Below are 57,352 nucleotides of genomic sequence, written 5' to 3' on the forward strand. Positions count from 1 at the left end.
AGGCCGCTCTCGGGGCTCCCGGGTTCTTCGGTTCCGTCCCGGCCGAGGCCGGGGGCACCGAGCACGCCGCGTCGATGATCGGGCAGGGCAAGGTCGAGGTCTCGCCGCTGGGCATGGCGACCCTCGCGGCGAGCGTGGCCAAGGGGGAGCGGGTCTCGCCCGTCCTGGTACGGCCCGAGGTCACGCCCGCCGCGGCCGAGACCCCGACCCCGTCGGCGCTCACGGCCGACGAGGCCGCGACGCTGCGCAGCCTCATGCGCTCGGTCGTCACGGACGGCAGCGCGAAGCTGCTCGCGGACCTGCCCGGCGAGGTCGGGGCGAAGACCGGGACGGCGCAGTACGGGGACGGCAACCAGGCGCACGCGTGGATGATCGCGATCCAGGGGGACCTGGCCGTGGCCGTGTTCGTCGAGACCGGGGACAGCGGGTCGGGCACGGCAGGTCCGCTCCTGAAGGCCTTCCTCGACGCGCCGAACACCGGTGAGTAGCGGCGGACGAGCGACCGCACGACGGCGCAGGACCGTCCCCGGCCTCACCGTCTGCCGCCTGTGCGTGGGAGAGACGCTCGGGACCTCGGACCCGCTGCCCGGTGGCCAGCTCGCGCGCGTCGAGGCCATCGCCGCGTCGGGCGACGCCGGGCTCACGCTCGTCGACTGTCTCGACGCGTGCGAGCGCGGTGACGTGGTCGTGGTGCGTCCCGCCCCGGCAGCGCGCGCCGAGCACGGGCCCGTCTGGTTCGAGCGTCTGGCCGGTGACGCGTCGAGCGAGTCACTCCACCGGTGGGTACGGGCCGGGGGCCCGGGACGTTCGCCCGTCCCGGAGGACCTCGCCCCGCTGCGGATCGACGCGCCCTGACGGGACGCCCGACGCTCCCTGCACGGAGGGATGCGCCGTCCCAGGGAAAAGCGCCGTGGCCCGACGACGTTCCCTCCTCGGCTACCATCGGTAGCCGTGGGCGACGATCGCCTGCACCGCCGGCCCCCGGGCCGGCCCGAACGGGAGTCGAATCCTTGCTGAACCGGTGGAACTTCACCGCGCGCCGTGACGTCGATCTGCGACGAGTCGCCAGCGCGCTCTGTTGTTGACCCACTGAACCGCTGGGCCCCAGGCCCGCACAGCAGTCCTCCCCACCCTCCTGACGTCGGCACGCCGCCGCGCCCTGCCTCGCAGAGCGCGGGGATCTGCGCCGTGGAGCGCGTGCGCCCGTCCGCGGGGCACGGCCGTCGCGTCGGGGCTTCCCTCACCTCCCGGGCCGGGACGACTGCACTCCCTCCCTCTCGCGATCCTCGCGATCCCTGGGCACCCCACGTGCCCGTGACGAAGAAAGCAGAACCGTGCCCTCCTCCTCCTCTTCGCAGGCCGCGGCCACCACCGCGCCGGAGAAGCCCGCGAACGGTGCCCCCGCACCCAAGCGCCGCGTCAAGCTCCCCTCCTTCACCGTCCAGATCCTCGTCGCGCTCGTCCTCGGCGTCGTGCTGGGTTGGGTCGCCCTGTCGATGGGCCCCGTGTCCGGCGCGGGCACCCCCGACGAGGTCCCGAACTGGCTGACCACGACGCTCGACACGATCGGCTCGTCGTTCGTGACGCTGCTCAAGGCGATCGTGCCGCCGCTGGTGTTCACCGCGATCGTCGCGTCGATCGCGAACCTGCGGAACGTCACCAACGCCGCGCGCCTCGCGGGGCAGACCATCCTGTGGTTCGCGATCACGGCGCTGATCTCCGTCGTGATCGGCATCGGCCTGGGCCTCGTGCTCCAGCCGGGCGCCAACACGACGCTGTCGACGGCCGACGGGAGCGAGCCCTCGGGCTCCGGCTCGTGGCTCGACTTCCTCAACGGCTTCATCCCGAGCAACTTCCTGGGCATCCAGGCGCGCACGCAGCTGCAGGGTGAGGGAGCCTCGACCTCGATCTCCTTCAACGTCCTCCAGATCGTCGTGATCTCGCTGATCATCGGCATCGCGGCGCTGAAGTCGGGCAAGAAGGCCGACCCGTTCCTCGCGTTCAACCGCTCGGCGCTCTCGATCATCCAGACCGTCCTGTGGTGGATCATCCGCCTCGCGCCGCTCGGCACGCTGGGCCTCATCGGCTACGCCGTCGCGGAGTACGGCTGGGACCTCCTGTCCCCGCTCGCGACGTTCGCCGCCGCGATCTACATCGGCCTCGCGCTCGTCCTGTTCGTCGTCTACCCCGTGATCCTGCGGACCAACGGGCTGAAGATCACGAGCTACTTCAAGGGCGCGTGGCCCGCGATCCAGCTCGCGTTCGTCTCGCGCTCCTCGATCGGCACGCTGCCCGTCACGCAGCGTGTGACGGAGCGGAACCTGGGTGTCCCGCGCGAGTACGCGTCGTTCGCCGTGCCGCTCGCCGCGACGACCAAGATGGACGGTTGCGCCTCGATCTACCCGGCGATCTCCGCGATCTTCATCGCCCAGCTCTTCGGGATCGACCTGTCCTTCACGGACTACCTGCTCATCGCGTTCGTGTCCGTCGTGGGTTCGGCGGCGACCGCGGGCCTGACCGGCGCGATCGTGATGCTCACGCTGACGCTCTCGACGCTGGGCCTGCCGCTCGCGGGCGTGGGCCTGCTGCTCGCGATCGACCCGATCCTCGACATGGGCCGCACCGCGGTCAACGTCGCGGGCCAGGTCCTCGTGCCGACGGTCGTGGCCAAGCGTGAGGGCATCCTCGACGTCGAGCAGTACGACGGCGTGAACGTCGAGGACCTGTTCACGGACGACGAGGACGAGTCGAACGAGTCCGCGCTCGCGTCCGACGTCGACCCGTCGACCGCGAACGCGTCCGACAAGCCTGCGGCCTCGGCCGCCGACGAGGAGCTGGTCGGGACGCGCTGACGCCACGTCCCACCCGCCTCCCGCTGAGTGCGGAGTAGTTGTCGTCGATGCGACGCATCGACGACAACTACTCCGCACTCAGCGTCTTTCCGGAGGGTCAGCGGTCCTTGGGCGTGAGGACCTCGAGGCGCTGGCGGTACTCGGTCTCGTCGATCTCACCGCGTGCGTAGCGCTCGCCGAGGATCGAGACGGGGTCGGTGCCGCCGCGCCACGCGCCCGGTCCACCGGGGTGCCCCCAGGGTCCACCGCGTCGTGCGCGGCGGGCGAACAGGAAGACCACCGTGGCGAACAGCGCGAACCACAGCAGCGGGAAGACGAACCACCACGGCCCGGGGCCCCAGCCCGCGCCGCCGTGGGCGAGGACGTCGGTCGTGGCGGTCGTGAGGGTGGTGAGCATAGTGGCCTCCTGGGTGGGCTGGTGACGGGGGGGGTTGCCGCGTCCGGCCGCCGGGTGCGGCCTCGTCTCCAGGTTTCCGCGTGGGCCCCACGACGTCGTCGGCCCGGGGATGTCTACCGACTACCCCGCTGGTACCGCCCGGACCGCTCCGGCCGCCCGGACCGCTCCGGCCGCGTGGGCCGGGCGGCCCAGCGCCTCTGGCCCCAGCCGGGGCGCACGACCCCCGCCTCGTACGCCGCGACCACGAGCTGGGCCCGGTCACGCGCCCGCAGCTTGGTCATGACGCGTGAGACGTGCGTCTTGACGGTCGACTCCGACAGGTACAGCGTCCGCGCGATCTCCTCGTTGGACAGCCCGCCCGCGACCTCGACGAGCACCTCGTGCTCGCGTGGCGTGAGGTCCGCGAGGCCGGGAACGGGGTCGACGTCGCGCGTCGCGTCGGCCACGCGCGCGAGCAGCCGCCGCGTCACGGTGGGGGAGAGCAGGGCGTCGCCGCCCGCCGCGACGCGCACCGCGCGCACCAGGTCCTCGGGCTCGGTGTCCTTGACGAGGAACCCGCTCGCGCCGCCACGGATCGCCTCGGTCACGTACTCGTCGAGCTCGAACGTCGTCACCACCACCACGTGCACGCCCGCCGCCGCCGGGTCCGCCACGATCTGCCGGGTCGCCTCGAGCCCGTCGAGGCCGGGCATGCGGACGTCCATGAGGACGACGTCGGGCAGCAGGTCGAGCGCGAGCCGCACCGCGTCGTCGCCCGTCGCGGCCTCGCCGACGACCTCGAGGTCCGGCTCGGAGTCGATCAGGGCGCGGAAGCCGCCGCGCACGAGGCTCTGGTCGTCGGCCAGCACGACGCGGATCATGGGCGCTCCTGGTCTGCGAGAGGGTGGTCGGTGACGGGGTCGACGTCCTGCCCGACGGCGTCGCGCGCCTCCCACGGGATCCTCGCCTCGACGACGAACCCGCCGCGGGCCACGGGGCCCGCCATGAGCGTCCCGCCGGCGTCGGTCAAGCGCTCGCGCATGCCCCGCAGGCCGTACCCCTCGGGAACCCGGTCCTCGTCCGTACGCGGCCGCGACCCGTCCGCAGCCCGGCCCGGGACGGGGGCTCCGTCGTCGGACACCGTCACGACCAGGGTGCGGGACGGACCGGTGCCGGTGACCCGGACCTCGACGGCCACCCGCGTGGCGCCGACCGCGTGACGCTGCACGTTCGTGAGCGACTCCTGGACGACGCGGAAGACGATCCCGGCGAGGCGCGGCGAGGCGTCGTGCGCGGCGTCCTCGACCGTGAGGTCGACCGCGACGCCCGGCGCCTGCCCGACCAGTCGGGGGAGCGACCCGAGGTCCCACGACGGTGAGCGGGGCGCCTCGCCGCCCTCGGCACGGACGATGCCGAGCACCGCACGGACCTCGTCGAGCGACTCGCGGCTCGTGGCCCGGATGGCCGTGAGGGCCGCGCGCGCCTGCTCGGGGTCGCGGTCCAGCAGGTGCAGCCCGACGCCCGCCTGCACGGTGATCGCGGACAGCGAGTGGGCGAGGACGTCGTGGAGCTCGCGGGCGATGCGCAGACGCTCGGCCGTCACGGCACTGACCTCGTGCTCGCGGTGGGCCGCGCGGAGAGCCGCGATGCGTGCGACCCGGCCCCGGACGCCACCCGCCGCGACGAGAGCGACGACCGTCCAGGCCAGCCCTCCGAGCAGCGCGACCGAGGGCGGGCCGCCCCGGACCGTCGCCGCGGCCGTCGTGACCCCCGCGAGCACCACGACACCGGACCAGGCGACGGCCCGGCCGTGCGCCGCAGGCCCGGCGAGCATCACTCCCGCGAGGACGGCGACCGTCGGGACGAAGACCGGCCCCCAGGGGTAGCCGAGCAGCAGGTAGACCCCCGTCGCCGCGAGGCTCAGCGAGACGGCCAGGAGGTGACGGCGCGGGATCGTCGCGAGGACCACGGGCGGGACCAGCACGAGCGCGAGGGCGAGAGCGTCGAGGGGCCGGGCGTCGGGCTGACCGTGCGCCGCGCCCAGCGTACCGACCACCGCGACCAGGGCCGTGACGATCGCGAGGAACAGGCGCGGTCGGCGATGGTCGAACGGGCCGGAGAGGTCGGACGGGCCGCTGAGGTCGGGCGTGCCGTCTCCGTCGCCCTCGCCGGCGGACCACGACCAGGGTCCGTGCGGCCGCGCGCGGTGCCGCGGCGGACCCCACGCAGTCTCCGGGGTCCCCGCGGACCTCCCGTCGCCGACCATGCGGCCACGCTACGCCGGGCGGCCCCCGGCCGCGTCCTGCTGCGGTGCCGGTGGGGACGGTACGGGGGTGCCGGACGCCGGGACGGATCGGCTACCGCCCGGCCGGCGACCCCTCGGCGTCGAGCCGGGCCACGAGCCGAGGGCCTGCGACCTCGCGATAGGACATGTCGAGGAGCTCCGCGACCTCCTGCCAGTCGACCGGGGCGGCGTCGAGATCGAGGCCGAGCCAGCCCGCCGGGCCGTAGTACGCGGGCACGTAGAACCGTGGGTCCTGCGACAGGGCCGCGTGCTCCGCGGGGTCGACCTTCACGAGCACCGAGCGCGGGTAGTGCCGGACCGGCGCGGAAGCAGTCGCCTTCGTCATGCCGCTGAAGACCGCGAAGATGAGCCGCGCGCGGAACGTCACGCGCCCGTGCGACATCCGCTCGTGCGCACCGGGGAACGCGAGCGCGAGGCGACGTACCTCGACGAGGAGAGCGGCGTCGTCGGGCGCTGCGGGGCGGGGCGGCATGACACCCAGCGAACCACGCCCCACCCACGCGCGCCTCGGGCGCCCCCAGGGAGGGTCAGACCTCCAGGACGACCTTGCCGCGCACGTGGCCGCCCGCGACCTGCTCGACGGCGCGCGCCGCCTCCGCCAGCGGGAAGCGTGCCGAGATCTCGGACGTGAGCAGCTCGGCCTCCGCGAGCGCGAGGACCTCCGCGAGCGCACCCTTCTGCGAGACCTTGGACGCGATGCCCGCGGCGATCGACTCCTGCGACTCGACCAGGGTCACGGCGCGCGGCTTCCCGTCACGCTCCAGCCCGTCGGCGCCCAGGAGCTCGACCGTCTGCGCGACGGCCTCCGGGGAGCCGACGGTGTCGACGACCGCCGTCACGTCCGCGAGGCCGTCCGGGAGCGCGCGGACCGCGTCCACGAGGCCCGGTCCGTACGCCACGGGCGTCGCGCCGAGACCGCGCACGTAGTCGTGGTTGCGCTCGGACGCCGTGCCGACGACGCGCGCACCGAGCGCCTTCGCGATCTGCACCGCGGCCGAACCCACGCCGCCCGACGCGCCGTGCACCAGCACGACGTCCTTGTCCCCGACGCCCGCCTGGACCAGCGCCGAGAACGCCGCGGACGCAGCGACCGGGAGCACCGCGGCCTGCTCGAACGACACGTTCGCAGGCTTGACCTTGGTCTTCGACGCCTTGACGACGGACCTCTCGCGCTGCGCGCCCGTGCCGCTCCACACGACCTCGTCGCCCACCGTGAAGCCCTCGACCTCCTCGCCGACGGCCTCCACGACGCCCGCCGCCTCGAACCCGAGCACCTGCGGGAGCTCGTCGCTGCCACCGAACTCCCCGGCGAGCTTCTTGACGTCTGCCGGGTTGACCCCGACCACGCGGTTCGCGACGACCAGCTCGCCCTCACCGGGGGCCGGCGCGGGCTCGTCGCCGACGCGCAGGACGTCGACCCCGCCGTGGCGGTCGTAGAAGATCGCGGTGCTCATGGGTCTACCTCTTCGAGATGCGGGGGCGCTGGGGGGAAGCTGTGTGGTTCGCGCGAAACCGGCTTTCACTCTTCCATCCCGGAGCGAGTCCTGTCATGCGCGATGCCAGCCGTGACCTCTGCCGTGACCTGCGGATTCAGGTGCCGGGCAGGGGGTCGCCGGGGGCCGGTGCGGTCCGTCCGGAGGGCGTGCGACCGGGGTCCGGGGACGGCGAGGACGCCTGCCCGCGGGCTGCCGTGAGAACCACGGGGTCCGCACAACCACGCGCGAAACCGTCGATCCTGCGGCGGACGTCGCGGCCCAGGAGCCACGAGCCGACACGCTCGGCCACGGGTGCGAGCCACCCGGGTCGACACGTGAAGCCGTAGCGCCACACCGCCCGGGTCGCGGCCTGGTCTGGGTGTCCGACGTCACGGCCGGGTACGGGCGCGAAGCGCCAGCCACCCGCCATGGTCGCGAAGAACCACGGGCCCTCGACCATCTTCATCCCGACGTTCGTCGGCGGGTTGTACGACACGTACTCGCTGACCATCCGCAGGCCCACGCGGTGACGCGTGAGGGTCCGCACGCCCTTGGCGGGGACGACCGCCCCGTCGAGGAAGTGCTGCGAACGGATGAAGGGATCCCAGCGCAGCCGGACCTCGCCCGTGGTCTGCGAGACCGCGAACGCGGTGGCGGGGTCCACGGGGACGATGACGGACGACTCGACGACGGGCACGCGCCGATCGTCGCACGGGGGACCGACACTGGCCTGGCCGGGTGGGGTGCTGCCTCGACGCCTGGCGGCCGCGCCCGCTCGGCCTCGTCCCCGTGCCGCGGCCGAGAAGAGCTCCGATTGCTGGACGTTGTGACGTGCAGCACACTGATTCAGGCAGTTGCTCCCGGGTGGTCGCCTCGTGGATCCCCCGACCCCAGGCCCGGTCCTGGACGAAGGTGGCCGATCGCGGTCATGGTGCACGAGTGCTTGGGGACAGGTATGCGTCGGTGGACTGCTGTGCTTCTGGCCGGGCTCCTGGCGCTCGGAGCGACGGTCGCGGGGGTGGTGCCCGCGCAGGCTGTGCCCGGCGACCCGTTCCCGACCGGCCCGGGGCTGGTGTGGGTGGCACAAGGAACCGCTCGTGGTGAGCCCACACGGCTCTACCAGGCCGTCCAGGGGAACGGGAACATCACGTTCGCCCCCCAGGGGCCCGCCTACACCATCGGCTACAACGCCATGAGCTTCCACGAGTCGGACATGTACCTCTACGCGATCAACGACAACAACCGGTTGCTGCGGATCGGCCAGGAGGGGGCGGTGACGAACCTGGGCGTGGTTGGCCTGCCGTTGAACACCGCGCTCAACTTCAACCAGGCGGCGTTCGGCGAGGGCGTCGCGTCCGACATCCTGTTCGTGCGCCTGGCCCAGACCGACCAGAGCCTCTACGCCGTCGACGTCGTGTCGCGGACCACTACCCGGATCCAGCTCTCGGCCAACGTCCCCAACCTGTCGGACATGGTCTGGTCCGGCGGCTACCTGTGGGGTCTCTACGGCGAGGGCGGGCGCCTCTACCGGATCGACCCCGTCACGGGCGCCGTGCTGTCCGTGCCTGTCACGGGGCTGCCCGCCAACCCGTACGGGGCGCAGTGGGTGTACGGCAACGGGAACGTCGGGGTATCCAACAACGTCACGGGCCGGGTGTACCAGTTCGCGATCAACAACCCGTCCTCGACGGCACCGTCGATCACGATCGTCTCCTCACAACCCGGTCCGGCCAACACCCAGAACGACGGCGCGTCCTACCGGGGCCTGCCGGTCGACCTCGCGATCACCAAGAGCGCGGACCCGACGAGCGTCGCCGCCGGAGGCCAGGTGACGTACTCGCTGACCGTGACCAACAACGGGCCGGGGAACTCGTCGGGCTACGTCGTCACCGACGCACTCCCCGCACAGTTCACCAACCCGACCACCGCCACCCCTGGTTGCACCATCACCGGGCAGGACGTCACGTGCGCGGGTGGTCCGCTCGCGTCCGGGGGGACCGCCCTGATCCAGGTGACCGGCACAGTGGTGGCCGGTAACGACGAGTGCTTCGCGAACGCCGGGACCGTGACCGGCAACGAGGCCGACCCGACGCTCGCGAACAACACGAACAACGCGACCGTCTGCCCGCCGGGCATCACGCCGCCGACCTTCAGCGTGGCCAAGACCGCGAGCGTCGCGACGCCTAACTTCGTCGACCCCGGCGACAGCGTGACCTACACCGTGACTGTGACGAACACCGGGACCACGCCCTTCACCGAGGACGATCCTGCGTCGTTCACCGACAACCTCGCCAACGTGCTCGACGACGCGACCGTCACTGGTGCCCCGGAGGTGACCACGGGCGGGGGGACCCCTGGGTACGACGCGACGACCGGCACCATCAGCTGGTCAGGGCCGCTGCCCGTCGGTGGCACGGCGACGATCATCTACACCGTGACGGTCGCCCAACCCGACGTGGGCGATCACCTGCTCACCAACGCGGTCGTGCCCGGCGGGCACGGGGAGTGTGCGACCGCCACGTCCTGCGCGGTCGACACCCCCGTCGCGGGCTTCACGGTCGCGAAGACGGCATCCGTGCCCCAGGTGGCTCCCGGCGACCCCGTGACCTACAGCGTGGTCGTGACCAACGTGGGCCAGGTCGCGTTCGGCGCCGGTACCGGGGAAGGGGCCACGACCGACCCGGCGAGCGTCACGGACTCGCTCGCGAGCGTCCTGCCTTACGCGGCCTACAACGGTGACGCGAGCGGCGGCGGCACGCTCGACGGTGACGTCTTGTCCTGGGTGGTCGATCTCCCGATCGGCGCGTCCGTCACGTTGACCTACTCGGTGACGGTCGACCCCGACGTCGAGGGACCGGCGACGCTCACGAACCTCGTCGTGCCGGGCGGCCACGGAGTCTGCGCGCCGGCCTCCGCCTGCACCACCGACACGCCGATCAGCGGCTACGTGGTCTCCAAGACGGTATCGGCGGAGTCGGTCGACGTCGGCGAGCCAGTGACCTACACGGTCACGGTGCGTAACACGGGGGCGGTCGCGTACACGGCGGAGAACCCTGCGGGGTTCAGCGACGACCTGTCGGCGGTGCTGGACGACGCAACGTACAACGGTGACGCGACGAACGGTGCGGTCCTGGCCGGGACCACCCTGACCTGGTCGGGGCCGCTCGACGTGGGAGCGAGCCTCACGGTCACCTACTCCGTCAACGTCAGCTCTCCCGACCGGGGCGACCACGTGCTGCGCAACGCCGTGGTCCCCACCGGAGGGGACGGGCTCTGCGACCCGGCGCTGACCTGCGCGACCGAGACCCCGGTCGCCGGGTTCGCGGTCTCCAAGACAGTGTCGGTGTCGACGGTCGACCCCGGTGGGTCGCTCACGTACGCGGTCACGGTGCGTAACACGGGGGCGGTCGCGTACACGGCGGAGAACCCTGCGGGGTTCAGCGACGACCTGTCGGCGGTGCTGGACGACGCAACGTACAACGGTGACGCGACGAACGGTGCGGTCCTGGCCGGGACCACCCTGACCTGGTCGGGGCCGCTCGACATCGGGGCCAGCGTCACGGTGACCTTCACGGTCGCTGTGCGGTCGCCGGATTCCGGCGACCGCACCCTGCGTAACGTCGTCGTCCCCGTGGGAGGTGGCGGTTTCTGCGACCCCGACCTCACGTGCGAGACCACCACGACCGTCCCTGGCCCCACCCCGCCACCGAGCCCGGCTCCTCCGACGTCCGGCGCCCTCTCCTCGACCGGGGCCGACTCCCTGCCGCTCCTGGGGATCTCGGCCGCCTTCCTCCTCGTGGGCGCCGGAATGGTCTGGGCGCGCCGCATGCGTTCCGGGGGACGGCACCTCTGACGGTCGCGGCGGGCGCACCCGGGCCGCGCGACGCCGTCGTGCGGGCGCGGTTGCTCGCCCTGCGCGACGAGGCCCAGGCGCGGCGTGAGGCGCTGCGCGGCGAGGTGGCCGGGATCGTCGAGGCGTCCAAGGACTCGAACGCCGACGACGAGCACGACCCCGACGGTGCGACGATCGCGTTCGAGCGCGCGCAGGTCGGGGCGCTGCAGCGCCTGGCCGAGCAGCAGTCGGCCGAGGCCGAGGCGGCGCTCGCCCGGCTCGACGCCGGGACGTACGGGACCTGCGAGACGTGCGGCCGGCCGGTCGGGGACGCGCGTCTCGCGGCGCGCCCGACGGCCCGGCAGTGCATCGCCTGCGCGTCGGCGCGCCGCGCGGCGAGGTAGACCCGCAGGCCTTCCTCGCCGCGTCCGGCCGCGCCGTGCTGCCCTACTTGTGCGGCACGCCCGCGATGAGGCCGCCGTCGACGATGAACTCCGAACCGGTCGAGTAGCTCGACTCGTCGCTCGCGAGGAACAGCACGAGCTGCGAGACCTCCTCGGGCTCGGCCGCGCGACCCAGGGGGATGTGGAGGTCGTCCGAGCTGATCTTCTCCGTCATGGGCGTCTTGATGAAGCCCGGGTGGACCGAGTTCACGCGCACGCCCGACGGCCCGAGGTCCAGGGCCACCGACTTGGTGAGGCCGCGCACGCCGAACTTCGACGCGACGTACCCGTGCAGGCCCGCGCTGCCGCGCATGCCCTCGACCGACGAGATGTTGATGATCGACCCGCGCCCGGCACGGGCCATGACGGGCGAGACCGCGTGGATCCCCAGGAACGTGCCCGTGAGGTTGATGTCGATGATCTGGCGCCACATGGCGGGCGTGAACTCGGTGATGCCGGCGGCGTTCGCGATGCCCGCGTTGTTCACGAGGACGTCGATGCGCCCGAACTTCTCGAGCGTGAAGGCGACGGCCGCAGCCCAGTCCTCCTCCTTGGTGACGTCGAGGTGGACGTAGGCGGCGTTCTCGCCGAGCTCGGCGACGAGCGCCTCGCCCTTGGCGTCGTCGAGGTCCGCGACGACGACCTTCGCGCCCTCGGCGACGAGCGCCTTGGCGTGGGTGACGCCCATGCCTCCGGTTCCTCCGGTGACGATGGCGACCTTGTTGTAGACACGGCCCATGGTGGGGCCTCCTTTCGGTGTGCCCGGGGTCGGGGAACCCTCGTGGGGTGCCCGACGGCGGAGCGTGCGGTGTGCGGTGCGGCTCGCGGGGGCGAGTGGTCGCGTCGGGTCAGTTCGGCGCGGTCCACCAGGGGGCGAGCGAGGTGCGGGTGATCCGGGGGAAGAAGTCCGGGTCACGGGGGGACGGGGTGGCGAGCCACGCCTCGAGGGCGCCGACCGAGCCGAGCGCGACGTAGCAGGCGTACGCGCGGGCTGCCTGCTCGACCTCGGTCTGCTCGGCGTCGCACGGCACGGGCATGAGGTGCGGCTGGTCCAGGAGGAACGTGCGCAGGGTGTCGGAGAAGTGCTCCGCGAGCAGGCGGAACAGGGGGGCGCTCAGTCCTCCCTCGAGGGCGCGCTCGTAGATCGAGGTGTGCGTGTCGACGTGGCCGACGATCGCCTGCGTGATGGTGTCGACGAGCTGGCGGGGGTCGGTGCGCTGGCGAGCCTCGGGGCCGGCGTCAGGGTCGGGGGTCAGGCCGCGGGCGGCCGCGAGGAAGTCGCTGCGGATCGCGTCGAGCTCGGTGCGCAGGATGGTCGTGAGCAGGTCCGCGGGGTTGCTCGCGTAGTCGTAGAACGTGGCGCGGTTGATCCCGGCGTGGGCAGAGACCTGCGAGACCGTGAGCTCGTCGATGTCCTGCTCGGCGGCGAGCTCGAGGACTGCGGTGCGCAGGGCTGCGGTGGTGCGTTCGGTGCGGGGGTCCATGTCGCCTCCTTCGGGGGCCTGGTGGCTGTGCCCGGCACGGGGTGCCTGGCGGGTGGTGCGGCCGCTCGTCGGGACGACGGAACGTGCTGACACTTCGACAGTACGCCCGGGCAACTACTTTGGCAACACGTGTCGCTTAGGTGTTCCACCGTCGAGGCGGCAGCGGAGGGCGGAGCAGTTCCGCGCGACGCCTCGGACTGTCTCTGCCATGCTCGGAATTACCGCTCCCGACAACCTGCGTTCCTGGCAGGCACCGGTCCGCTGGTCTAGGTGGATCCCCGCGCACACCCCGGCACCGCAGCAGGGAGGTCATTCGATGGCGACGGACGACGGCACGACCCAGGCACGACCGTCCCCTCCCACGACGTCCGCGACGCGGGGCGAGACGCAGAAGAAGGCGAACAGCGCCGGGAAGATCACCATCTTCGGGCTGGCGATCCTCAACATCGTCGCGGTCGTCAGCCTGCGCGGCCTGCCCGCCGAGGCGGAGTACGGACTCAGCTCGATCTTCTACTACGTGTTCGCGGCGGTGTTCTTCCTCGTCCCCGTCTCGCTCGTGGCCGCGGAGCTCGCGACGGGGTGGCCTGAGAAGGGCGGTGTGTTCCGCTGGGTCGGCGAGGCGTTCGGTGGGCGGTGGGCGTTGCTCGCGATGTTCATGTTGTTCATCGAGGTGACCATCTGGTTCCCGACGGCCCTGACGTTCGGCGCGGTGTCCCTCGCGTACACGGGGCCTGACAAGAGCTTCGACGCGCAGCTCTCGGGGAACAAGGTCTTCGTGCTCGTCGTCGTGCTCGCGGTCTACTGGCTCGCGACGGTCATCGCCTTCCGCGGCGTGCAGTCCTTCACACGCATCGCGAAGTGGGGCGGCATCATCGGCACGATCATCCCCGCGGTGATCCTGATCGTCCTGGGCTTCGCCTATCTCGTCTCGGGAGAGAAGTCCCAGATCGACCTGGCCTGGGGCGACGTCCTGCCGGACTTCTCGAAGTTCGGGAACGTGGTCCTGGCGGCGAGCATCTTCCTGTTCTACGCCGGTATGGAGATGAACGCGATCCACGTCAAGGACGTCAAGAACCCGACCAGGAACTACCCGATCGCCGTCATGATCGCGGCACTGGGAACCGTCATCATCTTCGTCCTCGGCACTCTCGCGATCGCGTTCGTGGTCCCGCGCGCCGACATCAACCTGACGCAGAGCCTGCTCACCGCGTACAACGACATGTTCGCGTGGGCCGGGATCTCCTGGGCTGCGCCGATCATGGCGGTCGCGCTCGCCGTCGGCGTCTTCGCAGGGATCGTGACGTGGGTCGGTGGTCCGTCGTCGGGTCTGCTGGTCGTCGCGAAGGCCGGGTACCTCCCGCGGTTCTTCCAGAAGACCAACAAGAACGGCATGGCGACCCACATCCTGCTCATCCAGGCGTTCGCCGTCACCATGCTCTCGGTGCTGTTCGTCGTCCTGCCGTCGGTCCAGGCCGCGTACCAGATCCTCAGCCAGCTCACCGTGATCCTCTACCTGGTCATGTACATGCTGATGTTCGCCGCAGCGATCTACCTGCGGTTCAGCCAGCCCGCGCGACCGCGGCCCTACCGGCTGCCCGGCGGCAGCGCTGGGATGTGGGTCATCGGAGGGGCGGGCTTCGTCGGGTCCCTGCTGGCGTTCGTCTTCAGCTTCATCCCGCCCGACCAGATCTCGGTCGGCAGCCCCGCGCTCTACGTCGGGATCCTGGTGGCGCTCGCGATCGTCTTCACAGGTATCCCGTTCCTGGTCTACCGCGCGCGCAAGCCGCACTGGCGCGACCCGGACAGCGATTTCGCCCCGTTCACGTGGCAGGCCGAAGGCGGGCATCCCGGCATCCCGTCGACGTCGTCGACTCCGACGAGCCACGCCGTGAAGCAGGCGCCTCCGGACCGCCCGGCGGACGCTCCGAAGCAACCCTTCTGAGGAGGTGCGCCATGAGACCCGGAGCGTCCCGGATCGCCGAAGCCGTCCAGGCGGCCCACCGCGACAACGCCCACCTGACGGGCGGGACGAACGCGAGCTACATCCCGTTCCTTGCGTCGGTCGACCCGAGCCTGTTCGGCGTCGCGGTCGTGACCGTGGACGGCCAGGTGGTCGAGGCCGGTGACACGGGGTTCGAGTTCGCGATCGAGTCCATCTCGAAGGTCTTCACGATGGGGCTCGCGATGCAGCACGTGGGCGCGGACGCGTTCCACGCGAAGGTCGGCGCCGACCCCACGGGCATGCCCTTCAACTCGGTCATGGCGCTCGAGCTGCACAACGACCTGCCCATGTCACCGCTCGTCAACGCAGGCGCCATGTCGTCGACGAGCCTGGTCCCCGCGAGCGACACCGAGGACCGGTGGCGCAAGATCCTCGCGGCCCAGAGCGCGTTCGCGGGCCGTGAGATCCGCCTGAGCGACGAGGTCAACGCCTCCGAGCAGAGCACCAACTTCCACAACCGTGCCATCGCCTGGCTGCTCTACGGGGGCGGCGCGATGTACTCGGACCCCATGGAGGCGTGTGACGTCTATACCCGGCAGTGCTCGACCCTCATCACGGCCAAGGACCTCGCGGTCATGGGCGCGACGCTGGCCGCGGGCGGCGTCAACCCGCTCACGAAGGAACGCGTCGTCGCGGCGGCGAACGTCCCGCACATGCTCGCCGAGATGACCATGGAAGGCCTATACACAAGCTCGGGGGACTGGGCCTACACGGTCGGCCTCCCGGGCAAGAGCGGCGTCGGGGGTGGGCTGCTCGCGGTCGCCCCCGGTCGGCTCGCGATCGCGGCCTTCTCGCCGCCGCTCGACCCCGCGGGCAACAGCGTCCGAGGGCAGGCAGCCGTGGCGCAGGTGGCGGACGCGCTCGGGCTCGGGCTCTACAGGACACCCGGAGCCTAGCGCTCCGGCAGCACACGGCCCGGCGTCCGTCTGCGCCGAGCCGACGATCAACCGACCACGAGGAGAGAACATGTCTGCATCAGGCCGTGGCGCGGAGTCCGAGGACCGCGACGTCGTCTCGCTCAACCCGCTCTTCGCCCGCCCGGGCGAGTCGACCGAGCTGCCCCGGAACGTGATCCCACCGGGAGAGTCCATGCCGGAGACCGCGTACCAGATCGTCCACGACGAGGCGATGCTCGACGGCAACGCGCGCCTCAACCTCGCGACGTTCGTCGGGACGTGGATGGACCCGTACGCGCAGCGACTGTACGAGGAGACCGCCGACAAGAACATGATCGACAAGGACGAGTACCCGGCGACGGCCGCGATCGAGACGCGCTGCTGGAAGATGCTGGGCCGCCTGTGGAACGCCCCGGACCCGGAGAACACGATCGGGACGTCGACCATCGGGTCCTCCGAGGCCGCGATGCTCGGAGGGCTTGCGCTCAAGCGACGCTGGCAGCACGCGCGCCGCGCGGCAGGGAAGACCGCGGAAAGGCCGAACCTGATCCTGTCGAGCGCGGTGCAGGTGTGCTGGGAGAAGTTCTGCAACTACTGGGACGTCGAGGCGCGGTACGTCCCCATCTCGCTCGAGCACAAGGTGCTCGACGGGCACGACCTCGAGAAGTACGTCGACGAGAACACGATCGGAGTGGTCGCGATCCTCGGGGTCACGTACACCGGGATGTACGAGCCGGTCACGGAGATCGCAGCGGCGCTCGACCGTATCCAGGCGGCGACGGGGCTCGACGTCCCCATCCATGTGGACGGCGCATCGGGAGCGATGATCGCGCCCTTCATCCAGCCCGAGCTCGTGTGGGACTTCAAAGTGCCGCGCGTCGTGTCGATCAACACCTCGGGGCACAAGTACGGACTCGTCTACCCCGGGCTCGGGTGGGTGGTGTGGCGTGACGTCGCCTCGCTGCCCGAGGACCTGGTGTTCCGGGTCAGCTACCTGGGTGGCGACATGCCCACGTTCGCCCTCAACTTCTCGCGCCCGGGAGCGCAGGTGCTGCTCCAGTACTACCTGTTCCTGCGGCTCGGGTTCGATGGCTACCGCAAGGTGCAGCAGTCGTCCCAGGACGTCGCGCTCTACCTCTCGGGCGAGATCGCGAAGATGCCACAGTTCGACCTGTGGAACGACGGGAGCGACATCCCGGTCTTCGCGTGGAGCCTCGCGCAGGGGCAGGGTGAGAACTGGAACCTCTACCACTTGTCCGACCGGCTGCGGCTCAAGGGATGGCTGGTCCCGGCCTATCCCATGCCCGCGCACCTTGAGTCCCTGACGGTGCAGCGCATTGTGGTGCGCAACGGGCTGAGCATGGACCTTGCGCACGCCCTGGTGGAGGACCTGCGGACCGAGGTCGCGTACCTCGACGCGCTGTCGAGCCCCATGCCGGTCGAGGGGCAGCACCCGGGCTTCCACCACTGAGCGCGAGGCCACGCGACGCGAGGTAGAACGTGCTGCGCGACGTAGTGCTCGGCGGGCTCTACCTCGCGCAGCACGTTCTACCTCGGGCCTGGCACCCCGCGGGTCAGTCCGCGAAGCGCTCGCCGCGCTCGACGACCGTGCCCGCACCGCGACCGCCGGCCGCAGCGCGGTCCCACGTGTAGACCTCGGTGCCGGTCACGAACACGTTCTCGGCGCGCGAGGTCACCTCCAGCGGGTCGCCCGACCAGATCACGACGTCGCCGTCGAGCCCCGGGCGCAGCGAGCCGACCCGGTCGTCGAGGCCCAGGAACGCGGCCGGGTTCGTCGTGAGCGCCTCGATCGCGACGTCGCGGTCCAGGCCCTCCTTGACCGCGAGCGACGCCTGGTGCACCAGGAAGTTGATGGGTACCACGGGGTGGTCGGTCGTGATCGCGACGCGCACCCCGGCGCGGGCGAGCGCCCCGAGGTTGGCGATGTCACGGTTGCGCAGCTCGATCTTGGTCCGCGACGTGAACAGCGGGCCGAAGATGACCGGCACGTCGCGCTCGGCCAGGACGTCGGCGACCGCGGCGCCGTCGGTCCCGTGGTTGATGACGAGCTTGTAGCCGAACTCGTCCGCGAGGCGCAGCGCGGTCGCGATGTCGTCGGCGCGGTGCGTGTGCTGGTCCCAGTAGAGCTCGCCCGCGAGCACGCGGCCCAGCGTCTCCTTGGCGAGGTCGCGGTCGAACGGTTCGCCCTTGGCCTGCGCCGCATCACGCTTGGCGACGTAGTTCTGCGCGTCGATGAACGCCTTGCGGATCACGTTCGCGACGCCCAGGCGCGTGGACGGGAGCTTCTTCTGGTCGCCGTAGACGCGCTTGGGGTTCTCGCCCAGCGCCGACTTCACGGACACGGCCTCGCGGATGACCTGCTCGTCGACGGTCCGACCGCCCCAGGTCTTGATCGCGACGGTCTGCCCGCCGATCGGGTTGCCCGAGCCGGGCTTGATGACGGCCGAGGTCACGCCGCCCACGAGCGCGTCGCGGAAGCCCTCGTCCTCGATGTTGATGGCGTCGAGCGCGCGCAGCGCGGCGCCGTTGGGGTCGGTCATCTCGTTGGTGTCGTTGCCGGCCCAGCCCTCGGCCTCCTCCATGACGCCCATGTGGCCGTGGGCCTCGACGAACCCGGGCAGGACCCAGCGGCCCCCGGCGTCGACCGTGCGGACACCGTCGGGCACGACGACGTCGTGGCCGACGGCCGTGATGACGCCGTCCTCGACGAGGACGGTCGCGTTCTCCAGGGGTGCGGAGGCGACGGGGACGACGTAGCCGTTCGTGATGGCGATGCTGTTGCGTGTGGTCATGCGTCCATCCTCTCAGCGGGGCGCCGGGCGGGAGGGGCGTCGGGCGACCGATCGGCCTGCGCCCCTCGGATCCGACGTCGCGTCATGTCCCGCTAGGGTGGTCCCCGTGCTCACCCAGGTCGCCGGTCCGTTGCGCGTCGCGCGCGCGGGCCTCGTCGCGACCCTGGTGCTCGCCCTCGCGGCGCTCGCGCACCGCGTCGGTGGTGGCACGCTCCCGCACCCGCTGATCCTGCTCGCCCTGGCGTCGTTCACGATGGCCGGCGCGACGTTCGCGGCCCGCTTCCGTCTCACGTTCGGTCGGCTGGTCGCGATTCTCGGCACGGGCCAGGTCGCGCTGCACTACGGTCTGAGCTTCTCCGCGCCCGCGTGCGCGCCGGTCGGCGGCGCTCACGCGGGCCACGCCGTGGCGGGCACGCTCGCGGCCTGCACGGCGAGCACCCCCGTGCCCGACGGCGTCGCGCACCTCCCGCACGAGACCCCCGCGGGAGCGTGGATGGTCCTGGCGCACGTGCTCGCGACCGTGGTCGTGGCCGTGGTGGTCGCGCACGGCGAGCGCGCACTGGGCCTGCTGCTGACGTGGCTCGCGCCCCGTGGCCCGCTGGCGGACCTCCTGCCGGCCCTGCCCGTCGCGCTCCGGCTCCTCGCTCCGGCTCCCGCACCGTCCCGTGCGGCGACGGTCCACCTGCGGACCCCGACGACGCGCGGACCGCCGCTGCTCGCCCGGCCCGTCGCCCTTCCTTCCTGACCCTGGTCCGCGTTCGCGCGCTGACCGTCGACGAGGCCGGCCGTCCCCCCGGGTTCCCCCCCGTGCGCGAGCTCGTGCCGCGCCTCATCGAGAGCGTCTTCCATGTCTTCGCAGACCAACCAGTCCCACCCGTCCACCCTGTCCACGGTCGCCGACCCCGGCGGCCGAGCGGTCGCCCTCGCGCGCCCGACCTCCCGCTCTGCCCGCCTCCTGGTCGCCCTGCTCGCGGCCCTCGCCACGCTGGCAGCGACACTGCTGCTCGGCATCGGCGGGGCCGTCCCGGCCCAGGCGCACGACCGCATCATCAGCTCCGACCCAGCGGACGGCGCGCAGCTCGACGCCGCGCCCGCCGCGCTCACCATGACGTTCAGCACCGAGCCCCTCGCGGTCGAGCCGCAGGTCGTCGTGACCGACACGGCTGGGACCGTGGTCGCGCAGGGCAGCCCCACGATCGAGGGGACCGCGGCGACGTTCCCGTGGCCCGCCGAGCTGACCGGTGACACGTACACGGTCGCGTGGCGCGTCGTCTCCTCGGACGGTCACCCGATCGAGGGCACGTTCTCGTTCGCGGTCGCGGCGGCTCCCGAGCCGGCCGCGCCCGTGGCGACCGACGAGCCCGCCGTCGTGACGCCGTCGGCCACCGAGGGCACGACCGAGGCGACCACGGCGGCGACGTCCGACGCGTCCGACGAGACCGGCGACGAGGCGCGCTCGGTCGTGCCGCTGCTCGTCGGGCTCGCGGTGCTCGCGGCCGCGGTCGTGGTCGTCGCCGTGCTGATCGTCCGTCGCCGCCAGCAGCAGCAGGACTGACCCTCCCCACCTCTTTCCCGGCGACGTCGTCGCCCGGGCGTCCCCGCGACCCCGCGGCGCCCCTGGTCCTGCCTGGATCTCGGGGCGCCGCGGCGCGGGCTGCTCCCGCGCGCCCCGACGCCGGGTCCCTGACCGAAGGACCCACCATGTCTGCACGCACCACCACCCGCCGCGCGACCCTGCTCGGCGCGACCGTCACGACGCTCGCCCTCCTCGCGGTCGCGGGCTGCTCGGGCACCCCGTCCGGAACCTCGTCCGGCACGCCTTCGGGCACTGCTTCGTCGGACGCGTCGTCCGGCGCCGCGGCGCGCACCGCAGCCGACCACCTGACCGCGACCGATCCCTGGATCAAGGCCGCCGAGTCGGGCATGACCGCGGCCTTCGCCGTCCTGCGCAACGACGGCGACCAGGAGGTCACGGTCGTCGGCGCGACGTCCGACCTGTCTCGCGTCGAGCTCCACGAAATGGCGACCGACGCCTCGGGCACCATGGTCATGCGCCAGAAGGAGGGCGGCCTGACGATCCCTGCGGGCGGCGAGCACGCCCTCGAGCCCGGCGGCGACCACCTCATGCTCATGGAGCTGTCCGCGCCGGTCCAGGCCGGGGCCGAGTACGAGGTCACGCTCGAGCTGAGCGACGGTTCCACGCTCGTCGTCACCGCCCCGGCGCGCACGTTCGCGGGGGCCAAGGAGAGCTACGACGAGGGCCACGGCGAGGATCACGACATGAGTCACGATGGCTGACGTCGGCCCCGGGCCCGGCCCCGCTAGCCCGGATGGCAGGACCTCCCCGGTCCCGCAGGCCAGGGTCTCGCGCCGCGCGTTCCTGGTCGGCGGGGCCGCCGCCGGGGTGGTCGCGGTCGCCGGTGCGGGAGGTGCGTGGGCCGGGAGGGCCACGGCTCCCGCGACGGGAGCGGCGTCGTCGGGCACGGGGGAGACCTCGCTGCACGGCGACGCGCGCGTCCCGTTCCACGGCCTGCGGCAGGCGGGCGTCGAGACACCTCCTCAGGCGTACCTGACGCTCGTCGCGCTGACGCTCGCACCCGGTACGGACCGGGACGCGCTGGTGCGGCTCATGCGGATCTGGACCGACGACGTCGCGCGCCTCACGCAGGGACGGCCCGGTCTGACCGACACCGAGCCCGAGCTCGCCGAGGTGCCCGCGCGCCTCACCGTCACGGTCGGCTACGGGCCTGCGGTCTTCACGGCCGCGGGGCTCGACGACCTGCGCCCGTCGTGGCTCCGCCCCCTGCCCGCTTTTGGCGTGGACCGGCTCGAGGACCGCTGGAACGACGGCGACCTGGTGCTCCAGGTCTGCGCCGACGACGAGGTGACGGTCTCGCACGCCGTGCGGATGCTGCTGCGCGAGGCGCGCGACTTCGCGTCAGTGCGCTGGTTGCAGAGGGGTTTTCGGCGGTCGGTCGGGAGCGAGCCCGCGGGGCGGACCATGCGCAACCTCATGGGGCAGATCGACGGGACACGGAACGTGGACCCGGTCGCGGACGCCCCGCTCGTGTGGTCGGACGGCACGGACGGGTGGCTCGCGGGCGGCACGTCGATGGTCGTGCGGCGCATCCGCATGGAGCTCGACACGTGGGACGAGGTCGACCGTTCCACGCGCGAGGCCGTCATGGGGCGCCGCCTCGTGGACGGGGCTCCGCTCACGGGCCTCCGCGAGCACGACGAGCCGGACCTCGACGCGGTCGGGCCGCACGGGCTGACCGTGATCGGGCCGGCCGCGCACGTGCGGCGGGCCCGGACCGACGACCCTGCCGAGCGGTTCCTGCGGCGCGCGTACAGCTACGACGACGCTCCCGACGTCGCGGCCGACCCGGGCGCGCTCAGCAGCTCGGGCCTGGTGTTCGTGACGTTCCAGGCCGACGTCGACCGGCAGTTCGTGCCGGTCCAGCGTCGGCTCGACGAGGTGGACCTGCTCAACGAGTGGACCACGCCCATCGGGTCGGCGGTGTTCGCGGTGCCGCCGGGGTGCGCCGAGGGCGAGTTCCTCGGGCAGGCGCTGCTGGGCTGACGGGTGCGCGGACGGACGGCTCGTGCGGGGTGCTCGTGGCGCCCCGGGCGGGCCGTCCTGCTGCGGCCGGTGACACTCGATGTCAGAATGTGACGGGGGTCACGTCGACAGCATGTATCAAACGGGCGCCACCCCCCCTCTGCTCAGGTGAACGCTCGGTCGTCGATGGGGGTCGTGACGGGCGTGAGGGTCGGAGGCGGCCCGTGGCGTGAGCCCTGCAGGGGGGTGCTCACGCGACGGGCCGCCTCCGGCGCGTCCGGAGTCGTGGCATGCCGCGCTCAGCGCGGCGGCGCCGTGCTGAGGCGCACCGCGAGCTCGGGCAGCACGACCTCGGGCTCGTGCACGCTCGTCGGGTCCGCGATGAGCGCGATCACGTGCTCGACCGCGAGGCGGCCGGTCAGGTGGAACGGCTGCCGCACCGTGGTGAGCGGGGGCGAGCAGTACTCGGCGAGCGCGATGTCGTCCATCCCCACGACCGACACGTCCTCGGGGACTCGCCGGCCCATCTCCGTCAGGCCCCGGATCAGCCCGAACGCCATCTCGTCGCTCGCGACGAACACGGCGGTGACCTCGGGCAGGCGGCCCAGGACCAGGCCGTTGCGGTACCCGGACTCGGGGCTCCAGTCGCCGTAGAGCACGGGCGGTTCGGTGCGTCCTGCGTCGTGCAGCGCGGCCTGCCAGCCGGCGGTGCGGCCGTTGGCGTCGTTCCACGAGGCGGGTCCGGCGAGGTGCCACACGGTCTCGTGGCCCAGCGCCAGGAGGTGCTCGGTCGCGACGCGCCCCGCGGCGACCTGGTCGACCGCGACGACCTCGGTCGCCGACGACTGCATGCCGTCCACGACGACGGTCGGGGTGCCGTGGATGAGGTCGCCGAGCGACTCGTCGTCGCGCACGGGGACGGCGATGACGAGCCCGTCGACGCCCTGGTCGAGCAGGCGGTCGACGGCCTGGGCGATCGAGGCGGGGGAGAGCGAGGCGGTGCTCGCGGTGCTCACGAAGTAGCCGCCGTCGCGGGCCGCACGCTGCATGCCGAGCATCATGGCGCTGCCCGAGTAGAAGTCGGTCTCGTGCGTGATGACGCCGATGGTCTTGCTGCGCCCGGTCACGAGCGCGCGCGCGAGGCTGTTGCGGCGGTACCCGGTCTGCTCGACGGCGGCGCGCACCCGGTCGCGGGTGGTCTCGTTGACGTTGGGGTGCCCCGACAGGACCCGGGAGACGGTCTGGGCGGAGACGCCGGCGACGCGGGCGACGTCGGCCATCGCGGGGCCGCGGCCCCGGGCGGGAACGGCCGTGGTCTTCCCCTGCGCCGGCTCCGTCCGCGTGGGCGGTGACGGTCGTTCCACGTGCTCTCCTTCGGGCGATGAGGGCTCGGCGTGGAGCGTCGGGCACCTCGGTGTGCGGGGCCGCGGGTGTGCACCGCAGCGTAGTGGACGCCAACAGCGCGAGCCTCTCCGGCCCGGGTCGTCGTCATCCTTCTGTTATCAGTGTTGACCATAACAGCCAGAACATGCAGCCGAAAGTGACGGCTTTGCGCACCTCGCGGCACGCCGTGATGAGTGGGTTGTGATCCATATCAACGTGTGCCAGAGTGTGCTCCACGCAGACCGCGGCGCCGTCGCCGCTCCATCCTCAGCACAGTGTGGTCAGAAGGAGAGTCATGAAGTCATCGATCGTCAAGGCAGTCGGGGTCGCGTCGATCCTCACCCTCGCTGCGGGCGGCCTGACCGCCTGCTCGTCGGACACGACGTCCGGTGGCTCGGCAGGCGGCGACGGCAAGGTCAAGGAGGTCGAGGTCTGGACCTGGGCCGCGGGCTACGACGAGTCGGCCAAGATCTTCAACGACACGCACGACGACATCAAGATCAAGTACACGCAGATCGAGCCCGGCAACAAGGGCGGCTACGACAAGATCCGCAACTCGATCACCGCGGGCAACGCCCCGTGCATCGCCCAGGTCGGCTTCGAGACGCTCCCCAGCTTCGTCGCCGAGGGCAACGTCGTGGACGTCACCGAGTTCGCGGCGAAGGACAAGGACCTCTACGCCCCCGCAGGCTGGGCCGGCGTCAACGTGGGCGGCAAGACCTACGGCGCCCCGCAGGACCAGGGCCCCATGGTGCTCTTCTACAACAAGACCGTGTTCGAGGCGAACGGCATCGCCGTCCCCACCACGTGGGCCGAGTACCAGGCCGCGGGCGAGCAGCTCAAGGCCGCGGGCATCAAGCTGACCGGCACGTACGAGGACTACGACTACTCGGGCTTCGCCTGGCAGGCCGGCGCCCCCTGGTACGAGATCAAGGACGACGCGTGGTCCATCACGCCCGACTCCCCGGCCAACCTCGAGGTCGCCGACTACTGGCAGGGCCTCATCGACGCCGACGTGATCGGCGCGAGCATCTGGAGCGACGACTGGGCCGCAGGCCTCGGTGACGGCTCGATCGCCACGATCGTCGGCGCCGCCTGGTTCGCGGGCATCCTCAAGGACTCCGCCGCGGCCTCGTCGGGAGACTGGGCCGTGGCCGAGCTCCCGCAGTGGGAGGCGGGCGACGCCAAGACCGGCAACGTGGGCGGCAGCCTCTCCGCGGTCCTCAAGGGCTGCGACGACCCGGAGGCGGCCTGGACCGTCGCCAACTGGATCAGCACCGACCCCGCGTCGGTCGACGAGCTCGTCAAGGGTGGCGGCGTCTACCCGGCGTCGGTCGCGGGCCTCGAGTCCGAGCTCCTCGCCACGGGCGACGAGTACTTCGGCGGCCAGGTCATCAGCGACGTGTTCAAGACCGCGTCCGGCCAGGTCAACGAGGACTGGGCCTGGGGCCCCGGCGTCTCGACCCTCGTGGGCACGCTCGGCACGGGCATGAAGCAGGCCTACGCCAAGGAGGGCGGCGCGACCGTCGCGACCGCGCTCACGGGCGCCCGCGAGGCCACGGTCTCCGAGCTCACGCAGCAGGGCATCGCCGTCAACGAGTGACCTGACGGTCCCAGCACCACCCGCGCGGTTCCCGCCGCGCACGAGCAGCACAAGGCCCGACGACGCCACGCACCTGCGAGCACCGGTGCACCTGGGCGCGTGACGTCGTCGGGCACCACGACGCATCCCCCCTGAGGAACCCACCATGACCACGAGCCTGACGTCGGCGGCACCGCCGCCGGTCGAGACGAAGCGCGCGGCGACCACGCCGCCCAAGCGACCGCGCAGCCGGACCAGCCGGTACGCGATCTGGTTCGTCGGTCCGTTCGTGGTGCTGTTCGTCGGGATGTACGTCGCGCCCATCCTGTTCGCGATCTACAAGAGCATGTTCCGCATCCAGCGCGACGCGCTCGGGCTGGGCGGCACGCAGGAGATCTTCGACCCGCTGTTCAACTACGCGTACGCGCTGGGCGACTCGACGTTCATCACCTCGATCGGCCGCGTGCTCCTGTTCGGCGTCGTGCAGGTGCCCGTGATGCTGGGCCTCGCGCTCGGGATCGCGCTCCTCATCGACTCGGCCTCGGCGCGGGCCAAGGGCTTCTTCCGCCTCTCGAGCTTCGCGCCCTACGCGGTGCCGACCGTGGTCTCGGCGCTCATGTGGTCGTTCCTCTACTCGCCCACGAACAACCCGTTCAACCAGCTGCTCGGGCTGGTCGGGATCGACGTCAACTTCCTCAGCCAGGACTTTGCCCTGTGGGCCGTCGCGAACGTCGTGACGTGGGGCTGGACCGGCTACAACATGATCATCATCTACGCCGCGCTCCAGGGGGTCCCGGGCGAGGTGCTCGAGGCCGCCAAGCTCGACGGCGCCTCGCCGTGGCGCACCGCGTGGAGCATCAAGATCCCGCTCGTACGGCCCGCGATCCTCCTCACCACGATCTTCTCGATCATCGGCTCCGCGCAGCTCTACAACGAGCCGTTCGTGCTCAAGCAGAGCACCGGGGCGATCGACGCGAGCTACACGCCGATCATGGCCGCGCAGGCCTCGCTCCAGTCGGCCAACTACCCGTACGCCGCGGCCCAGTCGGTGCTGCTCGCGGTCGGCGTGGCCGTGCTGTCCGTCCTCTTCTTCCGTCTGACGTCCAGGAGGTCCTCGTGACCACGAGCACCGCACCCGCCCGGGCCGAGAAGACCACGGGCAACCGGAGGCGCCGCCGGCGCACAGACGCCAAGGGGAGCCAGAGCGCCACGGGCGGCCTGCGCGGCGACTCGATCGAGACCACGGCCACGAGCCGCATCGCGGTCACGGCGGTCCTCGCGCTCACCGCCGTGTACTTCCTGTTCCCGCTGTGGTGGCTGTTCGTCGCGGCCACCAAGGACGCCGGGTACACGTTCGCGGGCAGCCCCCTGTGGTTCTCGAACTTCGACCTGTTCGGCAACATCGGCGACCTGTTCGCGTACAAGGACGGGATCTTCGCCGTCTGGATGGCCAACTCCGCGCTCTACTCGATCGTCGGCGCGGGCCTCGGGACGCTCATCGCTGTCTCGACGGGCTACGCCCTGGCGAAGTACGAGTTCCGCGGCAAGGGCGTGCTGTTCGGCGTGGTCCTCGGCGCGGTCCTGATCCCCAAGGTCCTGTTCACGCTGCCGCTGTTCCTCATGTTCTCCGCGACGGGCATCGTCAACACGTACCTCGCGGTGCTCCTGCCCAGCATCGTGAGCCCGTTCGGCGTGTATCTGGGGCGCATCTTCGCCGCGAGCTCGGTGCCCGACGAGGTCATCGAGGCCGCCCGCCTCGACGGCGCGAGCGAGGGCCGCATCTTCTTCGGGGTCAGCCTCAAGATGATGGCCCCCGCGCTCGTCACGATCTTCCTCTTCCAGTTCGTCGAGATCTGGAACAACTTCCTGCTCCCCTCGCAGGTGCTCATCTCCGAGAACCTGCGGCCCGTCACGGTCGGGCTGGTGAGCTGGAACGCCCTCGTCCAGGCCGGCCAGATCGAACGGCACATGGTCATCATCGGCGCGTTCGTGGCGGTCGTCCCGCTCATCGTCGCGTTCCTCTCCCTCCAGCGCTTCTGGCGCTCCGGACTCGCAGCGGGGGCCATCAAGTGAACCAGCAGCACCCAGCCGACCAGGCCTCGAGCCCGGTCGGCGGACCGACCCTGCGCGCCGACGGCGCGATCCCGTCGACCCTGCGCGCCGACGGCGCGACCCTCCTGCGGGACGGTGCGCCGCACCGCCTGCTCTCGGGCTCGATCCACTACTTCCGCGTGCACCCCGACCAGTGGGAGGACCGCCTGTTGCGCGTGCGCGCCATGGGCCTCAACACGGTCGACACCTACGTCCCGTGGAACTGGCACGAGGCCGAGCGCGGTTCGTTCGACTTCACCGGGTGGCGCGACGTCGAGCGGTTCGTGCGGCTCGCGGGCGACCTGGGGCTCGACGTCGTGGTGCGCCCCGGCCCGTACATCTGCGCCGAGTGGGACAACGGCGGCCTGCCCGCGTGGCTCACCGCGACGCCCGGGATCCGGCTGCGGTGCAGCGACGAGACGTACCTCGCGGCGGTCGCGGCCTGGTTCGACGAGCTGGTACCACGTCTCGCGGCGCTCCAGGCGAGCCGGGGCGGGCCGATCGTGGCCGTCCAGGTCGAGAACGAGTACGGCAGCTATGGCGACGACCACGCCTACATGGCCTGGGTCCACGACGCGCTCGCTGCCCGCGGCATCGACGAGCTGCTGTTCACGGCCGACGGACCCACCGACCTCATGCTCGACGGCGGCACGCTCCCGGGCGTGCTGGCCGCGGCCACGTTCGGCAGCCGTCCGGGGCAGGCGCTCGACAAGCTCACGGGCCGCCGTGGCGAGCAGCCGTTCGTGTGCGCCGAGTTCTGGAACGGCTGGTTCGACCACTGGGGCGACCCGCACCACGTGCGCGGCGCCGACAGCGCGGCGTCCGACGTGCGCGAGCTCCTCGACCTCGGCGGGTCCGTGAGCCTGTACATGGCGCACGGTGGCACGAACTTCGGGCTGACCGCAGGGGCCAACCACGACGGCACGCGGATCCAACCGACCGTCACGAGCTACGACTCCGACGCCGCGGTGGCCGAGGACGGCACCGTGACGTCCAAGTTCTTCGCGCTGCGCAAGGTGCTCACCGAGCACCGGGGCGACGTCGGGGACACCCAGGACGACCGGTGGATCCAGCCTCCCGTCCGGCTCCCGGCGCGGGCCCTGCCTCCGGTGAGCACGCGCCCGCTCCTGCCCGCCCTGCGGGCCTCGGGCGTCGCGACCGCCGCTTCGTCGCCCCTGACGTTCGAGCAGCTCGGGCAGAACGCCGGGCTCGTGCTCCACACGGCCACGCCGACCCTCCCGCGCGGCAGCAGCACGCTCTCGATCCTCGGGCTGCACGACCGCGCGACCGTCTACGTCGACGGCCACGAGGTCGGCGTCCTCGAGCGCGAGACCTCGCACCGCGGGCTCACGGTCCACGGGCAGGGCGTGCCCGTGCGGCTCGAGATCCTCGTCGAGAACCTCGGTCGCATCAACTACGGGCCCCGGCTCGGCGAGCACAAGGGCATCCTCGGCGACGTCCTGGTCGAGCGGCGCATCGTGCACGGCTGGACCTCGCGGTCCCTGCCGCTCGACCTGCTGCCCGTGGACGGGCTGTGGGCGGGCGGGGCCACCGGTGAGCCCGGTGCCGCCGACGACGCTGCCGACCCCGACAGGGCCGACGCCGTCGGGCCGCAGGGCGTGATCGCCCGGACGACGCTCGATGTCGACGAACCCGCCGACGCCTTCCTCGCCCTGCCCGGCTGGACCAAGGGGTTCGTCTGGGTCAACGACGTGCTGCTCGGCCGCTACTGGGAGCGCGGCCCGCAGCACACCCTCTACGTCCCCGCGCCGCTGCTGCGCGCAGGGAGCAACACCGTCACGGTCCTCGAGCTGCACGAGGTCGGGTCCGACCTCGAGCTGAAGGACGAGGCCGTCCTCGGCGAGCCCGAGGAGTACGTCGAAGAGCTGTGACGCCCGTCGGTCGGGGGACGGCCGATGAACTGCTATCGAAGGAGACAGCACATGGTTCGACATTCCCCTGGCCCCCGGGCCGGTTCCCTCCCGGGCGGCGGCTCGCGCCGCGCCCGCCGGCTCGTGGCGCTCGCCACCGCGGTCGTGGTGCCGTTCGCGGCGCTGCCGGTCGCCGCCCTCCCCGCGGCGGCGAGCAGCATCAACCAGCTCTCGGCCCTGGGCCTGACGGCCGAGCAGGTCGCGGCGGCGAGCGTCGAGGGCGCGGCGACGCTGCGCTCTCCTCAGCTCGACGTCCAGGTCGCCGCGGACTTCCCACGGGTCCTGAGCTACACCGACCGCGCGTCGGGGGCCTCGCTCGCGGGCAGCACCGCGACCGTGGCGAAGGTGCGCCTCAACGGCACCGACCGCACCGTCGCGGTCGAGCCCGGCGAACCCGGTGAGACGAGCCGCGACTACCGCCTGACGTTCCCCGACCTCGCGGGCGTCAGCATCGACACGCGCCTCGAGGTCGACGGCAGCGCCGTGACGTTCCGCGTCACGGGCGTGACCGACACCGAGGCCTTCCGCGTCGGGACCATCGAGGTCCCGGGCCACGACCTGCTCTCCGTCTCGTCGGCCGACCCGTCGGCCGTGGTCGCCTCGGCCGTGATCAGCCCGGACCGTGGCAAGGTCGGCGACACGTTCACGACCGTCACGGGGCAGACCCCCGTCAACGCGAACCCGGTCGGGTCCGCGTACGCGATCGTCAGCACCAGCAAGCTGTCGGCCACGATCGTGACCAACAGCGTCTACGACGAGGCGAACGGCAAGGCCGCCGCGGACGGCAACCGCCTGCAGCGTCAGGCGCGCGCGGCCGACGGCGGCGTGCGCGTGGGCGTCTGGAGCGGCGCGTGGACCTACCGGGCCCAGGGCTCGCCGGTCACCGAGGAGCTCCCGTACGCGACCGTCGTCGTGACGGCCGACGCCAACGCCGACGACAAGGTCGACTGGCAGGACGGTGCGATCGCGTTCCGCGCGACCGCCCCCAAGGCGCTCGGCGCCGACCAGGTCGCCGACCGCGTCGTGACCCACATCCCGTTCAACTTCGCCTCGCAGGCCACGCACCCGTTCCTGCGCACGCTCGACGACGTCAAGCGCATCTCGCTCGCGACCGACGGCCTGGGCCAGATGGCGCTGCTCAAGGGCTACGGCTCCGAGGGCCACGACTCCGCGCACCCCGACTACGGCGGCAACTACAACGAGCGCGCGGGCGGCCTCGAGGACATGAACACGCTCCTCGAGCAGGGCGGCGACTGGAACGCGGACTTCGGCGTCCACATCAACGCGACCGAGGCCTACGCCGAGGCGAACGCCTTCTCCGACGAGCTCGTCGACCCGTCGGCCAAGGGCTGGAACTGGCTCGGCCAGTCGTACTACATCGACCAGCGCCGCGACGTGAACAGCGGTGATCTGGCCGCGCGCATCGGCCAGCTCGCCGACGAGACCCAGGGCAACCTGGACCTCCTCTACGTCGACGTCTACTACAACTTCGGCTGGCAGGCCCGCGCCCTCGCGGACGCGGCCCGCGCCAACGACCTCCAGATCGCGACCGAGTGGTCCGACAAGTTCGAGGCGAGCTCGCTGTGGAGCCACTGGTCCGCGGACGAGAACTACGGCGGCGCCGCGAACAAGGGCCTGAACTCCCAGATCGTGCGCTTCATCGACAACGCCGAGAAGGACACCTGGAACCCGCACCCGCTGCTCGGCAACGCGCGGCTCGTCGAGTTCGAGGGCTGGACCGGGCAGACCGACTGGAACGCGTTCTACAAGAACGTCTGGACGACCAACGTCCCGACCAAGTTCCTCCAGCACCAGGAGATCGTGCGCTGGGGCACCGACCGGATCGACTTCACGGGTGACGTCTCGGCGCGTGGCCAGGCCGCGGCCGACCGGCAGATCCTCGTCGGGGACGCCGTGGTCGCTACGGGCGGCACCTACCTCCTGCCGTGGAACGCGTCCGACGCCCCCGGGCTCGAGGGACAGGCCGCCGAGGGCGGCAAGCTCTACCACTACAACCCGGCCGGCGGCTCGACCACGTGGACCCTCACGGACGAGTTCTCCGGGGCCACGAGCCTGACCGTGTACAAGCTCACGACGACGGGCCGCGAGAAGGTCGCGGACGTCCCGGTCACGGGCGGCAAGGTCACGGTCGAGGCGACCGCGGGCCAGCCCTACGTCCTGTACCCGCAGGGCGTCACGACCCCCTCGGCCGAGGACGTCGCGTGGGGCACCGGGAGCGGCATCGTCGACCCCGGCTTCAACGCCGCGACGCTCGACGCGTACGAGACGACCGGCACCACGGGCATCGAGACCCTGTCCAACGGGCAGCGCGTCGCGACGCTCGGTGCGGGCGCCTCGTCGCTGAGCCAGCAGCTCGGTGAGCTCTCGACCGGCACCTACGCCGTGAGTGCGTGGGTCGAGGTCCAGCCCGGGAAGTCCCGCACGACCACGCTGTCCGTCTCGGGCGAGGGCGTCGCGCAGACCGCGAGCACCGTCGTGGAGCGCTCGACCGCGAAGAACCTGGTCGCGGCCGACGAGAAGAACAACCGCTACTACCAGCGCGTCCAGGTGCTCGTCGACGTCACGGGCCCTGCCCGTCCGACGCTGACGGTCTCCGCCTCGGCGGGAGACGCCGTCGTGCGGGTCGACGACCTGCGCGTCGTGAGCGCCACGCGCTCGGTGGCCCCGGCCGTCGAGGGCGAAGCGGTCGTCGCGTTCGAGGACTTCGAGAACGTGCCCCAGGGCTGGGGACCGTTCGTCAAGGGCGACGCGGGTGGCGTGACCGACCCGCGCACGCACATCGCCAAGCGCAACGCGCCCTACACGCAGGCCGGCTGGAACGGGAAGCTCGTCGACGACGCGCTGTCCGGCGACTGGTCGCTCAAGGCGCACGAGGAGAACAAGGGCCTCGTCTACCGCACCGTGCCCAGCACCGTGAAGCTTGAGGCGGGGCGTCAGTACCGCGTGAGCTTCGACTACCAGTCGGGCAACGGCGGCGAGTACCAGTGGGTCACGGGCTACGACTCGGTCGCGAGCGGCGCCCCGGCGTCGGTCGAGACGCACGCGACCCCGCTGGGGCAGCAGCGCACGACCGCGACGTTCTCCGAGGACGTCGTCGCCAGCGGCTGCGGCGACACCTGGGTGGGGCTGCGCAAGCTCACCGCGGGCGGCAACCAGTCCGACCTGATCCTCGACGACTTCCGCGTCGTGGACCTGGGCCCCGCGGAGGCCACCCCGGCCTGCGCGTCCCTCACGGTCTCCCCGGGACCCGTCGCGTTCGAGCCCGACGTCGCGAGCACCGTCACGACGCGGCTCACGGTCCACGAGCCCGTGGCCGTCGCGGACGTCGCCGTGACGCTCGACGTGCCCGAGGGCTGGGAGGTCGAGGCGACCAACGCCTCGACCGCGGCCACGCTGCCGGCCGGCGGCGTCCTGACCACGACGTGGCAGGTCACCCCGCACGGCAAGATCACGGCCGACGCCTACACGCTCACCTCGGGCGGCTCGTACACGACCACGGCTGCGCCCGTCGGCGAGCGGTCGGTCGAGGCCGGCCAGTCGGTGTGGGTCGTCGTGCCGCCGAACGGCGGCGAGAACTGGGTCAGCGACCTGCCGTTCGTCTCGACGACCAACGGGTGGGGACCGGTCGAGCGCGACCTGTCCAACGGCGAGCAGGGCGAGAAGGACGGCAAGCCGCTCACGCTGCGCGGCGTCGTCCACGAGAAGGGGCTGGGCACGCACGCGAGCTCGACCGTCCGGGTCTTCCTCGCCGCGCAGTGCGAGGCCTTCACGGCCACCGTGGGCGTCGACGACGTCCAGGCGACCAAGGGTTCCGTGCAGTTCACGGTCCTCGGTGACGGCACGCAGCTCGCCCAGACCGAGGTGCTCAGGGGCGGCGGCAAGACCGTCGACCTCAACGTGCCCGTCACGGGGGTCCGTTACCTCGACCTGGTCGTCGGGGACGGCGGCGACGGCAACGGCAACGACCACGCCGACTGGGGCTCCGCCAAGGTGTCCTGCGCCGACCCGGTCGACCCGGAGCCCGAGCCCGAGCTCGAGGTCACCACGACGGCCACCTCGCAGTGCACGGGCGCTCGCGCCCAGGTCACGGCGCGCGCGGTCAACGAGGAGGCCTTCCCGGTCGACGTGGTGGTCACGACGCCCTACGGCACCAAGACCTTCAACAACGTCCAGCCCGGCAAGAGCGCGAGCCAGAAGTTCAACTCCCGCAGCGAGGCGATCGAGGCGGGAACGGTGACGTTCACCGCGACCGCCACGGTCGACGGCAAGGAGGTCTCGACCACGACCGAGAGGCAGTTCGAGGCCACGAGCTGCCGCTAGCCGCTCGGGTCCTCCTCTGAGGGGGGCGCTCGACCCGGACGCCCCGGGACTCTTCACGAGTCCCGGGGCGTCCTGGGACCCGCGTCGCGCAGCACGGGGTCGACCGGGGCGAGCGCGCTGAGCGGGACACGGGTCCCGGACGTGCGGGGGGCCGGGAATATCTGCGGGCATGCGGACGCTCCACCTCTACAGAGAACGGTTCTCATCAGTCGAGAGCACAGCTCTTGACGAGAACGGTTCTCAATAACTAGTGTCGGGTCTCTGCGACCCACCGAAGGGAAGTCCGTCATGTCCGCCGTCTGCCAGGTGCTCGGCGCCTCGCCGGGGTTCGGCCGCTCGATCTCGCACTCGCACGTGCGGACCCGGCGTCGTGTCGAGCCCCACGTCCAGCACAAGCGTCACTGGGTGCCGTCCCTGGGCCGGCATGTCAGGCTGAGAGTGAGCGCCCAGGGGATCAGGACGATCGACCGTCGAGTGATCGACGCGGTCGTCGCCGGAATCATCGCTCGAGGGGAGAAGGTCTGATGGCAGCACGCACCGAGCTGCGCCCCGTGGTCAGGATGCGTTCGACCGCAGGGACCGGGTACACCTACGTGACCCGCAAGAACCGCCGCAACGACCCGGACCGGCTGACCCTGCTCAAGTACGACCCGGTGGCGCGACGACACGTCGCGTTCCGTGAGGAACGGTAAGGGGAGCCGCATGGCCAAGAAGTCCAAGATCGCGCGCAACGAGCAGCGCGAGGTGATCGTCGCCCGGTACGCCGAGAGGCGCGCCGAGCTCAAGAAGATCATCGCGTCGCCCAGCGCCTCGGACGCCGACAAGGAGGCCGCCGTGACCGAGCTGCGCAAGCAGCCCCGCGACGCGAGCGCGACCCGCCTGCGCAACCGCGACGTCGTCGACGGCCGTCCGCGCGCGTACAACCGGCGCTTCGGGCTCTCCCGCATCAGGCTGCGCGACATGGCGCACCGCGGCGAGCTCCCGGGCGTCACCAAGTCCAGCTGGTAGTCGAGACACGTAGAGGAGCACCCATGAAGAAGGACATCCACCCCGAGTACGGGCCGGTCGTGTTCCGCGACATCTCGGCCGACTTCGCCTTCCTGACCAGGTCCACGCTCGCCGGCGGCTCGGCGTCCGGTCCTGGGCGCCCGGACAAGACGATCGAGTGGACGGACGGCAACACCTACCCGGTGGTCGACGTCGACATCTCGAGCGCGAGCCACCCGTTCTACACGGGCACCGCGCGCGTCGTGGACACCGCCGGACGTGTCGAGAAGTTCCGTCAGCGGTACGGCAAGGGCGCCACGGGTGGCGCGGCGAAGAGCGACGGTCGCTGATCCCGCCCTTCGCCCGGCCGACGCGCCGAGGCCCTCGACGAGCCGTCCACCCTGCGGGGTGGACGGCTCGTCGCACGTCGGGGAGGGCACGCGGAGGAGGTCAGGACGCGCCCAGTAGGTCACATTCGGCGCGGATCGGACAAGATTCTGCGCTCAGAGGAACCGTTTCGGCGCGGAAACGCGCGCAGAACCCCGTAGATTCCTTAGTGTTGTCCACGAAGTCCCGCCTCAGGGCTGGCAAACTGAGACCTCAACGTCCCGTGGTGCCCACTGCGGGGCGTGAACCGATGAAGGGATCCGCATGTCGCTCAACAAGTCTGAGCTCGTCTCGGCCATCGCCGCAAAGTCCGACCTCACCAAGGCTCAGGCCGAGAACGCCCTCAACGCGTTCCAGGAAGTCCTCGTCGAGTCGCTCGGCAAGGGCGAGGCCGTCAAGGTCACCGGCCTTCTCTCCGTCGAGCGCGTCGAGCGTGCCGCTCGCACGGGCCGCAACCCCCGCACCGGCGAGGAGATCCAGATCCCCGCTGGCTTCGGTGTCAAGATCAGCGCCGGCAGCCTCCTGAAGAAGGCCGTCACCAAGTGATCTTCGCGGCGCGCTGAGGCGTGCCGCACCGCGGGGCCGTGGCCCCGCACCCGTGCAGAGGCCCGGGTGCCCGACGACGTCGGTCACCCGGGCCTCTGTCGTCCGTGGGGAGCGGGGGCGCGGCGCGTCGCTTGCAGCGATAACCGTTCTCATTCTCTAGGGTGGGTGGGTCCTGGGCGTGCGCCCGACCAGCCGAGCCGAAGGGCGCCATGAGCCACCACCACCACGGGCACTCCCACGGGAGCGGCCCGGCGCTGCCCGCGACGCGACGGGTCAGGGTCGTGCTCGCGGCGATCCTGGTCCCGGCACTGCTCCTGACGATCATCGGGCTCGTCGCGCTCTGGCCCCGCGCGGCCGACCTGCCCGACCAGATCCCGTTCACGGCCCAGGGCACCCACGTGGTGCGCGGGGTCGTGACGGGGGAGGCCGAGGTCGAGACCGGGCTCGTGCCCGTGCGCCTCGACGACGGCACGCAGACCGAGGTCGTGGCCCCGCCCGAGTACGTCCACCACGGCTTCGAGGTCGGCGACCGTCTCAGGATGCTCTACATCTCCCAGGCCGAGGGCGACGGCAGCACCCCCTACGCCTTCCTCGACTTCGAACGCGGGATCCCGATCGCCGTGCTCGCGATCGCCTACGCCGCGCTCGTGCTCGCGGTCGCCCGGCTGCGAGGACTGGCGGCGCTCGCGGGACTCGTCGTCGCCCTCGTGACGATCGGTCAGTTCACGCTGCCCGCGCTCCTCTCGGGCCAGAACACCCTGTACGTGGCGCTCGTGACGTCGTCGGCCGTCATGTTCGTCGTGCTCTACGTGGCCCACGGGTTCACGGCCCGGACGTCGACCGCGATGGTCGGGACCCTCGTCGGGCTCGTCCTGACCGCGGTCCTCGCCTGGTGGGGCGCCTCGACCTCGCACATCACCGGGCTCACGTCCGAGGAGTCTCTGTGGCTCCCGTCCTACGCCCCCGCGATCGACCTGCAGGGCATCGCGATCTGCGGGATCGTCCTCGCGGGCATGGGCGTGCTCAACGACGTGACGATCACGCAGGCCTCGACCGTCTGGGAGCTGCGCGCGCTCGCGCCCTGGGCGTCGCGGCGCGAGCTCTTCACGCGGGCCATGCGGATCGGGCGCGACCACATCGCGTCGACGGTCTACACCATCGCGTTCGCCTACGTCGGAGCGGCCCTGCCGCTGCTCATGGCCGTCTGGCTGTCCGACCAGGCGCTCGGCGTGAACCTCACGTCGGGGGAGATCGCGGAGGAGGTCGTCCGGACGCTCGTCGGGTCGATCGGGCTCGTGCTCGCGATCCCGCTCACCACGGCCATCGCGGCCGTGACCGTGCCGACCGGACCTGCCCCGTCCCGGGTGCCCGCCGAGCCTGCCGGACCGGCCCAGGAGCTGGCCCGGAGCACGCCCTTCACCTGATCCGCACCGACACCCCACGGGTCGGCCCTGTGGGCGACCCTGGGAGTTCGCCATGATGTGCGCATGAGCGAACAGTGGGTCGAGGTCGCGACGACGCGGCTTCGTGACCAGCACGCCTGCCCGGGCTGCGGAGCCGACCTGACGTCGACCCGCTGCGGCGACTGCGGCCTGGTCCTGACGGGCCCGTGGGCGGTCGAGGTGCTGAGGACGTCGCGTGAGGCGGCCTTCGCGCTCGAGCGACGTGCCTCGGCGCTGCGCGCGCTGCGGTCGGCCGACGTGACGCGCCCCGCTTCACCGCGCCCCGCTTCACCGCGCCCCGTGGCCCCGCGCCCCCTGACGCCCGTGCACACCGGCGGCCCGCGCCCCGCTTCACCGCGCCCCGTGGCCCCGCGCCCAGCGGGCGGTGCTGCGAACCCCGCCCCTGCGCGGTCGAGCCTCGGGCTCCAGCCCATCCTCGCGAGCGCCGGAGCGGGCCTCCTCGCGGTCGCCACGATCGTGTTCGTCTTCTTCACGCTCGCCGACGACCTCGCGGTGCGTGCGCTCGTCACGGGCGTCGTGACGCTTCTCGCGCTCGCGACGGCCGCGTTCCTGCGGACGCGCGGGATGGCCGCGTCGGCAGAGTCGATCGGCACGCTCGGCGTCGTGCTGCTGCTCGTCGACATCGAGCTCTTCCTCAGCGCACGCCCGCTTGGCGGCGCGGACCCCGCGCTCGTGCGCGGCCTCCTGCTGCTCCTGGTGGTCGTCGGGCTCCTTGCGGCCGGGCTCCGGGTCCGGGTGCGGGCCTGGGTCGCGGCCGGGCTGATCCTCAGCCTGGTCGTGCCCGTGATCCTCGCGGGCACGTTCCACGGCCTGAGCGCCTCGACCTTCGCCGCGTTCTCGGTCGCCCTCCTGGCCGCCTCGCTCGTCACCGTGCTCGACCTGCCCGTCCTGCGGTGGTCCCGCGAGCGGCTCGGCTCGCCGCTGACCCTCGAGCAGACCGTGCTCGAGGTCGCGCGCTTCCTCGCGTTCCCCACGGCCGTCGTCCTGGCGCTGCTCGTGCCTCCGCTCCCGGGCGTCCCGGGCTGGAGCGGCGCGGCGGCGCTCGTGCTCCTCGCCGCGGGCACGGCCTGCGTGCTGGCCCGGTCCACCGGGCAGCGCGTGTGGTGGTGGGCCACGGGAGGGGCGACGGTCCTCGCGGGGGCGCTCCTCGGCGTCGGCTCCCATCCGGTGTGGCTGGCGACCGTGCCGGTCGCCGCGCTGCTCGCGGGGACCGTCCTGGTCGGCGTCGCGACGTGGGTCCGGGCCGACGGTCGGACCCGCTCCGCGCTCGTGGCCGGCGGGTCGGCGGTGCTCGGGCTCGCCGCGCTGCCCGCGACCGCGTACGGGCTGACGGGCCCGCTCGTGTCGGTCTCGACGATCCGGCCGACCGGCACCACGTGGTCGTTCACGACGGACCGCCTCGCCGTGGCCGGGACGCTCGACGACGCCGCGACCACGGCTGCGCTCGTCGGCGTCGCGGCGCTCCTGCTCGCGATGCTCGGCGTCGGCCGCCTGGACCTGGGGACGGCGGAGTCGACGGCCGCGACCTGCGGCCCTGCGGCCGGTTCGGCGGTCGGCTCGGCGACCTCGCCGTCGGCACCTGCCCGGAGCGGGCTCGTGCTCGCCGCGGGGGAGGCCGCACCGTGGGTCGCGCTGGTCCTCGCCCTGGGGGTGGCGCTGTACCCGGCCTGGGCGGCGGTCACGAGCTTCGCGGCCCTCGCTGTCCTGGCGCTCGCACTCTTCGTGGGTGCGGGCCGGTTCGCCCGGGCGCGCCGTGGTGGGCCCGCCACCGGCGAGCCGGTCGTCCCGTCCCCGGCCCCGTCCCCGGCCCCGGCGACGCCGGCCCCGTCCCCGGCCCCGGCGACGCCGGCCTCGGCACCACGCGCCCCGTGGCCCCTGGGCGCCTGGACCGCGGCCGCCCTCACGGGCGGATTCGTCGCGACGGGGCTCGCGGCCATCGTGTCCTGGGCGGCGCGCCCGACCGTGGTGCTGAGCGGCGCCGTCGTGCTCGCCTTGCTGCTGGTCGCTCGCCGCGTGGTGCCCGCCCTGGCGCACCCGTTCCTCGTGGGGGTGGGCTACGCGTACGCGCTGCTGGTCCTCGGGACGACGCTCGGCTGGGCGGGCCTCGGCACGACCGAGGCCGTCGCGGTCGTGTCGGTCACGGCCTCGGTCGTCGCGATCGTCGTCACCCGGGTCCGCGCGGTCGGGCAGCCGTCGTGGTGGGCCGTGCTCGTCACGACGTCGGTGCCCTTCCTGCTGGGCGTCGCGACCGTGCTCGACGAGCGCAGCTGGTGGTCCGCCGCCGCCGCGGCGACCATGCTCGCGCTCGAGGGTGTGCTCGTCCTGACCCGGCGGTCCGAGATGGCGCGAGCGGTCCGCGTGGCCGCGGCAGGCCTCCTGCTCCCGACGGCGTCGGTCGTCCTGGTCTGCCTCGGCGCCGAGCTCGTGCCCGGCAGCGCGTCGCCCGTGGTGCTGCCGCTCGTCGCGATCCTGACCGCCGCGGCCGTGGTCGGTGTCCCGTCCGCCCAGGCGTACCTGACCGTGCGCGGCCTCCCCGACCGGCACGTGCTCGACGCGGGACGCGCGGTCGAGGTGAGCGTGCTCGTGACCGCGTCCCTCACGGTCGTGCTCGCCCTGGTGCGCGTCGCGGCGGGCCCTGAGACCACGGCGATCGTGCTCCTCGTCCTCGGCACGGGGGCCGCGGTCGTCGCCGGACGCCCGGACCGCCGCTGGGCGTGGTGGGTCGCGGGCGGGCTGTGGGTCGGCGCCCTGTGGTCGTTGCTCGCCCTGCTCGACGTCGGGCTCGTCGAGGCGTACACGGCGCCGCCCGCGCTCGCGGCCGTGGTCGTCGGCGGGATGCTGGCCGCCCGGCGCTCGCCCGTCGGCGGGCGTCTGGCCGGGTGCGGGCTCGGGCTGCTCGTCCTGCCGTCGCTGCTCGTGTCGATCCTCGTCCCGCAGGACGTCGCGTGGCGCAACCCCGCGGTCCTCGCGCTGGGCCTGGTCCTCGTCGCGGGCGGCGAGACGGCCCGGCGTCTCGCGGCGCGCGGCACCCGCGTGAGCGAGGCCTGGGCGGCGGGCGCGGCGTCGCAGCTCGCCCTGGCGGCGATCCTCGCGTCCGTCGCGGGGCTCGTCGCGGCGCTCCAGTCGGTCCAGCAGGCGGGGGCGGCCGACCCGACCCGCGTCTACCTCGTCGCGCTCGCCTGGTCCGCGGCGGGGGCCGCGCTCGCGGCGCTCGCGGGCGACCGCCTCGTCGCGGCCGTCGCGCCCTGGGGCGGTACCCCCCGAGGGGGCGAGGGGCCCGACGGCGCCGCTCCTCCCGCGCTCGACCCGGCCCTTCGCCGGTGGTGGGCCGCGCCCGCGCTGGTGCTCGCCGGCGTCGGGCCGGTCGGGGCCGTGGGCGAGAGCTGGACCGTGATCGTCCTCGCATGGCTCGTCGAGGTCGCGCTGCTCGTGCTCGTGGTGCACACCGTGCGCCGGGCCGTGGCGGCCGGGCGGCGCGAGGACCTGCGGTGGCCGCCCACGTGGTTCGTGTGGCTCCTCGCGCTCACGGCCGCGATCGGGGCGTGGAGACCGCGCGAGCTGCGCGTCGAGGTCTTCTCGCTGCCGCTCGGCGCGGGGCTGCTCGTCGCGGGCTACCTGGCGTTCGCGGCGATGACGCGGGCCGCCGCCCGAGCGGGGGAAGCGGGCTCGGTGGCCGGCGGGTCTGCCGGTGCGGTGCCGGGCGCGGCGGGCGCGCCGGGCGTGCCGGGCGCGGCGGTTGTGCCGGGCGCGGCGTCAGCCGTGACCTGGCCCCGGCTCGCCGACTGGCCCGTCGGGTACGCCGGGTCGTGGCGCACCCTCGCTGCGGGTATCGCGGCGACGCTCGGTCCGTCGGTCCTCGCGACCTACACCGACGCCCGCACGTGGCGGGCCGTGCTCGTGATCGGGCTCGCCCTGGCTGCCGTGCTGATCGGGACGAGGTTCCACCTCGCCGCACCGTTCGTGCTGGGCGTCGTGGTGCTGCCGATCGAGATCCTCGTGGTGTTCGTGAGCCAGCTCGGCACGGCCATCTCGGCCGGGCCGTGGATGCTCACCCTGACGGCCGCGGGCGGGCTGCTCCTCATCATCGCGGTGTACTACGAGCGGCGCATGGCCGCGTTCGACGGCGCTGCGGCGTACCTGCGCGACCTGCGGTAGGGGGCCACCGCGCGAGACGGGTGGTTCGGCACGAGACGGGTGCTCGCGTCGGTGGCGTAGGCACCCGTCTCGTGCAGGACCACCCGTCTCGCGGCTGGGCCCCGTCCGGCGGGTGCCAGTCCTAGAGGGTCTTGCGTGCCCGCTCGATCAGGGGCCGCACCCGGTACGGGATGAGCTCTCCCATCGAGAGCGACGTCTCGGTGCGCTCGACCCCGTCGATCGCGAGGATCGCCGCGTCGATGCGGAACAGGTGGTCCGTGGTGCGGCACGCGACCAGCACCCGCAGGTCGGAGGTGCCGCTGCGCCCGTGCGCCTGGAGCACCTCGGGGATCTCTGCGAGCGTCGCCACGATGCGGCTGAGCTCCTTCTGCTTGACCTCGACCTCGATGAACGCGGTCAGGGGGTGGCCCAGGAACTCCGGGCTGATGCGCCGGTCGAAGTCGAGGAATGCCCCGGCCTCCTCGAGGTGGGCCATGCGTGCGTGCACCGTGTTCCGGGAGAGCCGCAGGCGCTCGGCCAGCGCGACGATCGTGCCGCGCGGGTCCTTCGCGAGCGCGACGAGGAGATCGAGGTCGACGGCATCGTAGCTGCGCACAGTGTTCAGCCTAGCCCGACATCCGGGAGCAGAACGCGCAGCCTTCTCGCGATGACTGGAGCCATGTGCGGGGTGGGGTTACGTTCGCGGTATCCGGTGCTCGACGGTGAGCGGCGGGGTGCTCGACGACGAGCACGGGAGCAGACGCGAGGTGACGCGATGACGCCCAGCAAGGTGGACAGCCGTGTCGAGCCGCGGACGACACAGGACGTCGTCCAGGTGCTCGACGAGGCCGGTGCACGCCACGGATCGGCGGAGCAGGACCGGTGGCTGGAAGGACTCGACGCAGACCCCGCGTCGGCCCTTCGACTGTACGAGGACATGGTCGTGGTGCGTCGGATCGACGCCGAGGCCACGGCTCTCCAGCGGCAGGGCGAGCTCGCGCTGTGGCCCCCGCTGCTGGGGCAGGAGGCCGCGCAGATCGGCTCGGGCCGGGCGTTGCGTGCCGACGACTTCGTGTTCTCGAGCTACCGCGAGCACGCCGTGGCGTACACGCGGGGAGTCGCCCTCGTGGACCTCGTGCGGGTGTGGCGCGGCGTGACGGCGTCGGGCTGGGACCCGTACGCCGTGAACATGGCGACGCCGCAGGTCATCATCGGCGCGCAGACGTTGCACGCGACGGGCTACGCGATGGGCATCCAGAACGACGGGGCCGACGCCGTCGCGGTCGCCTACCTGGGCGACGGGGCCATGAGCCAGGGCGACGTCAACGAGGCGTTCGTGTTCGCGGCGACCTACCGGTCGCCCGTGGTGTTCCTGTGCCAGAACAACCAGTGGGCCATCTCCGAGCCCGTGGCGCTCCAGTCGCCCGTGCCGCTCGTGGACCGCGCCGCGGGCTTCGGTCTCCCGGGCGTGCGCGTCGACGGGAACGACGTCCTCGCGGTGCACGCCGTGACCCTCGAGGCTCTCGACCGGGCCCGCACGGGCGGTGGTCCCACGTTCATCGAGGCCGTGACCTACCGCATGGGTCCGCACACCACGGCCGACGACCCCACGCGGTACCGCGACCCCGCTGAGCTCGAGACGTGGACCGGGCGCGACCCGATCTCCCGCTACCGGGCCTACCTCACGGACCGCGGCCTGCTGACCGAGGACGAGGAGACGCGCGTCCAGGGTGCCGCCGACCGGGCCGCGGCCGAGCTGCGCGCCGGGTGCATCGGGCTGGAGGACCCGTCGGCGCTCTCGATCTTCGACCACGTGTACGCCGAGCCGCACGCGGCGCTCGCGGCCGAGCGTGCCGCGTACGCGCAGTACCTGGAGGGTTTCGCCGACTCCCCAGAGCCCCACGGCGCCAGCGCCGCCGACGCCTCCCACGTGAAGGACGGTGCCCGATGACCACGCTGACGCTCGCCAAGGCCCTCAACGCAGGCCTGCGCCGCTCGCTCGCGACCGACGACAAGGTCGTCGTCATGGGGGAGGACGTCGGCCGCCTCGGCGGCGTGTACCGGGTCACGGACGGCCTCCAGACCGAGTTCGGCCCCCGTCGCGTGCTCGACACGCCGCTCGCGGAGTCGGGCATCCTCGGCACGGCCGTGGGGCTCGCGTACCGCGGCTACCGACCCGTGTGCGAGATCCAGTTCGACGGGTTCGTGTACGTCGCGTTCGACCAGATCGTGTCCCAGCTCGCCAAGATGCACGCCCGCACGGGCGGCGCGGTGCGCCTGCCGATCACGATCCGCATCCCTGTGGGCGGCGGCCTGGGGGCGGCCGAGCACCACTCGGAGTCGCCCGAGGCGTACTTCGCGCACACCGCGGGCCTGCGCGTCGTGACCGTCTCCGACCCGCAGGACGCGTACACCGTGCTCCAGCAGGCCATCGCGTGCGACGACCCGGTCGTCTTCTTCGAGCCCAAGCGGCGCTACCACCTCAAGGGCGAGGTCAACGAGGCGGCGGACCTGCGCTCGGCCGACCCCATGGACGCGGCGCGCGTCGTCGTGCCCGGGTCCGACGTCACCCTGGTGACGTTCGGGTCGCTCGTGACGACGGCCCGGGACGCCGCGGTCGCGGCCGCCGACGAGGGCGTCTCGATCGAGGTCGTGGACCTGCGTTCGCTCTCGCCGATCGACCACGCGACGGTCGCGGCGTCGGTCCGCAAGACGGGTCGGCTGGTCGTCACGCACGAGGCCCCGCACCAGGCAGGCCTGGGCGCCGAGGTCGCGGCCGCGGCGACCGAGCGCTGCTTCGACCACCTCGAGGCCGCGCCGGTGCGCGTCACGGGGCACGACGTCCCGTACCCCCCGGCCAAGGCCGAGCAGCACCAGGTCCCGGACCTGGACCGGATCCTCGACGGCGTGGACCGCGTCCTGGGGCGCGGGGCGTACGCGTCGTCGGAGTACGCAGCCTTCGAGGGGGTGGGACGGTGATGGCCACGCGCGAGTTCCTCCTGCCCGACCTCGGCGAGGGCCTCACCGAGTCCGACCTGGTGAGCTGGCGCGTCGCCGCGGGCGACCGGGTCGAGCTCAACCAGGTCATCGCGGAGGTCGAGACGGCCAAGGCGCTGGTCGACCTCCCGTCGCCATACGCGGGCGTCGTCACGGTCCTGCACGCCGAGCCGGGGCAGACGGTCAACGTGGGGGAGCCGCTCGTCACGTTCGAGGTCCCGGACGAGGCGGGGGCGCCGGGCGCAGTGCCCGCCGCCGGGCGGTCGGCCGGCGGCGCTCGTACGGCCGGCGGTGCCGGGAACGGGTCGCCTGACGGCGTCACCACCGATCGTTCGCCGGCGTCCCCGTCCGCCGTGGTCTCCACGCCCGACGGCGCCACGCCCGGCGGTCTCGCGGCCCACGGCGGCCAGGACGCGGCCGAGGAGGCGCCCCAGCCGAACCTCGTCGGGTACGGTGCGCGACCGGAACGAGCGGGCCGACCCACGAGGCGAGCACGCCGGTCCCCGGCTCCGGCCGCTGCCGAGATGCGTCCAACTGGGGTCGAGAACAGGGTCAGCACCCCAGATGGCCGCATCTCGGCGGACGGGGTCGAGCACGGGCAGCTTTCCGACGACGACATGGCCGGAGCCGGTGCCGGAGCCGGAGCCGGTGCCGGCCCGGGGGCGGGGGCTGGTGCGAGCGCGGCAGCGGGCTCGAGTACCGGTATGCCCCTCATCGAGCGACCACGCTCGACTCCGCCCGTGCGCCGGCTGGCCAAGCAGCTCGGGGTCCACCTCGAACGGATCGTCGGGACCGGCGCTCGCGGGCTCGTGACCCGCGAGGACGTCCTCGCGGCGGTGAGCTCTGCGCAGGCCGGGTCCCGCGAGGGGACCGCAGCCGGGACGGGACAGGGCGCGGTGGCCGGGCGACGTGCGGGCACGGGTCGGGAGCGCAACGGCGTCCACGGTCTCCCTAGCGACGCGTCGAGGGGGCCGGCGTCCCGAGGCTTCGGCACCGCGGGCCCGCCCGACGAGTGGGACGACGACGACGAGGACGCTGCCGCTGCCGACGAGCCCACGCCCCGGACCACGGGCCGCCACTCACCGACCTCGCTGCGCGACATCCTCGGTCAGTCCGGGCTGGCCCGCGCGGCCTCCCGGCGCGCGGGCGGGTTCCCGCTGCCCGGAACGAGCGCCGCGCCGGCCGAGCCGGACGACATGAGGGGAGCGGCGTCGTCGGGCCGGGCGGACAACGGTGAGACCCGCACCCCCGTGCGCGGCGTGCGCAAGCACACCGCCGCCGCGATGGTCGCGAGCGCGTTCACCGCTCCCCACGCGACCGTGTTCCTCACGGTCGACGTCACGCCCAGCACCGAGCTCCTCGACCGCCTGCGGACCCACCCGCTCGCCCGCGGGACCAGGATCACGGTCCTGGCGCTCGTCGCTCGCGCGCTGTGCGTCGTGCTGCCGCGGCACCCCTCGCTCAACAGCCGGTGGGAGGACCTGCCCGACGGGGGCGCGGAGATCGTCCACAGCCCGCGCGTCCACCTGGGGACGGCGGTCGCGACCGAGCGCGGGCTCGTCGTGCCCCACGTGCCCGACGCGCACACGCTCGGGCTCACGGGGCTGGCGCAGGCGCTCGCGGACCTCACCGCGACGGCCCGCAGCGGGCGCACCGCGCCCGAGCGGCTCACGGGCGGGACCATCACGATCACCAACGTCGGGGTGTTCGGCGTCGACGCCGGGACGCCGATCCTGGTCCCGGGGGAGGCCGCGATCCTGGGCGTCGGGGCCGTGCGGAAGCGCCCCTGGGAGCACGAGGGACAGGTCGCGCTGCGCGACGTGGTGACGCTGAGCCTGTCGTTCGACCACCGCGTGGTCGACGGCGAGCAGGGCGCCCGTTTCCTTTCCGAGCTCGGGGCGCTGCTCGCGGACCCGGCGCTCGCGCTGCTCCTGGTGGGCGACTCCGGCGACCCCGGCACCCCCGGCGACCAGGGTCCGTCCCGGACGGGGGCGCCCTCGTGACCGCGACCCTGCCGACCACGCGCTCCCCAGGCGTCGGCGACGTCCTGGGGACGACGGTCGACCCGTTCTCTGCGGACGCCCGTGCCAACGACGTGGCGCAGCGTTCGCTCGTCGCCGGGCTGCGCGAGCGCACGGCCCGCGCCGCGCTCGGCGGCCCCGAGCCGTCGCGGGCCCGGCACGTCGCGCGCGGCAAGCTGCTGCCGCGTGAGCGCGTCGAGCACCTGCTCGACGAGGGCAGCCCGTTCCTGGAGATCGCACCGCTCGCGGCCGAGGGGATGCTGGGCGGCGAGTGGCCCGGGGCGGGCGTGATCGCGGGGATCGGGGTCGTCGAGGGGCGCCAGGTCCTGGTCGTGTGCAACGACGCGACGGTCAAGGGCGGCACGTACCACCCGCTCACGGTCAAGAAGCACCTGCGGGCCCAGGAGATCGCGCTCGAGGACCGGCTGCCGTGCATCTACCTCGTCGACTCGGGCGGCGCGTTCCTGCCGCTCCAGGCCGAGGTCTTCCCCGACCGCGACCACTTCGGCCGCATCTTCTACCACCAGGCCCGGCTCTCGGCCGCGGGCGTCCCGCAGATCGCGGCGGTCCTGGGCTCGTGCACCGCGGGCGGCGCGTACGTGCCCGCGATGAGCGACGAGACGGTGATCGTGCGGAACCAGGGCACGATCTTCCTCGGCGGCCCCCCGCTCGTGAAGGCCGCGATCGGTGAGGTCGTCACGGCCGAGGAGCTGGGTGGCGGAGACCTGCACGCGCGCCGCTCGGGCGTCACCGACCACCTGGCGGAGGACGACGAGCACGCGCTCGCGATCGTGCGCCGCATCGTCTCGACGCTCCCGCCCGACCCGGCGCCCGCGTGGGCGGTCCACGAGAGCGCCCCGCCGGTCGTCGGGCAGGACGACCCGGGCGGCCCCGGCGAGAGCCTGTACGGCGCGGTGCCGGTCGACGTCCAGGCGCCCTACGACGCGCGCGAGATCGTCGCGCGGCTCGTCGACGGCAGCGTGTTCCACGAGTTCAAGCGCGAGTACGGCGACACCCTGGTCACCGGGTTCGCGCACCTGCACGGACACCCCGTGGGGATCGTCGCGAACAACGGGGTCCTGTTCAGCCCGTCGGCGCTCAAGGGTGCGCACTTCGTCGAGCTGTGCGACCAGCGCGGCATCCCGCTCGTGTTCCTGCAGAACATCTCGGGGTTCATGGTCGGCACCGACGCCGAGGCCGGGGGCATCGCCAAGGACGGCGCCAAGATGGTCACGGCCGTCGCGACGACGCGCGTGCCCAAGCTGACGGTCGTGGTCGGCGGGTCGTTCGGGGCGGGCAACTACTCGATGTGCGGGCGCGCGTACTCGCCGCGCTTCCTGTGGTCGTGGCCCGCGAGCCGGATCTCGGTCATGGGCGGCCCGCAGGCCGCGTCGGTGCTCGCGACGGTCAAGGCCGACCAGCTCGCGGCGCGCGGCGAGCAGTGGGCGCCCGACGACGAGGCCGCCTTCCGCGAGGACATCCGCTCGCGCTACGAGGAGCAGGGCGACCCGTACTACGCCACGGCCCGGCTCTGGGACGACGGCGTCATCGACCCTGCTGACACGCGCCGCGTGCTGGGGCTCGCGCTCGACGTGTGCGCCCGCACACCGTTGGCACCGACCGAGGGCCCGCGCTTCGGGCTCTTCAGGATGTGAGGGCCATGCTCCCGCCGCGCACCCCCACCCCGGGCTCGCGCCCCTTCGGCACCGTCCTCGTCGCCAACCGTGGCGAGATCGCGTGCCGCATCATCGGCACGCTGCGCCGCCTCGGCATCCGCTCGGTCGCGGTCCACAGCGACGCCGACGCCGGCGCGCGCCACGTGTCCCTCGCCGACGTCGCGGTACGCATCGGCCCGGCCGCCGCGACGGGGTCGTACCTGAGCGTGCCCGCGATCATCGACGCGGCCCGCGCGACGGGTGCCGACGCGATCCACCCCGGCTACGGCTTCCTGTCCGAGAACCCCGAGCTCGCGCGGGCCTGCGCGGACGCGGGCATCGTGTTCGTCGGGCCCGGTGTCGCGGCGCTCGAGGCCATGGCCGACAAGATCACGGCCAAGGAGATCGTCGCGGCGCGCGGCGTCCCGGTCGTGCCGGGCAGCACGGGACGCGACCCCGCGACCGGCGCGGCGCTCGACGACGAGGCCCTCGCCCGGGCCGCGCGCGACGTCGGCTTCCCGCTGCTCGTCAAGCCCTCGGCGGGCGGCGGTGGCAAGGGCATGCAGGTCGTGACCTCGGCCGACGACCTCCCGGCCGCGCTCGCGAGCGCCCGGCGCGTCGCGACCCGGTCGTTCGGCGACGGCACGCTGCTCGTCGAGCGCCTGGTCGCCCGACCGCGCCACATCGAGGTGCAGGTGCTCGCGGACTCGCGCGGCGCCGTCGTGCACCTGGGGGAGCGCGAGTGCTCGCTCCAGCGTCGCCACCAGAAGGTCGTCGAGGAGGCGCCGTCGCCGCTGCTCGACGCCGCGACGCGCGCCCGCATCGGGGAGGCCGCGTGCGAGGTCGCGCGCGGCGTCGACTACGAGGGCGCCGGGACGGTCGAGTTCCTCGTGCCTGCCGACGACCCGGCGACGTTCTTCTTCATCGAGATGAACACGCGACTGCAGGTCGAGCACCCCGTGACGGAGATGGTCACGGGCCTCGACCTGGTCGAGGCCCAGCTCCGCGTCGCGGCGGGGGAGGCGCTGGGGTTCGCGCAGGAGGACGTCGTGCTGGTGGGCCACGCGGTCGAGGCCCGCGTCTACGCCGAGTCCCCGGCGCGCGGCTTCCTGCCCGCGACGGGCGAGGTCCTCGCGCTCACCGAGCCCGACGGCGCCGGGTGGCGTCTCGACAGCAGCCTCGCCGAGGGGCTGCGCGTCGGGGGAGACTACGACCCGCTGCTCGCGAAGGCCGTCGCGCACGGCGCCGACCGCGCCCAGGCGCTCGACCGGCTCGACCGCCTGCTCGGGGAGACGGTCGTGCTGGGCGTCGACACGAACATCGGCTTCCTGCGGGCGCTCCTCGCGTCCCCGGACGTCCGGGCGGGGGACCTCGACACGGGGCTCATCGAGCGGTTCGTCGCGGACGGCGGAGTCCCGCCGGAGGCCGCGGCCGAGGGCGACCTCGTGGCGGTCGCGCTGTGCTCGCTCGCGGGGTCGGACGCTCGCGGCACCACGCCGCACGCGACCGGCCAGTGGGGCGTGGGCGACGGCTGGCGGCTCAACGCCGCGCCCCGCCCGCGCCGGGTCGCGCTGCTCGCCCCGGCCGACGAGCCTCACGAGGTGACCGTGACGGGGGACGCGAGAGACGCCGTCGTGCACGTGGACGACGGCGAGCCCCGGCATGCCTCGCTGACACCGGTCGCGGGGCACGCGTGGCGGTTGGTCGTGGACGGCACGGGCGAGACCGTGCACCTCGCGACCGGCCCCGACGGGAGCGTCTGGCTCGCGCGCGACGGCCGGGTGGTCCAGGTCGCCGTCCCGACGCGCGCCGAGCGCCTCGCGCGACGCGCCGCCGCCCGCCCTGACGGGTCCGACCGACCGGACGCCCCCCTGAGCCCCGACGTCCGCGCGGGCATGCCCGGCACGGTCGTCGCGGTCGCCGTCACCGACGGCGAGAGCGTCGCCGCGGGCACGGTCCTCGTCGTGGTCGAGGCCATGAAGATGGAGCACCCGCTCACGGCGCCGCACGCGGGCGTCGTGCGGCTCACGGCCCGCCCGGGTGACCTGGTGCGGCGCGACGAGGTGGTCGCCCGCGTCGAACCACGGCCCGACGACGGCGCCCCCGTCCCGGCCGACGGGTCCGCGATCCTGCAGCACCCCCAGGCCGACATCCCGGCCGTCCCCGTCCCCTCCCACACCCCAGGAGCGTTATGAACACCGAGCTCACCGACGAGCAGCGCAAGCTCAGCGACACCGTGCGCGAGTTCGCGGACACCGTCGTCGCGCCCGCAGCGTACACGTACGACACCGAGCGCCGCCTGCCGCTCGACATCATCCGCGAGATGGGCGACCTGGGGCTCTTCGGCCTGCCGTTCCCCGTGGAGCACGGCGGCCAGGGCAAGGACTACCTGTCGCTGTGCCTCGCGGTCGAGGCGCTCGCGCGCGTCGACCAGAGCATCGCGGTGACCCTGGAGGCCGGTGTGGGGCTCGGGATCATGCCGATCGTGCGGCACGGGACCGCGGAGCAGCGCGAGCGGTGGTTGCCGGACCTCGTCACGGGGCGGGCCCTCGCGGCGTTCGGGCTGACCGAGGCCGAGGCGGGCTCCGACGCGGGCGCCACCCGCACGACGGCGCGGCACGAGCCCGGCCCGGACGGCGGCGGCGGGGTGTGGGTCATCGACGGCAGCAAGCAGTTCATCACCAACTCCGGGACGCCCATCACGAGCGTCGTCACGGTCACCGCGGTCACGGCGGAGGAGGTGCGCGCCGACGGGACGGTGAAGAAGGAGCTGTCGTCGATCCTCGTGCCGTCCGGGACGGCCGGGTTCACGGTCGGGCCGGCGTACGACAAGGTCGGGTGGCACACGTCCGACACGCACCCCCTGACGTTCGAGGACGTCCGGGTCCCCACCGCGAACCTCCTGGGCGAGCTGGGCCGCGGGTACGCGAACTTCCTGCACGCCCTCGACGAGGGGCGCATCGCGTTCGCGGCGCTCGCCACGGGCGCCGCCCAAGGGTGCCTGGAGGAGGCGCTGCGGTACGCGCGGACGCGCAACGTCTTCGGACGCGACATCGGCTCGAACCAGCACATCGCGTTCACGCTCTCGCGCATGGCGGCCCGCGTCCACCAGGCGCGGCTCTGCTACTACGACGCGGCCTCGAAGCTCGCGAACGACGTCCCGTTCAAGGTCGAGGCGTCCATGGCGAAGCTCGTGGGCAGCGAGGCGGCCATGGCGAACGCGCGCGACGCGGCGCAGATCTTCGGCGGCTACGGCTTCCTGAACGAGAACCCGGTGGCTCGCCACTACCGGGACTCCAAGGTGCTCGAGATCGGGGAGGGGACGTCCGAGGTGCAGCTCATGATCATCGCGCGCGGGCTGGGCCTCACGGCCTAGGCCGGGTGCCGAGAACGAGGTCGAGGCTGGCAACCTGCCCAGAACGACCGCAACCTCGTTCTCGGCACCCGGGACACACACCAGACCAGCAGGAAGGAGTGCAGGATGCGGGAGATCGTGCAGCGCGGGCTCTACTACGACGAGCTCGACGAGGAGGTCCGCTACGTCCACCGCCCGGGGCGCACGCTGACCGAGGCCGACAACGTGCTCTTCACGACGCTGACCATGAACACGCAGTCGCTCCACCTCGACGCGGCGTGGGCCGCCGACCAGCCCTTCGGACAGCGGCTCGTGAACTCGATGCTCACGCTCTCGACGCTCGTCGGGGCCTCGGTCGCGCAGCTCACGCAGGGCACGATCGTCGCCAACCTCGGGTTCGCCGAGGTCGCGTTCCCGCACCCGGTGTTCCACGGCGACACCCTGTACTCCTCGACCGTGGTGCTCGAGAAGCGGCCGTCCGCCTCACGACCCGGGCAGGGGGTCGTGACGTTCGAGCACCGGGGGCACAACCAGGACGGCGTGCTCGTGGCGCGGGCCGTGCGGTCGACGCTCGTGTGGACGCGACCGGCGCACGAGGCGGCCCTCGCCACGACCGCCGCACAAGGCGCGCCGGACGCGGTGGCGCGCGTCGTCGTCGGGCAGGAGGGCGGTGCGCCGTGACGACCTTCGACCTGGGGCCCGCGCTCCTCTTCTGCCCCGCCGACCGGCCCGACCGCTACCGCAAGGCCGCGGACCGTGCCGACGCCGTGATCCTCGACCTCGAGGACGCCGTCGCGCCGGACCGCAAGGCCGCGGCGCGCGACGCGCTCCTCGCCGAACCCCTCGACCCGGCGCTGACCGTCGTGCGGGTCAACGCGGTCGGGACCCCGGAGCACGCAGCCGACCTGGCCGCGCTCGCCCGCACCGCCTACCGGACCGTCATGGTCCCCAAGGCCGACGAGCGGCTGCCGCTCGACGTGGGCGGGCTGCGCGTCGTCGCGCTGTGCGAGACGGCCGCGGGCGTGCTGGCCGCGCCCGAGCTCGCCCGTCGGCCCGGCGTCGTCGCCCTCATGTGGGGTGCCGACGACCTGGTCGCGTCGCTCGGTGGGACGTCGAGCCGGTTCCCCGACGGGACCTACCGGGACGTCGCCCGCGCCGCCCGCTCCGCGGTGCTGCTCGCCGCGGGGGCCGCGGGCGTCGCCGCGATCGACGCGGTGCACCTCGCGATCGACGACCTCGACGGCCTGCGCGACGAGGCGCTCGACGCCGCAGCCGTCGGCTTCGCCGCGACCGCGTGCATCCACCCCTCGCACGTGCCGGTCGTCCGGTCCGCGTACGCGCCCCCGCCGGGTGCCGTCGCGGCCGCCCGTTCGCTGCTCGCCGCGGCCACCGGCCACGACGGCGTGTTCGTGCACGACGGCGTGATGATCGACGGCCCCTCGCTGCGGCACGCCGAGGTCGTGCTGCGACGGGCGCGCCTGGCCGGTGCTGCCGACATCGCCACCGCGGCCACACCGTCCGACGCAGCCGCCGACCGCTCAGCACCCGAGTCCCTCCGCACAGGAAGCAGGCCGACATGACGACCGACGGAACCCGGCCGGCGAGCTCCCCGGCCTCCGGGAAGACCCCGCACGCACCCGGTGTCACCCACCTCCCCGACGCGGCCACCGCGCTCGACGGCCTGCTGCACGACGGCATGACGATCGCGGTCGGCGGGTTCGGTCTGTGCGGCATCCCGGCCGACCTCATCGAGGCCGTGCGTGACTCGGGCGTGCGGGGGCTCACCGTGGTGTCCAACAACATGGGCGTCGACGGCAAGGGGCTCGGGCTGCTGCTCGAGAGCGACCAGGTCGACAAGGTCCTGTCGTCCTACGTGGGCGAGAACAAGCTGTTCGCGCAGCGGTACCTCGACGGCGACCTCGAGGTCGAGTTCGTGCCGCAGGGCACGCTCGCCGAGCGGCTGCGCGCGGGGGGCGCGGGCATCCCCGCGTTCTACACCGCCACGGGCGTCGGGACACCGGTCGCCGAGGGCAAGCCCGTCGAGGAGTTCGACGGGCGCCGTTACGTCCTGGAGCGCGGCATCGTCGCGGACCTGGCCCTGGTGCACGCGCACCGCGCCGACCCCTTCGGCAACCTCACCTACCGGTTCACGGCCCGGAACTTCAACCCGCTCGTCGCGACCGCCGGTCGCCTCACGGTGGTCGAGGCCGAGCTCCTCCTGGACGAGCCCCTCGACCCCGACGTCGTCGTCACGCCCGGGATCTTCGTCGACCGGCTCGTGCCCGCGCGGCCACGGGTCAAGGACATCGAGCAGCGCACGGTGCGGCCGCGCGCGATCGCGGTCGGTGCGCCGACAACCGCAGGAAAGGACGCCTGACATGCCCTGGGACCGGGACGAGATGGCCGCGATCGCCGCGGCCGAGCTGCACGACGGCGACTACGTGAACCTCGGGATAGGCATCCCCACGCTCGTCGCGAACCACCTGCCGCCCGGCGTGTCCATCACGCTGCAGAGCGAGAACGGGATGCTGGGCATCGGGCCGTTCCCGGTCGAGGGCGACGAGGACGCCGACCTGATCAACGCGGGCAAGCAGACCGTCACGGCCCTGCCCGGTGCGAGCTACTTCGACTCCGCGACGTCGTTCGCCATGATCCGCGGCGGTCACGTCGACATCGCGATCCTCGGGGCCCTGGAGGTCTCCGAGACGGGGGACCTGGCCAACTGGACCGTGCCCGGCAGGCTGGTCAAGGGCATGGGCGGGGCCATGGACCTCGTCGCGGGCACGCCCCGGATCGTCGTGCTCATGGACCACGTCGCGCGTGACGGGTCGCCCAAGCTCCGGCACGAGTGCGCGCTGCCGCTCACGGGCGAGGACGTGGTGGACCGGATCATCACGGACCGCGCGGTCTTCGACGTCCTGCCCGGTCCCGACGACCCAGGTCGTCACCTCGTGCTGCGCGCCGTCGCGCCCGGCGTGACGCTCGACGAGGTGCGGGACGTGACCGAGGCGAGCTACGTCGTCGGGCTGGAAGAACCGGGGGACCCTGCCGGAGCTCCCGTTCCCCCACAGCCCCGCACCGGACACCAGGAGGAGTCATGACCGTCGTCGTGGGGTACGCGCGCACCCCGTTCGTGCGCTTCAACGGGGCCTTCGCGACCGTGCCGGCCGCGGTCCTCGGAGCGCACGCGCTGGGCGCTGCGCTCGCGGACGCGAGGCTCACGCCCGACGACGTCGAGCTCGTCCTCGCCGGCCAGGTGCTCCAGGGCGGGGCCGGCCAGAACCCGGCGCGGCAGGCCGCCGTCGGCGCCGGCGTGCCCTTCTCGGTACCCGCGATGACGCTAAACGCGGTGTGCCTGTCCGGCATGGAGGCCGTGGTGCAGGCGCACCGGCTGATCGCCGCGGGCGAGGCGCACGTCGTCGTGGCCGTGGGGCAGGAGTCCATGAGTCTCGCGCCGCACGCCTGGGTCGGGTCGCGCGCGGGCCAGAGGTTCGGCGACGTGACCCTCGTGGACACGCTCGCGCACGACGGGCTGCGCGACGCGTTCGAGCGGGAGTCGATGGGGCTCAGCACCGAGCGGCACGGCGAGGGGCTCGCGATCGGCCGGGAGGCGCAGGACGCGTTCGCGGCGTCGTCGCACGCGCGGGCCGCCGCGGCCGCGGACTTCTTGCGGGGCGAGATCGCGCCCTTCCAGACGCCCGGGCGCGGCGGCCGGCTCGTCGACGCGGACGACGGCGTGCGCGCCGACACCACGGTCGAGGTCCTGGCGCGGCTGCGCCCCGCCTTCCGCGAGGACGGCACCATCACGGCCGGGAACGCCTCGCAGATCTCCGACGGCGCCGCGGCCCTCGTGCTCGTGAGCGACGAGGAGGCCGCACGGCGGGGCCTGACCGGCGCGCGCCTCCTGGGGCACGCGCTCGTCGCCGGGCCCGACGTCTCGCTGCACGCGCAGCCCGCGAACGCGATCCGTGCGGCCTGCGGGCGCGCCGGCCTCGCGGTCGACACGCTGTCCGCGATCGAGATCAACGAGGCCTTCGCCGCGGTGGCCATCGCGTCGACGGACCTCCTGGGCGTCGACCCCGCGATCGTCGACGCCAACGGGGGTGCCATCGCGCTCGGGCACCCCATCGGGGCGTCGGGAGCGCGGATCGTGGGTCACCTCGCGCGGCGGCTCGCGGCGCTCGGCGGCGACGCCGTGGGCGCGGCGGCGCTGTGCGGCGGCGGGGGCCAGGGCTCGGCGGTGGTGCTGCAGGGGTAGCGGCTACCGCCCGACGACCAGCTGCTACAGGTCGCCCTTGCGCTGCAGGTAGCGCATGGCGCCCCAGCCGATCGGGATGCGGGCCCAGTAGGTCGCGAGGCGGAAGAGGAACGTCGCCGACGTGGCGAGCGCGGGCGGGATGCCGGCCGCCGTCAGGCCGACGATGAGCGCCCCCTCGATCGCACCCAGGCCACCGGGTGTCGGGACGGCTGCGCCCGCCGCGTTGCCGACCAGGTAGATCACGGCCACGTCGACGAGCGCGAGCTCCTGGCCGAACGCCGCGAGGGCCGCGTCGAACGCGAGCACGTAGCCGAGGGTCATGACGATGTTCCCGCCGAAGCCGAGGGCCAGTCGGCCCGGCTGGCTGAGCATCTCGGACAGACGCGGCCACACCTGCTGGACGGTCGGCCGGATCTTGGCGATCACCCAGCGCCGCACCGCAGGGACGAGCAGCGTCGCGATGACAGCGAGGGCCACCCCGGTGATGGCGAGCAGGACCGTGGTCGAGGGCAGCTTGATGAGTCCGCCCGACCGGGCCGTCATCGACAGGACCACCAGCAGCAGGATCGTGATGACGAACTGCGACACCTGCACCAGGGCGACGGTCGCGACGGCCATGGGCGTCGACACGCCGCGCTTGGTGAGCATGCGCAGGTTGAGCGCCGCGGGCCCGATCCCGGCCGGGGCCGCGAGGGCCACGAACGACCCGGCCATCTGGGTCAGCGTCGCCCGCATCATGGGCAGCTTGACGGGCGAGAAGGCCACGAAGGTCAGGGCGGCGCCGAACCAGGTGAGGACGCCCAGCGCGAACGAGACGACCGCCCACCAGGGGTTGGCCTCGGAGACCGCCGCGGTGATCTGCTGGAAGTTCATGGTCGTGACGACCACGGTCACCGCGACGATCGTCAGGGTCAGCGTGATGATGGTCCGCGCCCCGAAGCGCGTGATGCGCTGGGGCTCGACGTCGGTCTCGGGGAGCCGCTCGACGAGCGCGGCGCGCAGGTCCTTGAAGAGCTCCTTGTTGGCGCGCATCTCCTCGCGGGTGCTCACGGGCAGCGCGATCGACTGGAGCAACGGGCCGATCGCCGCGATGTCCTCGCCCGGCAGCACGCTCACGGCCGAGGCCACGGCGCGCTCGGCACCCACGCGCAGCGCGAGGAGCGCGACCATCTGTGTGAGGTCCATGCGGCGCGACAGCTCGGAGGACGCGATGTCGCCCTGCTCCCAGCCGGTCAGCCAGACCTTGACCTCGGAGTCGTCGGGGATCTCCGTGCCGCTCCGGGGGCTCAGGTCGACGGCTGCGGACCCGGTGCCCGGTCCCGACCCGGCGGGATGCGTCGAGGTGCGGCCCGGCTCGCCGCGGCTCACGAGCATGACGTCGGAGGTCAGCGCGCGGTGCGAGAGCCCGGCGTCGTGCGCGAGCTGGATCTGGTGCCAGGCCTCGGTGAGGACGGCGTCGGTGACCTCGTCGTCGGGCAGGTCGCGCAGCGAGACGGCACCCACCGCGTGCTCCTGGACCAGGATCATCGAGTCGTCCGACTCGGCGACGCCGAGCAGGCGCGGCGTCCGGACGCCCGCGGCTCTCGCCGCGTAGGCGAGGAGGGCGGTGCGCTCGGCCACGGCCTTGAGCGAGATGGCGGCGCGTCCCTCGATGCCGCGCAGACGCAGCGAGCGCCAGAGCCGGGTGAGGAAGCCGACCACCTGCCGGTCGCCGTCGAGCACGACGACGTCGCGGCGCACCCCGTCCTCGGTGAACATCGCGTAGACGCGGTTGTCCCCGGACCGGGCGAGGGCGATGGCGGCGGGGTCGGACGGTGCCTCGGCGGGTTCCACGACTCCCTCGCCCAGGGCGCCCGAGAGGTGGTCGCCCGTGATCCGCGCGTCGGCGGTCAGCGCCGAGTCCTCGTCGGACCCGGCGACCCGGACGACGCCGACGTGGACCTCGCCCGTGATCTCGCCGTCGGCGTTGACCTCGGTGATGGGGTCCTCGGCGGCCTCCGCGAGCTCGGCGGGCTGGGACACGTCGCGGACGCGCACGAGCGCGGTGGGCGAGTAGCCGGCCCGGCGGACGCCGTCCACCAGGTGCGGGCCGTAGGCGCGTTCGCTGCGGACGCCGGACACCCACCGGACCGTGTTTCCCGCGATGCGGCCGAGCAGGAGCGTGATGATCGCACCGGGCAG

Annotated in this window: 47 protein-coding genes (2 of these 47 running past the window's edge); 35 read left to right on the forward strand and 12 right to left on the reverse strand. The window is 73.0% G+C overall.

The features are described from left to right. The 3 genes from ACZDYF_RS18450 to ACZDYF_RS18460 form a co-directional block, all read left to right on the forward strand. Positions 1-488 carry the 3' end of a penicillin-binding transpeptidase domain-containing protein gene (locus tag ACZDYF_RS18450; RefSeq protein ID WP_475061062.1) on the forward strand. Its footprint begins 1,531 nt before the window's first position, so 488 of the gene's 2,019 nt are visible here — the last part of the coding sequence; the start codon falls outside the window, past its left edge; it ends in the stop codon at positions 486-488. A 64-nt stretch (positions 489-552) separates the two neighbouring features. Beyond that, positions 553-855, forward strand: coding sequence for a hypothetical protein (locus ACZDYF_RS18455; protein ID WP_475061065.1), 303 nt, complete (start codon positions 553-555; stop codon positions 853-855). Positions 856-1,334: 479 nt separating this feature from the next. Next, entirely contained in the window at positions 1,335-2,852 is a 1,518-nt protein-coding gene (locus ACZDYF_RS18460) for a dicarboxylate/amino acid:cation symporter (RefSeq protein ID WP_475061068.1), read from the forward strand. Between the two features lie 97 nt (positions 2,853-2,949). Here the strand turns inward: ACZDYF_RS18460 and ACZDYF_RS18465 are convergent, their stop codons facing one another. From ACZDYF_RS18465 to ACZDYF_RS18490, 6 genes are all read right to left on the reverse strand, one after another. Next, complete coding sequence (locus ACZDYF_RS18465; RefSeq protein WP_475061071.1) at positions 2,950-3,249, reverse strand: SHOCT domain-containing protein; 300 nt, start codon at positions 3,247-3,249, stop codon at positions 2,950-2,952. Between the two features lie 113 nt (positions 3,250-3,362). Beyond that, on the reverse strand, positions 3,363-4,109 hold the full coding sequence (locus ACZDYF_RS18470) for a response regulator (protein WP_475061074.1): 747 nt from the start codon (positions 4,107-4,109) through the stop codon (positions 3,363-3,365). Further along, positions 4,106-5,494 (reverse strand): sensor histidine kinase, encoded by a 1,389-nt coding sequence (locus tag ACZDYF_RS18475; RefSeq protein WP_475061078.1) that lies wholly within the window; start codon positions 5,492-5,494, stop codon positions 4,106-4,108. The genes ACZDYF_RS18470 and ACZDYF_RS18475 overlap by 4 nt, the downstream gene beginning before the upstream one ends. Before the next feature lie 91 nt (positions 5,495-5,585). Beyond that, positions 5,586-6,005, reverse strand: a complete 420-nt coding sequence (locus ACZDYF_RS18480) for an MmcQ/YjbR family DNA-binding protein (RefSeq protein WP_475061081.1) — start codon at positions 6,003-6,005, stop codon at positions 5,586-5,588. Between the two features lie 55 nt (positions 6,006-6,060). Next, complete coding sequence (locus ACZDYF_RS18485; RefSeq protein ID WP_475061084.1) at positions 6,061-6,987, reverse strand: NADP-dependent oxidoreductase; 927 nt, start codon at positions 6,985-6,987, stop codon at positions 6,061-6,063. A 136-nt stretch (positions 6,988-7,123) separates the two neighbouring features. Continuing rightward, the gene (locus ACZDYF_RS18490; protein WP_475061087.1) at positions 7,124-7,705 is read right to left on the reverse strand and encodes an SRPBCC family protein; all 582 of its coding nucleotides are present in this window, start codon (positions 7,703-7,705) and stop codon (positions 7,124-7,126) included. A 258-nt stretch (positions 7,706-7,963) separates the two neighbouring features. Between ACZDYF_RS18490 and ACZDYF_RS18495 the strand changes: the two genes are divergently transcribed. Then, positions 7,964-10,861: a DUF6923 family protein gene (locus ACZDYF_RS18495; RefSeq protein ID WP_475061090.1), complete on the forward strand. Its 2,898-nt coding sequence runs from the start codon at positions 7,964-7,966 to the stop codon at positions 10,859-10,861. Positions 10,862-10,899: 38 nt separating this feature from the next. Beyond that, a complete protein-coding gene (locus ACZDYF_RS18500; protein ID WP_475061093.1) occupies positions 10,900-11,244 on the forward strand; it encodes a TraR/DksA family transcriptional regulator in 345 nt (114 codons plus the stop codon). Between the two features lie 43 nt (positions 11,245-11,287). On the opposite strand, the gene ACZDYF_RS18505 is transcribed toward ACZDYF_RS18500, so the two are convergent. After that, positions 11,288-12,022: a glucose 1-dehydrogenase gene (locus ACZDYF_RS18505; protein WP_204810101.1), complete on the reverse strand. Its 735-nt coding sequence runs from the start codon at positions 12,020-12,022 to the stop codon at positions 11,288-11,290. A gap of 109 nt (positions 12,023-12,131) precedes the next feature. Next, positions 12,132-12,767 (reverse strand): TetR/AcrR family transcriptional regulator, encoded by a 636-nt coding sequence (locus ACZDYF_RS18510; RefSeq protein WP_191790115.1) that lies wholly within the window; start codon positions 12,765-12,767, stop codon positions 12,132-12,134. Positions 12,768-13,083: 316 nt separating this feature from the next. Between ACZDYF_RS18510 and gadC the strand changes: the two genes are divergently transcribed. The 3 genes from gadC to gad all read left to right on the forward strand — a co-directional run bounded on the left by gadC (position 13,084) and on the right by gad (position 17,136). Continuing rightward, positions 13,084-14,709, forward strand: coding sequence for a glutamine/gamma-aminobutyrate antiporter GadC (gene gadC / locus ACZDYF_RS18515; RefSeq protein WP_475061101.1), 1,626 nt, complete (start codon positions 13,084-13,086; stop codon positions 14,707-14,709). A gap of 11 nt (positions 14,710-14,720) precedes the next feature. Continuing rightward, positions 14,721-15,665: a glutaminase A gene (gene glsA / locus ACZDYF_RS18520; RefSeq protein ID WP_475061108.1), complete on the forward strand. Its 945-nt coding sequence runs from the start codon at positions 14,721-14,723 to the stop codon at positions 15,663-15,665. Positions 15,666-15,735: 70 nt separating this feature from the next. After that, positions 15,736-17,136, forward strand: a complete 1,401-nt coding sequence (gene gad, locus ACZDYF_RS18525; RefSeq protein ID WP_475061111.1) for a glutamate decarboxylase — start codon at positions 15,736-15,738, stop codon at positions 17,134-17,136. A gap of 103 nt (positions 17,137-17,239) precedes the next feature. Here gad and ACZDYF_RS18530 read toward each other — a convergent pair whose 3' ends face one another. After that, the gene (locus tag ACZDYF_RS18530; RefSeq protein WP_475061114.1) at positions 17,240-18,478 is read right to left on the reverse strand and encodes an amidohydrolase; all 1,239 of its coding nucleotides are present in this window, start codon (positions 18,476-18,478) and stop codon (positions 17,240-17,242) included. Between the two features lie 106 nt (positions 18,479-18,584). Between ACZDYF_RS18530 and ACZDYF_RS18535 the strand changes: the two genes are divergently transcribed. From ACZDYF_RS18535 to ACZDYF_RS18550, 4 genes are all read left to right on the forward strand, one after another. Further along, positions 18,585-19,223, forward strand: a complete 639-nt coding sequence (locus ACZDYF_RS18535; RefSeq protein ID WP_475061117.1) for a hypothetical protein — start codon at positions 18,585-18,587, stop codon at positions 19,221-19,223. Between the two features lie 102 nt (positions 19,224-19,325). Beyond that, entirely contained in the window at positions 19,326-20,033 is a 708-nt protein-coding gene (locus tag ACZDYF_RS18540; protein ID WP_475061120.1) for a copper resistance CopC family protein, read from the forward strand. A 146-nt stretch (positions 20,034-20,179) separates the two neighbouring features. Next, entirely contained in the window at positions 20,180-20,776 is a 597-nt protein-coding gene (locus ACZDYF_RS18545; RefSeq protein WP_475061124.1) for a copper chaperone PCu(A)C, read from the forward strand. Beyond that, positions 20,769-22,061: a Dyp-type peroxidase gene (locus tag ACZDYF_RS18550; protein WP_475061127.1), complete on the forward strand. Its 1,293-nt coding sequence runs from the start codon at positions 20,769-20,771 to the stop codon at positions 22,059-22,061. The genes ACZDYF_RS18545 and ACZDYF_RS18550 overlap by 8 nt, the downstream gene beginning before the upstream one ends. Before the next feature lie 278 nt (positions 22,062-22,339). On the opposite strand, the gene ACZDYF_RS18555 is transcribed toward ACZDYF_RS18550, so the two are convergent. After that, positions 22,340-23,404: a LacI family DNA-binding transcriptional regulator gene (locus ACZDYF_RS18555; RefSeq protein WP_307824260.1), complete on the reverse strand. Its 1,065-nt coding sequence runs from the start codon at positions 23,402-23,404 to the stop codon at positions 22,340-22,342. Positions 23,405-23,718: 314 nt separating this feature from the next. Between ACZDYF_RS18555 and ACZDYF_RS18560 the strand changes: the two genes are divergently transcribed. The 12 genes from ACZDYF_RS18560 to ACZDYF_RS18615 all read left to right on the forward strand — a co-directional run bounded on the left by ACZDYF_RS18560 (position 23,719) and on the right by ACZDYF_RS18615 (position 40,906). Further along, positions 23,719-25,026 (forward strand): ABC transporter substrate-binding protein, encoded by a 1,308-nt coding sequence (locus ACZDYF_RS18560; protein ID WP_204810082.1) that lies wholly within the window; start codon positions 23,719-23,721, stop codon positions 25,024-25,026. A 145-nt stretch (positions 25,027-25,171) separates the two neighbouring features. Next, complete coding sequence (locus tag ACZDYF_RS18565; RefSeq protein WP_191790125.1) at positions 25,172-26,125, forward strand: carbohydrate ABC transporter permease; 954 nt, start codon at positions 25,172-25,174, stop codon at positions 26,123-26,125. After that, a complete protein-coding gene (locus ACZDYF_RS18570) occupies positions 26,122-27,078 on the forward strand; it encodes a carbohydrate ABC transporter permease (protein WP_475061138.1) in 957 nt (318 codons plus the stop codon). The genes ACZDYF_RS18565 and ACZDYF_RS18570 overlap by 4 nt, the downstream gene beginning before the upstream one ends. Further along, complete coding sequence (locus ACZDYF_RS18575) at positions 27,075-28,988, forward strand: glycoside hydrolase family 35 protein (protein WP_475061144.1); 1,914 nt, start codon at positions 27,075-27,077, stop codon at positions 28,986-28,988. The genes ACZDYF_RS18570 and ACZDYF_RS18575 overlap by 4 nt, the downstream gene beginning before the upstream one ends. Before the next feature lie 51 nt (positions 28,989-29,039). Beyond that, the gene (locus ACZDYF_RS18580) at positions 29,040-33,368 is read left to right on the forward strand and encodes an endo-alpha-N-acetylgalactosaminidase family protein (RefSeq protein ID WP_475061147.1); all 4,329 of its coding nucleotides are present in this window, start codon (positions 29,040-29,042) and stop codon (positions 33,366-33,368) included. Between the two features lie 288 nt (positions 33,369-33,656). Continuing rightward, entirely contained in the window at positions 33,657-33,893 is a 237-nt protein-coding gene (gene rpmB, locus ACZDYF_RS18585) for a 50S ribosomal protein L28 (RefSeq protein WP_475061152.1), read from the forward strand. Then, entirely contained in the window at positions 33,893-34,060 is a 168-nt protein-coding gene (rpmG, locus tag ACZDYF_RS18590; RefSeq protein WP_030150366.1) for a 50S ribosomal protein L33, read from the forward strand. The genes rpmB and rpmG overlap by 1 nt, the downstream gene beginning before the upstream one ends. A gap of 10 nt (positions 34,061-34,070) precedes the next feature. After that, on the forward strand, positions 34,071-34,376 hold the full coding sequence (rpsN, locus tag ACZDYF_RS18595; protein WP_204810076.1) for a 30S ribosomal protein S14: 306 nt from the start codon (positions 34,071-34,073) through the stop codon (positions 34,374-34,376). A 23-nt stretch (positions 34,377-34,399) separates the two neighbouring features. Next, positions 34,400-34,705 (forward strand): type B 50S ribosomal protein L31, encoded by a 306-nt coding sequence (locus ACZDYF_RS18600; RefSeq protein ID WP_191790129.1) that lies wholly within the window; start codon positions 34,400-34,402, stop codon positions 34,703-34,705. A 301-nt stretch (positions 34,706-35,006) separates the two neighbouring features. Continuing rightward, a complete protein-coding gene (locus ACZDYF_RS18605; protein ID WP_030150363.1) occupies positions 35,007-35,288 on the forward strand; it encodes an HU family DNA-binding protein in 282 nt (93 codons plus the stop codon). A gap of 209 nt (positions 35,289-35,497) precedes the next feature. Then, positions 35,498-36,712, forward strand: coding sequence for a YibE/F family protein (locus ACZDYF_RS18610; RefSeq protein ID WP_475061167.1), 1,215 nt, complete (start codon positions 35,498-35,500; stop codon positions 36,710-36,712). Positions 36,713-36,775: 63 nt separating this feature from the next. Continuing rightward, positions 36,776-40,906, forward strand: coding sequence for an SCO7613 C-terminal domain-containing membrane protein (locus tag ACZDYF_RS18615; protein ID WP_475061170.1), 4,131 nt, complete (start codon positions 36,776-36,778; stop codon positions 40,904-40,906). 121 nt (positions 40,907-41,027) lie between these two features. Here the strand turns inward: ACZDYF_RS18615 and ACZDYF_RS18620 are convergent, their stop codons facing one another. Beyond that, a complete protein-coding gene (locus ACZDYF_RS18620) occupies positions 41,028-41,501 on the reverse strand; it encodes an Lrp/AsnC family transcriptional regulator (protein ID WP_191790132.1) in 474 nt (157 codons plus the stop codon). 159 nt (positions 41,502-41,660) lie between these two features. On the opposite strand from ACZDYF_RS18620, the gene pdhA reads away from it, so the two are divergent. The 11 genes from pdhA (at position 41,661) to ACZDYF_RS18675 (ending at position 55,171) form a co-directional block, all read left to right on the forward strand. Next, a complete protein-coding gene (pdhA, locus tag ACZDYF_RS18625; RefSeq protein WP_475061175.1) occupies positions 41,661-42,836 on the forward strand; it encodes a pyruvate dehydrogenase (acetyl-transferring) E1 component subunit alpha in 1,176 nt (391 codons plus the stop codon). Beyond that, positions 42,833-43,864 (forward strand): alpha-ketoacid dehydrogenase subunit beta, encoded by a 1,032-nt coding sequence (locus tag ACZDYF_RS18630; RefSeq protein ID WP_475061178.1) that lies wholly within the window; start codon positions 42,833-42,835, stop codon positions 43,862-43,864. The genes pdhA and ACZDYF_RS18630 overlap by 4 nt, the downstream gene beginning before the upstream one ends. After that, entirely contained in the window at positions 43,864-45,885 is a 2,022-nt protein-coding gene (locus ACZDYF_RS18635; RefSeq protein WP_475061183.1) for a dihydrolipoamide acetyltransferase family protein, read from the forward strand. The genes ACZDYF_RS18630 and ACZDYF_RS18635 overlap by 1 nt, the downstream gene beginning before the upstream one ends. 44 nt (positions 45,886-45,929) lie before the next feature. Further along, positions 45,930-47,558, forward strand: coding sequence for a carboxyl transferase domain-containing protein (locus tag ACZDYF_RS18640; protein WP_475061260.1), 1,629 nt, complete (start codon positions 45,930-45,932; stop codon positions 47,556-47,558). A gap of 5 nt (positions 47,559-47,563) precedes the next feature. Beyond that, positions 47,564-49,753 (forward strand): acetyl/propionyl/methylcrotonyl-CoA carboxylase subunit alpha, encoded by a 2,190-nt coding sequence (locus ACZDYF_RS18645; RefSeq protein ID WP_475061188.1) that lies wholly within the window; start codon positions 47,564-47,566, stop codon positions 49,751-49,753. Then, on the forward strand, positions 49,750-50,934 hold the full coding sequence (locus ACZDYF_RS18650; protein WP_191790138.1) for an acyl-CoA dehydrogenase family protein: 1,185 nt from the start codon (positions 49,750-49,752) through the stop codon (positions 50,932-50,934). Before ACZDYF_RS18645 ends, ACZDYF_RS18650 begins: the two co-directional genes overlap by 4 nt. Positions 50,935-51,039: 105 nt before the next feature. After that, a complete protein-coding gene (locus ACZDYF_RS18655; RefSeq protein WP_475061193.1) occupies positions 51,040-51,594 on the forward strand; it encodes a MaoC family dehydratase in 555 nt (184 codons plus the stop codon). Next, on the forward strand, positions 51,591-52,493 hold the full coding sequence (locus ACZDYF_RS18660; RefSeq protein ID WP_475061197.1) for an HpcH/HpaI aldolase/citrate lyase family protein: 903 nt from the start codon (positions 51,591-51,593) through the stop codon (positions 52,491-52,493). Before ACZDYF_RS18655 ends, ACZDYF_RS18660 begins: the two co-directional genes overlap by 4 nt. Then, the gene (locus tag ACZDYF_RS18665; protein WP_475061202.1) at positions 52,490-53,290 is read left to right on the forward strand and encodes a CoA transferase subunit A; all 801 of its coding nucleotides are present in this window, start codon (positions 52,490-52,492) and stop codon (positions 53,288-53,290) included. Before ACZDYF_RS18660 ends, ACZDYF_RS18665 begins: the two co-directional genes overlap by 4 nt. A gap of 1 nt (position 53,291) precedes the next feature. Then, positions 53,292-54,014 carry a 3-oxoacid CoA-transferase subunit B gene (locus ACZDYF_RS18670; protein ID WP_475061205.1) on the forward strand — a complete coding sequence of 241 codons (723 nt, stop codon included), beginning with the start codon at positions 53,292-53,294 and terminating at the stop codon, positions 54,012-54,014. Further along, entirely contained in the window at positions 54,011-55,171 is a 1,161-nt protein-coding gene (locus ACZDYF_RS18675) for an acetyl-CoA C-acyltransferase (protein WP_475061208.1), read from the forward strand. Before ACZDYF_RS18670 ends, ACZDYF_RS18675 begins: the two co-directional genes overlap by 4 nt. A gap of 24 nt (positions 55,172-55,195) precedes the next feature. Here ACZDYF_RS18675 and ACZDYF_RS18680 read toward each other — a convergent pair whose 3' ends face one another. After that, positions 55,196-57,352, reverse strand: partial view of a flippase-like domain-containing protein gene (locus ACZDYF_RS18680; RefSeq protein WP_475061215.1) — the 3' portion only. The gene runs 711 nt beyond the window's last position; the window shows 2,157 of its 2,868 coding nt (coding positions 712-2,868); the start codon falls outside the window, past its right edge — the gene reads right to left on this strand; the stop codon is at positions 55,196-55,198.

The sequence above is a fragment of the Oerskovia sp. PE-21s genome (assembly GCF_056158145.1).

What these genes read in the sequence shown, in the direction of transcription:
- ACZDYF_RS18615 (WP_475061170.1), top strand. Translation starts at nt 36,776, where the DNA reads ATGAGCGAACAGTGGGTCGAGGTCGCGACGACGCGGCTTCGTGACCAG.
- ACZDYF_RS18465 (WP_475061071.1), bottom strand. Translation starts at nt 3,249, where the DNA reads ATGCTCACCACCCTCACGACCGCCACGACCGACGTCCTCGCCCACGGC.
- gad (WP_475061111.1), top strand. Translation starts at nt 15,736, where the DNA reads ATGTCTGCATCAGGCCGTGGCGCGGAGTCCGAGGACCGCGACGTCGTC.
- ACZDYF_RS18665 (WP_475061202.1), top strand. Translation starts at nt 52,490, where the DNA reads ATGACGACCGACGGAACCCGGCCGGCGAGCTCCCCGGCCTCCGGGAAG.
- ACZDYF_RS18580 (WP_475061147.1), top strand. Translation starts at nt 29,040, where the DNA reads ATGGTTCGACATTCCCCTGGCCCCCGGGCCGGTTCCCTCCCGGGCGGC.
- ACZDYF_RS18675 (WP_475061208.1), top strand. Translation starts at nt 54,011, where the DNA reads ATGACCGTCGTCGTGGGGTACGCGCGCACCCCGTTCGTGCGCTTCAAC.
- glsA (WP_475061108.1), top strand. Translation starts at nt 14,721, where the DNA reads ATGAGACCCGGAGCGTCCCGGATCGCCGAAGCCGTCCAGGCGGCCCAC.
- ACZDYF_RS18650 (WP_191790138.1), top strand. Translation starts at nt 49,750, where the DNA reads ATGAACACCGAGCTCACCGACGAGCAGCGCAAGCTCAGCGACACCGTG.
- ACZDYF_RS18655 (WP_475061193.1), top strand. Translation starts at nt 51,040, where the DNA reads ATGCGGGAGATCGTGCAGCGCGGGCTCTACTACGACGAGCTCGACGAG.
- pdhA (WP_475061175.1), top strand. Translation starts at nt 41,661, where the DNA reads ATGACGCCCAGCAAGGTGGACAGCCGTGTCGAGCCGCGGACGACACAG.
- ACZDYF_RS18480 (WP_475061081.1), bottom strand. Translation starts at nt 6,005, where the DNA reads ATGCCGCCCCGCCCCGCAGCGCCCGACGACGCCGCTCTCCTCGTCGAG.
- ACZDYF_RS18470 (WP_475061074.1), bottom strand. Translation starts at nt 4,109, where the DNA reads ATGATCCGCGTCGTGCTGGCCGACGACCAGAGCCTCGTGCGCGGCGGC.
- ACZDYF_RS18670 (WP_475061205.1), top strand. Translation starts at nt 53,292, where the DNA reads ATGCCCTGGGACCGGGACGAGATGGCCGCGATCGCCGCGGCCGAGCTG.
- ACZDYF_RS18540 (WP_475061120.1), top strand. Translation starts at nt 19,326, where the DNA reads ATGTCTTCGCAGACCAACCAGTCCCACCCGTCCACCCTGTCCACGGTC.
- ACZDYF_RS18630 (WP_475061178.1), top strand. Translation starts at nt 42,833, where the DNA reads ATGACCACGCTGACGCTCGCCAAGGCCCTCAACGCAGGCCTGCGCCGC.
- ACZDYF_RS18495 (WP_475061090.1), top strand. Translation starts at nt 7,964, where the DNA reads ATGCGTCGGTGGACTGCTGTGCTTCTGGCCGGGCTCCTGGCGCTCGGA.
- ACZDYF_RS18505 (WP_204810101.1), bottom strand. Translation starts at nt 12,022, where the DNA reads ATGGGCCGTGTCTACAACAAGGTCGCCATCGTCACCGGAGGAACCGGA.
- ACZDYF_RS18645 (WP_475061188.1), top strand. Translation starts at nt 47,564, where the DNA reads ATGCTCCCGCCGCGCACCCCCACCCCGGGCTCGCGCCCCTTCGGCACC.
- ACZDYF_RS18545 (WP_475061124.1), top strand. Translation starts at nt 20,180, where the DNA reads ATGTCTGCACGCACCACCACCCGCCGCGCGACCCTGCTCGGCGCGACC.
- ACZDYF_RS18600 (WP_191790129.1), top strand. Translation starts at nt 34,400, where the DNA reads ATGAAGAAGGACATCCACCCCGAGTACGGGCCGGTCGTGTTCCGCGAC.
- ACZDYF_RS18530 (WP_475061114.1), bottom strand. Translation starts at nt 18,478, where the DNA reads ATGACCACACGCAACAGCATCGCCATCACGAACGGCTACGTCGTCCCC.
- rpmG (WP_030150366.1), top strand. Translation starts at nt 33,893, where the DNA reads ATGGCAGCACGCACCGAGCTGCGCCCCGTGGTCAGGATGCGTTCGACC.
- ACZDYF_RS18510 (WP_191790115.1), bottom strand. Translation starts at nt 12,767, where the DNA reads ATGGACCCCCGCACCGAACGCACCACCGCAGCCCTGCGCACCGCAGTC.
- ACZDYF_RS18560 (WP_204810082.1), top strand. Translation starts at nt 23,719, where the DNA reads ATGAAGTCATCGATCGTCAAGGCAGTCGGGGTCGCGTCGATCCTCACC.
- rpmB (WP_475061152.1), top strand. Translation starts at nt 33,657, where the DNA reads ATGTCCGCCGTCTGCCAGGTGCTCGGCGCCTCGCCGGGGTTCGGCCGC.
- ACZDYF_RS18550 (WP_475061127.1), top strand. Translation starts at nt 20,769, where the DNA reads ATGGCTGACGTCGGCCCCGGGCCCGGCCCCGCTAGCCCGGATGGCAGG.
- gadC (WP_475061101.1), top strand. Translation starts at nt 13,084, where the DNA reads ATGGCGACGGACGACGGCACGACCCAGGCACGACCGTCCCCTCCCACG.
- ACZDYF_RS18610 (WP_475061167.1), top strand. Translation starts at nt 35,498, where the DNA reads ATGAGCCACCACCACCACGGGCACTCCCACGGGAGCGGCCCGGCGCTG.
- rpsN (WP_204810076.1), top strand. Translation starts at nt 34,071, where the DNA reads ATGGCCAAGAAGTCCAAGATCGCGCGCAACGAGCAGCGCGAGGTGATC.
- ACZDYF_RS18635 (WP_475061183.1), top strand. Translation starts at nt 43,864, where the DNA reads ATGGCCACGCGCGAGTTCCTCCTGCCCGACCTCGGCGAGGGCCTCACC.
- ACZDYF_RS18475 (WP_475061078.1), bottom strand. Translation starts at nt 5,494, where the DNA reads ATGGTCGGCGACGGGAGGTCCGCGGGGACCCCGGAGACTGCGTGGGGT.
- ACZDYF_RS18605 (WP_030150363.1), top strand. Translation starts at nt 35,007, where the DNA reads ATGTCGCTCAACAAGTCTGAGCTCGTCTCGGCCATCGCCGCAAAGTCC.
- ACZDYF_RS18485 (WP_475061084.1), bottom strand. Translation starts at nt 6,987, where the DNA reads ATGAGCACCGCGATCTTCTACGACCGCCACGGCGGGGTCGACGTCCTG.
- ACZDYF_RS18565 (WP_191790125.1), top strand. Translation starts at nt 25,172, where the DNA reads ATGACCACGAGCCTGACGTCGGCGGCACCGCCGCCGGTCGAGACGAAG.